This is a genomic window from Commensalibacter communis (genome assembly GCF_947179105.1).
GTDB lineage: Bacteria > Pseudomonadota > Alphaproteobacteria > Acetobacterales > Acetobacteraceae > Commensalibacter > Commensalibacter communis.
On record NZ_CAMXCK010000006.1, the window covers coordinates 1 to 57671 of the forward strand.

Consider the following 57671-nt stretch of genomic DNA (forward strand, 5'->3'; position numbering starts at 1 on the left):
GCGAACCAGGCACAAAAGTCATCGTCGAAAATGTCGGAACATCAAGCGATGTCATCTTAAACTTCACCATCCCAAAAGGTGATAAAGGAGAGCAAGGACAAGCCGCAACAATTACCATCGGCACCATCACAACTGGTGAGCCTGAAACAGATGCTATTGTTACAAATGTAGGTGATGAAAATAATGCACACCTCAATATCACCATACCTAAAGGGCAAAAGGGTGCAGATGGGATCAACCCAACACTTTCTATCGGAACCATCACCACACTCGACCCAGATCAACAAGCAAAAGCTGAAATTATACCAGGTGAAAATGGTAATAATATTTTAAATCTTGGTTTAGTTAAAGGTGATAAAGGGGATCAGGGGCAATCCAATGTGACACCATTAACATTAAATCCCGGGTATAGTATTACTTATCAAAAACAAAATCCCTCAACGGGTCAATATGAAAGTGTAAACTCTATCAACCTTACAGACGGCGGTAATTATATTATCGGGGGTTCTTTAATACTAGGATCATATTATGGGGTAGTGGATGCCAAACCTAATACATCCTATCAGAGTGAGCGGTGGTTATACGGTAGTCTAAGAGTAACTACTAATGCTAACAATACAGGATTTACTGTTGAATATATTAGTCCTAGTATTAGTCAGCCTTATCAGTATTATGTTATTGAAAACTTAGGTGTATGTATAGAGGTAGGCAAAAAATACGATGTAGGGTCGATTTTAAGCATGTTTACAGGCGGCGGTTTTCGTTACAGTTTATGCCTATCAAATAACAAATTCATCTATAATTTATTTTCAGCAGAAAATAACTAATAATACAAGTAATAAATATTTAGCACATATCCAACTAGAGGATACTAAGGTGTGTGATTTGTTTAATACTGCGGATGGTAAGCATTTCACTCATATTTTTAGCGTTGGTTGTTGCTGATCTTATTGTAAGTATAAACGTAATTCAGATTTATAGTAAAAATAATCAGGCATAAAACGGGGCGCGTGAGCGTCTTTTTTTATGCCTTTTTTTAAGGAGGAAGAGAGATGGATAGTGATTTAATGATGCAGTGTTTTCAATATTTACTGGGTGTTATTCCAGGGGATATTGCAGGGAACATGATTGCTGTGGTGACAACAATTGTGACCATTTGTACGTTGATTGTGCGATTTTGGAAAATGCCAGCCACGACCAGCAAGGGGTATAAACTGTGGAAGGTCATTCACACTTTGGCGTCTTTTAAAACGCCATCGGTTTCAAAAACGGAGAACAAGGATGGTCAAAAGATTAATTAGTTCGATGAAAACACACGATCATTGGTTTGCCGAGTGGTGGAGCTCTATTTTACTGATGATTGTTGGGATGTATGGATTGTGTGTCCCCAATAGTCTGATTATTCACCAATCTTTTATTAATGGTTTTTTGAAAGTGTTGCCCTTTGATGTATGGCAATGGTTGTTTATCGGGTTTGGTTTGTTTCAATTTACCGCTTTGCGTTGTGAAAGCATGATCGGCAGAGGGGTTGCTGCATTCTTTGCATCCTCATTATTAATTTGGGGGACATTAAATGTTGCCTTCTATGGTCGGTGCCATTTCAGCTTGGTCGCATGGGGGATATTTGCTGTGATTAATCTCTACGCTTTGGCTCGGATTATGACGCGCGTGGAGAAAAGATATGAACTTCTTTGAAATCCTGCGCTGGTGGTGGGAAAGCAATGCCGAATGGATCAAAATCCACGATCCTTGGGTTATTCCGGTCATGGCTGTATCTATCCCCTTATCACTCGTTATCCGCGCAATCTGTGCACTTATTAAAGTCTGGCGGGGAAAGTAATCTTTTTATTTCAGTGAAATTGTTTGAAATTAGGATTGATATTGATGGAATATTTTTTAGTAAAGCCCATTTGCTCGCCACCTCCTTTGTCTGCTTTTACAGATGGAGCCCGCACAAGACCAACAGAAAAAGAAATGGCGCGTCGTAGGAATGAGCTAAAGATTATTGTTACGACAGGGTTGGGTAGTGATGTTGATCGTTATGCTTCTCAATCACCGACGTTAGTAAAACAAATAACCAAATTAAAGCATAAAGATTGGAAAATTGTATGGGGGTCTGCTGGCGGTGGGACGACAACGCAATATCAATTTAAAGATGTACAAGATGATAGAATTACCATTGATTCACAATTTAAAACAAGTAGACCACAAGATATTGCGTATGTAACATCGTCGCTTGCGCATGAGGTTGCTCATGCTTTTTTTTATAAAATACCTAATTTATCTTCTTTTGATAAATGTAGGGAAAGTTTGATGGTTGGTGGGGGCAGTGAAGCAGATGCGCTTTTAAATCAAATAAAAGTTCGGCAGGAGATTTTGCAAGCAGTATGTATTGATATTTTTGAGGAAGGAAACGAATATCCTTGGATGAAAAAAGATTTTGTTGACATTTATAATCAGGGGCTCAGAATGAATGATATGAAAACAGCAAAAAGAACAATTGCTCAGTTATATTCTAAACAAAGAACAAGTAATACTAAACAAACATATGAGGAATATTATGATGAAAACTGTAAACAAAGGGTTAAGGAATAAGTTTGTTTACCTATTTATTATAATGTTAGGGTTTATTTTTTTATTGCCTTCTTATGCAAAAACCTCCATTCAATCAATGCCTTTATATAAAGAAGCTGTGCCAGAAGATACTGTAAAGCAATATCCAGTTTTACCTTATAAGTTTATAGATTTAATTAAAGTTGTTCCAAAACCCTTGCCAGCCTCTTTGAATAAGTTTCAAATCATATTTAACAATCAATTACATATAACGGAGAGACAGGAAAATTATGTCAGATACATGGCAGGTCCATTTAGAACCTTAGATGGTATTGTTATTGAAAAAGTGGGAATTAAGAAAGGAGCAAAAATTAATGGTCAGGTAAGTGCTTTTGGAATACATTTGGATCCAAAACAATGTGTAAATACTAAATTATTAAAAAAAGAATTTGGTTTTTTAATTCCTAGATTACTTTCTATTCATCCAGTTCCAAATGCCCCAATAGCTTTTTATACCACGGATGTGAATGGAAAATTTATCATGGGATCAACTATGGATTATCCAGATTGCGCTACAGATATAGGTTTAGAAGCATTCTATGATGATGAAGAAAAGCAAGAATGGATACAATATGTTCGTGAACAGGCTCCTCATTTACAAGAAAGAGCACGACAAAGAGAGCTAGAAGGGAAATAAGAATAGAGAGGTTAATGAAATGAAAGGTGCCAGAGATATATTGGTTGGTTTGATGTGCATGTCAGGGATGGTTTTCGCATTACCTTCTTCTGCAAAAAACCTCCATTCAACCAATGATTTTATATAAAGAAGCTGTGCCAGAAGACACTTTAAAACAATATCCAGTTTTACCTTATAAATTTATTGATTTAATCCATATCATTGCCAAATCTTCGCCCACTTCTTTTGATAAATTACAGAAAGTCTTTGATAAGGAATTTACGATTAAAGAAAAGAGCAACGACCTATCACTTTATCAGGTTAAAAATGTTGTTACGAAAGACGGTGTTATTGAAAAAAAATACCAATTAAAATAAACGATAATCATTTAGTGTCTTATCAGATTGAACATCTGATTACGTAAGATGGCGTGATTATTAAGTCAGTAGAAATTGTATAAAGGTTAAAAAATAAAAATATTATACAAGGTGTGTATGTTGATCTTGATCAAAAACAATGTGTTAATGCAAAACTGTTAAAAGACGAGTTTGCTTTAACCATTCCATTAAAATCTGACACCACATTAAGTTTTCAGCAGCAGATACAAAGAGAGATTTTTTCTATTAGATAATATGAAGCATATAGGATCTGCAACCAGAATTGGTATTCGTTATATTTATGATAAAAAGAGAAAAAAGAGTGGAGAGATTTTGTTCATAAGAGCGCGCCTTAAATAAGGGAACAATAGTATAAAGGGAAAGTGGGAATATTGCGGACAATAGGATACCAAGTATCAGAGACATTTGAGTAATTTGGTGTTTATGTCATGGATATTCGTTATATGTTTTTTCTAAGCTTGAGATTGATTACTATTCATGCTGATATTCAGATCGGCTGAGTAAATTAACGATTATTACCAATGAGTTGTAATAAAAACCCAGTCGGTCATTTTGAATAAAAAGATACTCACATATTGTTGAGTATCTTTTTATTCACATTGTAAGACCTTGCCAAATATATTCATTCATTTGTGCAACTTATTATGATTTCACATCAATAAATAAATGTATGAACTTGAGCGCTATTGCTGCGCTTCAAAAGTAAATTATTTATCATTAATAAAAAGAATATTCATATGACCCAAAAGAAAAGTAAATCTGCTCAAGTCAAGTCAAGTCAAGGCTAAGGCACCGAAAGATAATGAGTTTCCAGCCTTAAAGACCCTCACTCACGAAGAGATCTATAATTTAATTGCCAAATTTATGCGTAAAGCTATTCCTATCAAGGGCGCTCGGCTATCGATCATTAATGATTCACAAAACCGAACATCAACACCTAAATCGCCTTATATTACTTTACAAATTACTGAGAGGAAAAGATTATCTACTCCTGAAACTCGTTATACAGATCAATATAAAATCACATGGTGTCGGTCACAAGTTTCAGTTCATATCTTATTTGTTGGCAGTTTAAAAATCCCCGCTTTGGAAATGGCACATGCTTTTGATATGCGGTTTAACGATGCGTGGGCGAGTGAACAGTTCGAGCAATATAGTGATATTTTGTTCCCATTATATAGTGATGATGTAAGCTCTGCGGGTCAAATGATAAATGCCGAAGATCAAATCGATGTTGCTTACTCAGTTAATGCTTATTTTGAATATCACCCAGAAACGGGGATTTGTGCAAATAGTGCCAAAGAAATAGTCTTGGATATGGGTATCGTTGAGTCATGATGGGCATTATAATTAACTATTATGAAATAATTTCAAAGAGTAGTTGATTAGGGTTCAACCTTAGCCAATATTGGTATTATTGATAAAATTACCCGATTGGCAACCCCTAAACCGAGAAATGATTACACATTTTATCAGGGCAGACCAATTACCTATCCGAAAACCAACTCTACCAGCATTTATTATTGGCTTCTAATGCACCTGAAACCTCTACAGAAAGTGATGAGGACGATGAACAATCGAAAACAATAAGAGATTGTGTGTGGGATTGTTTTCTTAACAGTTAGGGTTGAATGTAACGGTGGGAGTTGCAGGTGGCGCAGGAGCTGTTGATTCTATGATCCCTAAATCATTGGTAAGGGATACGGCTAAATCTGCAAAAGCAGGAAAGTTTGTACCTATTGCAAAAGGCGCATTGGGTTCCTATAGTAGAATAACAAGTATTCCATCCATTATTCAAATGAGAAGTCAAGAAAAAGGGAGTATTTGGAACAATAAATTGATTAATAATAAGTTTATGCAAGGTGATAAACAAAAATTAACGCGCAGACCTGTTATTAGTCCAAAACGAATATTCACCGAAAAAAGATTAATAGATAAAGTCAGTAGAGAAGCAGGAACAAGAGGGTTGTTGAGATTTGCTGGGCGCTGGATCCCTTGGTTTGGTTGGGGGTTGCTTGCACTGGATGTTGCAATGATTAGCAAATGCTCTTACGATTGTTATAACAGCGAGGATAACCCACCAATCGCTTAAGGGGAATATGATGATGGATAATAAACGCAAAGAAATGCTACAAATTCTGTATGATTTTTATGGATTACCCCCCAAAAATGCTATCCAGAGGTTACCCTAAATCATACTTGTGCTATTTATGGTGATGATGTAACGTTTCTTATCCTAGAATATGAAAAATTTTTGGGAGCACCACAATGGAGTTTGGATACAAGATTTCCTGATGGCATTTATTTTGATCCAGAGGTTGATCCTATTTGGAAGCAGATTTTGTGTGCTTTGCTTCTTCCCTTATTAGGTGTTTTACTTTTATCTGAACTCTTAAAAAAATGTATCTATAAAATTTTAAAGATAGAAATAATAGAAGAGCCATCTTCTAACGATAACGGCAAGCCATCCCTGACAGCCATTTAGTTTGTCAATATGATAATCGATCTTTGGGAAGAATATCAAGCTGAACAGAATAATCATGGTTAATTATTGATCAAATTTCAATTTTACTAATTTTCAAAGTCATTCTTAACGAATGGCTTTTTTTAATGTCTCAAATTACTATTAAAGGAAACAAAACATGGCGAAAGTCACAGGAGGAATTTATATTCCTCATTTAAAAAATGAAATTATTCAACCTGCTTTGGATTATTTAGGTCTGGGTGGCGCACGCGCCATTAACCAAGTTACAGGCACTTTTCTAGCAGAAGGTTATGCGGGGGGATTTACCTATTTAAAACAACTTGGCAAAGGTCCTGCGGTAGGTGCCATGCAAATGGAACCTTTTACCTATAATGATATTTGGAAGAACTTCTTATTGACTCCAAAACGTAATCATGTGGCCAATTTATTAAAAAATATTGCTGGCACATTTAATGCTGATAGTGCGGGTATTCCAAAGCCAAATACCCTAACAGGAGATATTTTTTTTGCAGCTGCAATGTGCCGTATATTTTATTTAAGAGTTCCAACAGCACTTCCTCTTGCGAATGATGCGAGCGGAATGGCACAATATCACAAGAAATATTATAATACATCCCTAGGTAAAGCTGTTTGGCAGGAGAATGTCGATCGTTTTCAACAAGCGATTGATGCGTAGTTCGAATATTAATAATCTTTCTGAGTAACTTTTTACTATAAGCGATTTTTACTGATTTATTTTTTATAACCAACATTACTTTTTAAAGACAAAATTATGAACAAATTATTATACACAAGTGCATTATGTGCATTTACTTTATTTTTAGGGTCAACAGCATCAAAAGCAATTGATTTCCCAGAACATTATCGCACACTAGATGTGCATCAAGAGTTCACCAAACAATCAACGGATTTCAAAGTTAAAAATGTGTTTCCGTTTTTTTTGCCAGATAATCTGCCTGGAGTTCCAGTATTTAAAGGAGCAAAGGGGCAATTTTCCACAACAGCCCAGGCCAATTTAGATCCTACTACTAATCAGGATATAACTTCTTCTGAAACTTTATTTGGTGTAGAGTATGTTACTGATCGTTGTCCAAAAGCAGGGCAGGAGGTCTATGCTATGGATCAAAGCTTCCCTGGTATTCATTACAGTTTAATTGGAAACATTGTTAAACAAACTCAGGGGAACAAAACACAAGTATCTAACATTGATTTTATGAATTCGTATGGTATTCCAATGAATATGGGGAAAAATGGATGTGGTGTTCTTTATTTTGATGGTAGTGATTTTCAAAATAAACCTTATGCTATGAAAGCAGATCTTCAACTTAAGTATACATTTCAACCTATTTCAATTGGATTAGATGGCGAATTTATTATTAGTGCTAATAATCAAGTTAAGCCTGCTTTGAATGCATATGTTGTTATTCCTGTAACTGCTGGCGAAGGTAAAGGTCAGGGTGTGATTAGACCTGGAACTGTTTTTGCTGTTAGTGGTAATATTTCTACTGCTGGGGTTGATTCAAAAGTGAAAGGAAATTGGTATGTGCGTTATATAACAGCTGTTTATAAAAATAATAGCTGTCAAATTGCATTTAAAAACCACTCTGCAACCAAATTTTTCTGGAATGACAACACTGGTATTGCTTTGGATGCTAATACTGGCACAAGTACAAGTCCAAACAATTCATCTGCCTTACAGACCACAGCAACGATTATTGCAGATTTTACAGTTGCAGGAAAAGATAGAGAAAGTATTATGAGGCAAGTAAACGGGAATCAGAATTTGCCTGTGCATGTAGAAGATGGTGATTGTGTGGTGCAAGCAGCGCTTCCTTATGGTGATAGTACATCTAATTCTGCTACTAATATGAACATGGAAAGCCAAACACAAGTTGTTTATATTCCAGATTAATGCAATTTAACTGAATTATAAAAAACCACTCCATTTGGGGTGGCTTTATTTTATTAGTAAGAGGGACACTATCGTTGGTATAATAATGAATTGGCTAATCGTAATCAAATGAGATTATAGTGGTATATGTGGTAACGGTACAAGTATAGCATATATAAAATCTTTAAGATTTTCTAATTTCTCAAACTGAATATTGTAAAAGTTGATACTTAACTTTAAACTGTTAAAAATCATATGGTGCCGGATGAGAGATTTGAACTCCCGACCTTCGGTTTACAAAACCGCTGCACTACCACTGTGCTAATCCGGCATCTTAGCGTTCAACGCTTGCTGAAATGTTCTATGCAATATTTTACGTTTGATTACAAGTAAAAAAATATAAAAGCACAATTTTTTTTTAGATTTTATATTAAACGATCGATAATTACCCTTTGCTGTTAGAATTTTTCACCTAGATACAGCTTTTATCTTGATCATTTACTCAAATAAACTTAAACTTAGTAATCAGGAGTTATAGCGACTCTTAGTTATTATAAATGAATACGACGTTCTTGGGGCGAGGTGAAACTCCTCACCGGCGGTGATGAAATAGCAATATTTCTAAGCCCGTGAGCGCTTATATCAGTGATGATATAAGGTCAAGCAGATTTCGGTGCAATTCCGAAGCCGACGGTCATAGTCCGGATGAGAAAGAACGTGCTGGGATTGTACATAGGAAACTATTGCGACAGCCTTGGCATATCTGCCCGCGTGCGTCCAGAGCAAAGGACTGATTTCGTAATGCAAGCACGCATTGTTTTAAAATTATCAGAAGAGGCTGACTTTTCTGAAAGAATTGTAAATGGGTTTCGTCGAGCCATTCACGAAGCTTTGCAATATGTAGGGCGTACTGCGCCCAATCCCCCTGTAGGCTGTGCTATTTTAGATGAACAAGGGAATATTCTAACCGTTGCCGCGCATCATCAAGCGGGTGCATTGCATGCCGAGGCTTTGGCCTTGCAACAATGCAAAGCCCTTGGTGTATGGGATAAAATTTGTGATGTGATTGTGACGTTAGAGCCTTGTAATCATACAGGGCGCACACCGCCTTGTTCCGAGGCCTTGTTAAAAACACCTGCAAAAAGAATATGGATCGGTGTCAAGGATCCAAATCCATATGTTGCTGGAGCAGGGCACGTAAGGTTACGTGAGGGTGGCAAAGAAGTTATTTTACTGGATGAACAATCTTCTGAAATCGCACAATATTGGCATCAACAATGTGTTGATTTGTTGGCACCCTTTACTAAATTTATGCTCGAACAAAAAAGCTGGCTTACCGTTAAACAAGCAATGAATATGGCGGGTTCAATGGTTCCTCCCAAAGGGCAAAAAACCTTTACATCGCAAAAATCATTAACCTTGGCGCATCAGCTGCGTCGTGGAACAGAGGCAATTATTACCGGCGTGAATACGATTAAAATGGATATTCCTTCATTTACCGTTCGCCATGTGCCCGATCACCCAGATGTAACCCGTTTATTAGTGATTTGCAGCCAAGCCAAAGAAAAATTAGAAGATGCTTTGTCTGAACATTATATAGAACAAGCAAAAGCCAATGGTTTTTCTTTGTTACTTTGTAATGATTTGGAACGATTACCAGAACTTCTTTATGCACACAAAGTTATGTGGGCAATGGTAGAGGCCGGTCCTGTATTATTACAAGAATTTCGTCAACGTCAATTATGGGATGAATGGTTGACCATTCGTCAACAAGTCCAAGGTGAAGACAACGTGAATATTATTTCTAAACATCGTGCATCTCCAACGCGTCAGCTCTTATCTGATGCTCACTTTCATGTTGAAAAGGAAGATTTATGTTCTCTGGTATCATAGAATCTTTGGGAACCATTCTTACTGTTAACCATGAACCCAATGCGATGGTAATTGAGGTTGAAACTGGTATTTCTGATCTTTCCATGGGGGAAAGTGTTGCGGTGAATGGCGTTTGTTTGACCGTTGTACAATATGATGCCCAAGGGAAAGCTTCATTTTTTATTAGTTCAGAAACGCTGAATAGAACCAATCTGAATACATTACATGTTAATAAACGGGTTAATTTAGAGCGTGCGGTAATGCCTTCAACTCGTTTGTCTGGACATATTGTCCAAGGGCATGTGGATGCAACAGGCAGATTTATCAATGCAGAACAAAGTGGTGATGCACGCAAAGTATTTTTTGCATTCCCTGCATCATTAAGAAAATATGTTGTTGAAAAAGGCTCTATTGCGATTGATGGCACCAGCTTGACCCTCAATGGCGTTGGTGAAATTGGTAGGGATGGTGCCAGTTCAGATGAATTTATTATTCATATTATGATTATTCCGCATACTTGGGAGCATACGACCTTGGGGCATTTATCCCCAGATGATATGGTGAATGTGGAAGTGGATATTATTGCAAAGTATGTGGAGAATTTATGTTTAGTCCAGAAATGATCAAGACGTTAAGTCCTGAGTTAAAACTTGCTATTGATACATTACGTGCTGGTAAAATGGTATTAATGGTGGATGATGAAGGTCGTGAAAACGAAGGTGATTTGGTTGCTGCGGGTGAGTTCGTAACGCCTGAAATTATTAATTTCATGATTACGCATGCTCGTGGAATCTTATGTATGCCGATGTTGGCTGAGAAAGCGCAACAATTAAACCTGTATCAAATGGCACAATATAACACGTCCCCTCATGAAACGGCATTTACCATTTCGATTGAAGCCAAAGAAGGCATTACCACGGGTGTTTCTGCTGATGATCGTGCGAAAACATTTGAAGTTGTGATGAAAGATGATGTCACTGCCAATGATATTGTTCGTCCTGGTCATATGTTTCCTTTGGTTGCAGACGCAAACGGGGTTTTGGCCAGAGATGGTCATACCGAGGGTTCCATTGATTTGATCAAAATGGCTGGGCTGAAGCCTATTGCTGCAATTTGTGAAGTTTTAAACGAAGACGGCACAATGGCCAGAATGCCAGAGCTAAAAAAATTCGCAGAGCAACATCAAATCCCATTGGTGACGGTATCTTCTATTGTTGAATGGCGTAAACAATATGATGCAGCGCCTGTCGATCCGTTGGTTTCTTTGGTTAGAGCAGGAGAAATTGCCAAATTACCGAACTATTACGGTGGGGAAGATTTTACGGTTCAATCTTTTGTTGATTTAAAAGGCAATGAACATTTAGCCATCATGAAAGGTGATTTTTCTTCTGTTGATGGAAAAACACCGTTGGTTCGTTTGCATTCTGAATGTTTGACTGGCGATGTATTGGGATCATTGCGTTGCGATTGTGGTCCTCAGTTACACAAAGCTATGAAAATAATTGGTGAATCCGACAGAGGGGTTGTGATTTATTTGCGCGGTCATGAAGGGCGTGGCATTGGTTTATTCAATAAAATCTCTGCCTATGCGCTACAAGATCAAGGCTTAGATACTGTAGAGGCCAACCATCGTTTAGGGTTTGCAGCAGACATGCGCGATTGGAAAGTCGCAGGCGCAATTTTGGAAAAACTCAACATTCATCAACTTGACTTATTAACCAATAATATGGACAAGGTCGAAATGATTGAAAAACAAGGTTTTGCTGTGAAAAATCGGGTTGCTATTGAAATTGAAGCTAATCCTCATAATGCATCTTATTTAAAAACCAAAAGAGATCGTATGGGACATGCGTTATCTTCTGAAAAAATTGATCAATAATTTTAATTTTGCGTATTGAAAGTATTTAATAATGATTAAGCAAGCTCCGCAATCGTTGACAGAGTTTCAATTTAAGAAAATGCCACGAATTGCTATTGTGGTCAGTCGCTTCAATGAAAAAGTAACGGGTGGTTTGGCTAAGGGTGCGCAGGAATGGTTGGCTGAACATCATATTCCGTTTAATGCAGAAGAAGATTTAATGTATGCTCCTGGTGCGTTTGAATTGCCATTAATTGCACAATCTTTGGCGAAAAGCGGTAAATATGACGGCGTCGTGTGTTTAGGATGCGTGATTAAAGGTGATACCGCACATTTCGAATTTATCAGCCTTGGGGCAACGATTGGAATTATGCAAGCCTCTTTAACAACTGAAACACCCATCAGTTTTGGTATCCTCACGACGTATACTGGCGAACAAGCTGAAATTCGTTCAGAGGAAAATAAAGAGAATAAAGGCCGTGAAGCGGTTGCAGCCTGTATCGAAAGTTTGGCTTTGATACAAAATATCTAACAGATTACATATATTATTTAAAAAGCGGTCAGATCCTTCAAAGGGGTCTGGCCGTTTTTTTTGTTTTTAAGGCAATATTTACTGCTCTAAAATAACTTTTGCGTGGTTGCCTGTATTCTGATCGACTGTTGCTGCGATGAGTTGAACTATTTCAAGTAGTTGAGATTGGGTTAATCCAGCGTTTAATCCAATTTGATAGTGGGCTTTTAATTGCGAGTCAGCACCTTTAATAACGGATAACGCTGCAATCGTAGCAATTTCTCGGTCTTGGTAACTTAATATGTCTCTTGCAAAAATATCGCCAAATAAATGTGCACGTAAATATTGATTTAAAGTGGGCGCAAAATCAAACAAAGGCCCTTCTACAACTTTTCCAGCAAGCTGTGTTTGAACTTTTGTGCCCAAAGCAAGCATATCTGTAGTATTAGAAATAGGGCTGGCATCTTTGCCAACTTCATCGTGGATATTTTGTGATTGACGTTCTTTGATGATTGTCATCAATGTTGAAACTGCATTAATTGCTCTGGGAAATCCTGCATAAGCATAAAGTTGGATTTGTATTTCTTTGATTTCGTTGATTGTCAATCCAGCATCTAATCCTTTATGAATAGCAAGAGACAATCTTTGTAAATCACCATCGGCAGTAAAAGCTGCGATTGGAATCATGTTTTGTTGTTTCAAGGTAAGTTGTGTCATTGTTTTCCCCATTGCTGCTTGGTTATAAAAGAAAAAAATAAAAACGGTAAAGCAATATACAATTCTCATGATTACTGAATAGTATATCCCCCATCAACAGAGATCGATTGTCCAATGACAAAGCTGGATGCTGGGCTGCATAACCATAAAACAGCATCAGCAATCTCTGATCCTTTACCTAATCGCCCAATAGGTTGTAAACGTGCCAAATCTTCACGGAATAAATCACCCGTTTTAAACATTTTTTCAACCATTGGGGTATCAATTGTTCCAGGGCAGACGGCATTAATACGAATATTTTGAGTGGCGTATTCCAGTGCTGCACTTTTCGTCAGTCCCAGAACACCATGTTTGGCAGCATGATAGGCTGCACGATCAGCACCACCAACCAATCCACCTAAGGAAGAGCAATTAACTATAGCACCGCTTCCTTGTTCTCTCATGTGTAAGAGTTCATATTTCATATTTCATGCATAACCATACGCCTTTAAGATTAATATTCAGGGTGCGATCATATTCTTCTGTGGTTAAATCAGCAATATTCGTTGCTGGAGATTGAACGCCAGCATTGTTAAAAGCTGCATCTAAACGACCAAATTGGTTGATGATTTGATCGATCGTATTTTTTACATCACTTTCTTTGCTGACATCGCATGGAATAGCAATTGCTTTTCCCCCAAGATTATTTATTTCTGTAGCTGCCAGTTGGGCTTGTTTTTCATTATAATCAGCAATGATAACGGTGGCACCGTGATTAGCAAACGCTTTTGCAGTATCTAATCCCATTCCTTGTGCGCCATCTGTAACAAGGGCGATTTTATTTTTGAAATATATATACATAATATGCCTTTTATATCTAAAGAAATAATTCTTTTAATATAATGAAAAAACCAATAAACGATTAGGTATTAAAAACTTAATATATAAATGAAAAAAATTCACTATTATTGTGTCTTTTTATCTCAACATAACAGTTTTTACTTTTGTGTGTATATAAAGGTTGTTTTATTCTTTTTTTATTTCTATTTATGAACACATGGATATATTTTAGTCGTTTGCTAAAATCTTCTGTTTAGTGGTTTTTGATTGATTTGTTCTCGAGGTTAGAGGGGTTTATTACCAAATGATGTCCGCATTTATTGGGCGTGTGGTGGCGTTTTGTTCTCGCCATGCTTGGTTTGTGATTTTATTTTATATTGTTCTTGCAATAACCTCGTCTTGGGTCGCTTATCAAAACCTCGAGATCACAACAGATACCAGCAAAATGTTTTCCTCGAGCATGGATTGGAAGAAACGTTCCGATCAGATGAGCAAAGATTTCCCACAACGCGAATATTTGTTGGTGGCATTGTTTGAATCGAAGATCCCTGAGGAAAGTGAGCTGAGCGCACAAGCATTGGTTAACAAATTAAAGAATGACAAAAAACATTTTTATTTTGTTGAATCTTTGCAAAATGATCCTTTCTTGGTCAGAAATGGACTGCTCTTTTTGCCAACCCCTTTATTAGATACGACATTAAATAATATCATTCAGGCACAACCATTTTTAAGCAGCTTATCTGCTGATCCATCTGCCCGCGGGTTGTTTAATACGTTGGGTATGGTGACGTTGGGGGTCAAAGAAAAACAAATTGACCTTGCTAAATTTAATGATGCGCTGAATGGTTTTGCGAATATTTTAACTCAAAATGCAGAAGGGAAAATCCAACCGTTTTCTTGGGAAAAAAGCCTGTCTGGAGATTTATCGGATCTTGGGGGGAAATACCAACTGGTTGTGGCAAAGCCAAAAATGGATTTAAATTCCATTCGTCCCTCAGGTGTACCCTCTGACCTATTACGCGAAACGATGAATAATCTGCCATATGTCAAAAGTGGTGCGGTCAAAGTTTATTTAACTGGCGATGCTCAAATTAATGACGAGGAATTCTCGACCGTTCTGCATGGGATGATTATTGGATTATTTGTTTCTTTTGTGTTGGTTGCGGGCTGGTTATTTATGGCTGTTCGCACATGGCGTTTGATTTTACCGATTTTACTATTGCTCTTTATCGGGCTGGTATTAACAACGGGTTTTGCGTCAATAACGGTGGGAACGTTGAATCTGATTTCAATTTCCTTTGCGATTTTATTCGTCAGTATTGCCGTTGATTTTGGCATCCAATTTTGCGTTCGGTTTAGAGGGCAGGATTCAATCATTAACAAGAAAAAAGAAGATTTACTTTTTGCTTTGTCACATACTGGTTATGAAGCAGGACATCAAATCTTTACCGCAGCCGTTGCAGCAGCCGCTGGGTTTTTAGCTTTTACCCCGACTAATTTTATTGGTGTGAAGCAGTTGGGTTTAATTGCCGGTGGGGGAATGATTATTGCATTTATTTGTACGGTAACTTTTTTACCTGCTTTATTGGTTATTTTCCGTCCAAATATTGTGCAAAAAGAAGCCGGCTTCCCTTGGTTGAAATCTCTTGATAAGAAAATGCGCCAGCATCGTTATATCATTATTAGTTTGTATGGCGTGTTGGGGGCTATTGGTATTTTTTTGCTTGCAGATCAAAAGGTTGTTTTCGATGCAGATCCGTTTCATACCAAAGACCCCCATTCCGAAGGGATGATGGCGTTGAAAAAAATGATGGGGGATCCCAATACGTCGCCTTATACAGCGGATATTATTGTAAATACACCTCAACAAGCTGAGGAATTGGCTGATAAATTAAAAAAACTCCCTGCGGTAAAAAGCGTTGTTTGGTTGAATTCCTTTATTCCAGAAAAACAACAAGAAAAATTATTAATGCTAGATGATGCGGCTTCTATTTTATTACCAACATTATCTTTACAACATCCAAAAGACAAGCCAACGGCACAAGAGTTACGACAATCTGTGGTGAAAATGGTGCAAGGGCTTGGTTCTATTCAAAATTTAGTTCCTGCTGATAGCCCTTTGCGTCGTATGCAGGTGGCATTGCAAAAGATTGAAAAAATGCCAGATGATCAATTGATGGCAATTAACAATAATTTGGTTAAATTTTTACCGTATCAACTGGAACGATTAAAAACGATTTTGTCACCCACCGTTACAACAACTCAAGATATTCCAGCAGAGCTTGCTGAACAATATCGTACGAAAGATGGGCGATTAAGGGTCGAAGTTTATCCCAAAGGGGTTGATTTAACAACCGATCAGATTATTGATTTTGTCAAGCAGGTTCGCACGGTGGCACCAGAAGCAGCAGGAACGGTTGTTGATATTGTCGAAAGCGCTAATACAGTTGTTCATTCATTCATTGTAGCAGCTATTATGGCGATTGTTGTATTGGCGATTATTCTGTTTATTGCCTTACGACGTGTGTTGGATATGATATTGGTCATGATCCCCTTAATTTTATCAGCGTTAATGGCAATTATTGTCATTGTATTAATTGATCAATCATTGAATTTTGCCAATATTATTACGCTACCGCTCTTTTTGGGCGTAGGGGTTTCTTTTAATATTTATTTTGTGATGAATTGGCGCGAAGGGTTAAAAGAACCTTTATCTTCCCCTACAGCCAGAGCAGTTTTATTCTCTGCATTAACGACGGGAACAGCGTTTGGTGCTTTGGCAGCCTCTGCACATCCTGGAACGGCGAGTATGGGCGTGTTATTATTAATTTCGTTAGGTTGTACGCTAATGGTGACGTTGGGACTTGTTCCCGCCTTGTTGCCCAAACGTGATATTGACGAGCGATAAAAAGCGGGAGGATGGATGGCTTAGAAACAATTTTTGATAAATTGCTGAAAAGCCAATCCACGATGGCTGATTTTATTCTTTTCGCCTTCGCTCATTTCTGCAAAAGTAATAGAAAACCCTTTGGGTTGAAAAATTGGGTCATAGCCATGTCCGTTTTGACCTCTGGCTGGCCAAACAAAATCACCTTCAATTCGTCCTTCGAATTCACAGCTATACCCATCTGGAAAAGCTAAGCATAGCACAGAGATAAAATAACAAGAACGGTCAGAGAATGGTTGTAATTTATCATACATTGTGCGCATTGCCATGGCGTAATCTTTGTTTGGCCCAGCCCAACGTGCAGAGAATATTCCAGGATCGCCATTCAACGCCTGAATACAAAAGCCAGAATCATCAGCAAGGCTGGGTAGTTTTGAACCTTGTGTCGCAGCCAGCGCTTTGATTCGGGCATTTTCATGAAAACTTGAACCATTTTCTTCGGGTTCAGTTAAATTTAACTCTCCTGCAGAATAGGTTTTTATTTGGAACGGAGCCAGTAAACTGCTGATTTCTTGTGCTTTGCCAGAATTATGAGTGGCGACGACTAATTGGGAACCATGTTCGAGTTTACGATAGATTGTCATAAAAATATCTTCTTTGTTATATAAATAAAATAGACTTGATTGTTTTAGTATATTGGCATGGACTATTGGGTGCTATAAATATTTTATATGACTATGCGAATAATGACTAATTAGGTTTTTACTGTTTTTTGAGAAAGATATATGGAACTCTTACTGGATCCTTCGGCGTGGATGGGGCTCATTACCCTAATTGTTTTGGAAATTGTCCTTGGGATCGATAACCTCGTCTTCGTAGCGATTATTGCTGATAAACTCCCTTTTAATCAGCGTGATAAAGCCAGAATTATTGGGCTGGTTTTGGCGATGGTGACGCGTTTAGGGTTGTTATCCATTGTGTCATGGATCGTGACACTGACCAAACCATTGGTCAGTTATGGAGGATTCAGTCTTTCTGTTCGTGATTTGATTTTAATTGTTGGTGGTATTTTCTTGTTGTTCAAAGCTACGATGGAGTTGCATGAACGATTAGAAGGGCATGAACATCAAGATAATCAAGGCAAAGGCAATGCTAAATTCTGGGTGGTGATTGCCCAGATCATTGTATTAGATGCGGTCTTTTCACTAGATTCAGTGATTACTGCGGTTGGAATGGTCAATGAACTTGCGATCATGATGGCTGCAGTTATCATCTCGATGATAGTGATGATTTATGCCTCTAAATCTCTGACACGTTTTGTTATCGCCCATCCAACGGTGGTTGTGTTGTGCCTCAGCTTCTTGATGATGATTGGTGTCAGCTTGGTCGCTGATGGATTAGGGTTCCATATTCCCAAAGGATATATTTACGCTGCAATCAGCTTTTCCTTGCTTATTGAGTTCTTTAACCAAGTTGCTCGGCGCAATTTTCTTAAAAATCAATCTAAAAGACCGTTTAGAGATCGAACAGCTGAAAAAATCTTGGGGTTATTGGGGGGTAACGGTGCGCAACGAATGGAAGGCAATGTTGAAAAATCTTTGCAAGAAAGTTTTGCCGAAGAAGAACGTTATATGATTAATGGGGTGTTAACCTTGGCATCACGTTCTTTGCGCAGTATCATGACCCCTCGTATAGAAGTTTCTTGGATTGATTGTGAAGATTCTTTGGAAGAAATCAAAGATTTGATCATGGCCACACCGCATAATATCTTTCCAGTATGTCAAGGTGAGTTGGATAAAATCATTGGTGTGGTTAGAGCCAAAGATTTATTGATGGTTATTAATGATAATGGCAATGTTGCAGAATTTGCAGCACAACATCCGCCCATTATCGTGCCAGACATGATTGATGTGATTAACTTGCTGCCAATCCTAAAGAAAGCCAAAGGGCGTTTGGTTGTCATTACCAACGAATTCGATACGGTTCAAGGGATAGCAACCCCTGTTGATGTCTTGGAAGCGATTGCTGGGGAGTTTCCCGATGAAGATGAAACCTCAAAAATTGTGAAAGATGGCGATGGATGGCTTGTCAAAGGGGCGACCGATATTCATTCTGTGATGATGACCCTGAATTGTGATGCGTTTTTCGATCATGATGAAGAATATGTTTCCCTAGCAGGATTTCTTTTTGCTCATCATAAACGGATATTGAGTATTGGTGAAGTAATCGAAATTCAACAATTAAAGTTTGAAGTTTTGGAAGTCAAAGACTATCGTATTGAATTAGTACGAATTACAAAAATAACAGAAACAAATGAATAAGCGACGAGTTTGCTAACATGGGTATTTTGTAAAAAGGGATGGAAAAATGGGGTTAGATATCAATGCAGCCAATGCTGGAACATTTAAGATTGGTGGGGAAATTCCTGTTAATCGCATGGGTTTTGGCGCAATGCGTATTGTTGGACAAGGGGTTTGGGGAGAGCCTGAAGACCGCAATCAGGCAATCGCAACGTTAAAACGTACCGTTGAATTGGGAATTAATTTCATTGATACCGCCGATAGTTATGGTCCATTTATAAGTGAAGATTTAATTCGTGAAGCTTTATATCCTTATCCCCCAGAATTACTGATTGGAACAAAAGGGGGACATACTCGGCATGGCCCTGATATTTGGCGTCCGATTGGTAATCCCGATTATTTACGCCAATGTGTTCTGATGAGTTTACGTCGATTAAAGTTGGATCAGATTCGTTTTTGGCAATTACATCGTGTAGCAGAAGACACCCCCGTAGAAGTTCAATTTGAAGTTATTGCTAAGATGCAGCAAGAGGGACTGATTGGTCATGTTGGCTTGTCGGCGGTCAATATCAGTATGATTAAAAAGGCACAAGAATTTTTCGAAGTGGTCTCTGTGCAAAATAAATATAATCTGATTAACCGTGAATCAGAAAAAGTTTTACAATATTGCGAAGCACATAATATTGCCTTTATCCCTTATGCTCCTTTGGATCAAAAAGAATTCGAAGAAGGGATCGTATTAAAAGAAATCATGATGCATAAACAAGCCACGGCTCGTCAAATTGCATTGGCATGGTTGTTAAGACGTGCCGAGCAGATTATTCCTATTCCTGGAACGGGTAAAGTCAGCCATCTAGAAGAAAATACTGCAGCGGTGAATATAGAATTGTCCGACGTTGAATTTGCGCGTTTAGACCAAGAAGGCGCAGAAATGTGGGAAAAACGTAAAAATTCTGTAAAATTATACTTAGCAGAAGACTAAGTTTTTGATCTTCAACTTATTTGGCTTATTTCAATTTTTTATGAAAATCTGTATATATGTCATTTAAGTTGAATTATTTATATTATTTTTTGAGAATAGAGCCTTATTCATATGTCTCCTAAAACCCCTGATACTCGTGAATCTGAACGTAAACGCACTGCTGCTATTTCGCCCCGTCCTCGTTACAGGTTTTGGCGGATATTGATTGGGTCAATTACTGGATTGCTCTTACTGGTCCTTGTTGGCGGAGGGCTTGCGGTATGGATTAAATATCAAAGCGCAGTCAAAGGGTTGCCAACTATTGAGGGTCTGCGGGATTATTCCCCACCTGTGATGAGTAGAATTTATTCAAACGACGATCAGGTTGTGGCAGAGCTGGCCTCTGAACGTCGGTTATTTGTGCCGATTGCAGCCATTCCTCAAAAAGTTAAAGATGCTTTTATTTCAACAGAAGATAAAAATTTCTATACACATGGTGGCGTGGATCCAATGGCGATTGGGCGTGCTTTGGTGCAAGACGTGTTTCGTGTTCATGGCAAGCGCTTGGTGGGGGCATCGACGATTACTCAACAAGTTGCAAGAAACATGTTGCTAAATAATGATCGTAAGTTGGAACGAAAAATCAAAGAAGCCATTTTGGCGATGCGTATTGAACAATCTTTGACCAAAGACCAAATTCTCGAAATCTATTTAAATGAAATTTACCTAGGCGCTGGTGCTTATGGGGTGGCAGCAGCAGCACAGATTTATTTTCATAAAAATTTAGATCAATTAACAACGGCAGAAGCGGCATATTTAGGTGGATTACCTAAATCGCCTTATAATTATGATTTGTTCCGTAAGCCAGAGGCAGCAAAGCAACGACGTAATTTTGTATTAAGTCGTATGGCGGAAACAGGTGCGATTACTCAGGAAGAAAAGGTTCAAGCCCAAAATGAACCAATCTCATCAAAAAGTATCAGTGGTCGTCGGGGACCCTTAGCAGGAACTGAATGGTATGCGGAGGCTGTTCGTCGTGATTTGATTGATCGTTACGGTCTTGAAAAAACTATGCAGGGTGGATTGGAAGTTCATACCAGTCTCAATTTACAAAATCAGGCGCTGGCAACCAAATTAATGCGTCAAGCCTTAATGAAATATGATCGGAATCACGGTTGGCGTGGTGCGGTCGCACATCTTGGGGCGGATGCTGTTGCGGATTGGGCAGAGAACTTAAAGAAACAAAAAGCGCCTGGTGGTATGTTGCCAAATTGGCGTTTGGCAATGGTATTAAATGCAAAAACAGGTGAAGTGGGCTGGGTGTTTGGTGGAGGGCGTGCAACCCATCAAGCAACCATTTTATCCAAAAGCCTATCTTGGTCGAAACGTAAACCATTAAAAGATGGTGATATCGTGATGGTTGAGCCTCAGTCAGAGGGTAATCAAGTTGAACTTTGTCAGATTCCTTTGATCGAAGGGGCATTGGTTTCGTTGGATGTCAGAACGGGACGCGTTTTGGCGATGTTTGGCGGTTGGTCTTTTGCAGAATCTCAGTTTAATAGAGCAACTCAAGCTCAACGCCAACCTGGTTCTTCTTTTAAACCGATTGTGTACTTGGCAGCGATGGAAAAAGGGATTTTACCGTCTCAGATCTTTATGGATTCGCCGTTTTCCGTGGGGGATTGGCATCCGAACAATTATGAAAAGAATTTCTGGGGGCCTACAGCGCTACATAATGGGTTAAGATATTCTCGTAACTTGGTGACTATTCGTTTGGCTGCACAGATTGGTATGGATGCCGTTGCTAATTTATCAATTGCACTGGGTGAAGTTGATTCAATGCCAAAAGTATTGCCTGCTGTTTTGGGTGCGGTTGAAACGACGGTTTTACGTCATGCTGGAGCATATGCCAGCATTGCTGCGGGTGGTGTAGTTGTTCATCCAACGACGGTTGATTATATTCAGGATCGCAATGGTAAGGTCATTTGGCGTTCTGATGGGTTTGCAGCGAATAATGTAAATGATCCTAATCATTTACCAACTCTTACCGATAATCGTAAACGGGTCGTATCAGAGCAGAGTTCTTACCAAATTATTACCATGATGGAAGATGTAATGCGTCGTGGAACAGGTTTTTCTTCTAGCAAAGGGATCGATACGCCGATTGCTGGGAAAACAGGAACCTCTCAGAATTTTAACGATGCATGGTTTGCAGGTTTCTCGCCTGACGTTGTGACGATTGTTTGGTTTGGATTTGATACACCAAAAACCCTTGGAAGAGGGATGGCCGGTGGGATTTTGGCAGGGCCCGTCTGGAATGCGTATATGAAAGATGTATTACCAACTTATCCAAAAAGAGATTTCATCAGACCATCAGGAATTGTTATGGCAAGTTATAGCACCAGCAAAGGAATGGTAACCGATGCGTTTAAAACGGATCAAAAACCAGGCGACAGCATTAATCTAAGTCCAGGAGCGGCGACGGGCACATTAAGTGCTGCTGATACGGGTGCTGAAAATGTTCCTGATTCCGAAGAAAACATGGGAGCTGGATATTCTGGGGATTACGTGAATGAAGGAGGAGCGATTAAACCGAAAACAACCCCATCATCAGGAGGGGGAGAGGATATTGGAATGGGTGGTTTGTACTAAACAGACTTGAATTCATTTCAAAAAGTTGATAGTAATATTAAGAAGCATTTGCAATTGGAAGTTAAAAGGGTATGTCTACAGAGAGTGAGGCCATTCATCAAGTGATTGAGCAGTCGTTAGAGCTGCTGAGGAGGCATCTTTGACTGGGATGTTGCGTTGGATCGACTTGCGGAACTGAATCATCAAATCGAAGACCCTAATTTGTGGGATGATGCGGATAATGCGCAAAAGATTATGCAAGAGAGAACTTATCTTGCTAATCAGGTTGAGTTGGTGCGGAAGTTAGAACAAGATTGTCAAGATAATCTTGAGATGATTGAGTTGGCTGAAATTGAAAGCGATCAGGCCATTATTGATGATGCTTTGAATAATTTAAAAGCATTGGAAAAAGAGGTAAAGCGTCTTGAGATCGAAAGCCTTCTATCTGGTGAAGCAGATCGCAATGATTGTTATATAGAGGTCAATTCTGGTGCAGGCGGAACTGAAGCTCAAGATTGGGCAGAAATGTTGTTGCGTATGTATACACGTTGGGCTGAGCAACGTGGCTATAAAGTGACTTTTATGGAAAGTACGCAAGGGGAAACGGCTGGGATTAAATCAGCTACATTGCAAATCAGTGGTATTAATGCCTATGGCTGGTTGAAATCAGAAGCAGGGGTGCATCGTTTGGTGCGTATTTCACCGTTTGATTCTGCGAAACGTCGTCATACCTCATTTGCTTCTGTATGGGTATATCCTGTGATTGATGATTCAATACAGATTGATATCAACGAATCAGATTTGAAGGTAGATACATATCGTGCTTCTGGTGCTGGTGGACAGCATATTAACAAGACAGAGTCTGCTATTCGAATTACGCATATGCCAACAGGAATTGTCGTAGCATGTCAAACAGACCGTTCACAACATCGTAACCGTGCCACGGCAATGGAAATGTTAAAAGCACGTATGTACGAAGCTGAGTTGAAGAAAAGAGAAGAGGCCGCTGCTCAAACAGAAGCAGGAAAAACAGATATTGGTTGGGGACATCAAATTCGTTCGTATGTTTTGGCACCTTATCAGTTGGTTAAAGATTTGCGTACAGAGGTGGAGAAAACAAATCCGCAAGCTGTATTGGATGGGGATTTGGATGAATTTATGGCAGCAGCTTTAGCATTACGGGTTGGGGCAACACGTTCAGAAGCCAGTGCTCAGGCATCGTAAATAAAACAAAAATTGGGTGGATTATGGGTTTATACAGAATAGGAAGTATTCATTGATGGTCAGTTTGAATGAGCGTCATCCTGTTGAGCATGTTATTGGCTTCATCGGAGTTGTTATTTTTCACCTCTTGGTGATATGGCTTTTGGTGGTGTTTTTATCAACCCCTAAAAAGGAACAAGCTGAAACGCTTCCTGTACAGGTTCAAGTTATTGATGTTGCTTCTTCTGCTTCATCTTCAGCATCAGCGCAACCGCCAGCCCCTGAAATGATTGTGCCACCGCCTCCTGAAATTGAACCACCCCCAATTAATACAGAGGCACCACCCAAACCCAAGCCTCCTCCGGTGGTAAAGAAAAGACAGGTTAAAAAACGTCCTCCTGTTACGCCACCTGCACATAGTCAGCCAGCTTCTCAACCTGAGGCAACTTCTGGTTCCATGGCAGGAACGCAAGGTCAAGGTCAATCAAACGCAGGTTTGGGTAAGCCTGACCGTAGTGCAGGTAGTCGTCCGTTGAACGGGGCGCAGATTGAGTATCCACCTGATATGGAGGCGGCTCAAAAAGAAGGACGGGTTATTTTATCTTGTGATGTAGAGACCGATGGTTCAACCAGTAATTGTCATGTGATTAGTTCCTCTGGGGGCATGTCATTTACAAAGGCTGCTTTGAAATACGTCAATAGTGCTCGATATCGTCCTGCAACTAAGAATGGTGCGCCTGTTAAAGAATTAGGTCATCGTTATACCATTAACTTTAGATTATAAGGGTATTACTTTTATTGGCAGAGTTATATCATCTTTTACAAATGTTCTTTTCAGCATTATTATTTTTGCTGAGTTGTTTAGGGTCGCTGGGTCAATTTTTATATCCTTGGGCCAATAAAACAGAACAAGAAGTGAAAAGAACGAACATAGGGGCAATAACGCACGCAGCAGGCAGTCGTCCTCTCAATGGTGCTCAACCTCAATATCCAGTGGATATGCTGGGGGATCACAAAGAAGGAAAGGTGATATTGTCTTGTGATGTAGAAGTGACAGGAAAGCCCGTCGATTGTCAGATAACGCAAAGCAGTGGATATAAAGCATTTGATATGGCTGCGTTACGGTATATGATGTACGCTTTATTTGATCCAGCGATGCGAGATGGTATTCCTGTTAAGGAATATAAACATCGTTATGTTGTTGATTTTAAATTAGGTCAATAAGCAATATGTTACAAAGAATGATTAATTTAATTGTGCTATATGAGAACATACAAAAGTTGCGAAACATGTCCTCTAACACAGCAAATGCAAAAAAATATACTTTTTGGGGTCGTAAAATGTCAAAAAAACACTCAGCAAATCAAAGTAAGTTGACTGCTTCTTCTGACTCAATGAAAAACGAAGGCATTGAGGAGAACCCGTTTGCTTTGTAGTGCAAAATTGTTCAGAAAGACTGTCAAAAGAGATGATGGTTTTTTTGCCAGTAAACTAACCCGAAATATTTTAAGGTATATTTACTTAAAATTTGTTTTGCGTTTGATGCTTGTCATCTCACGAAATCTTGTTTGCAAGTTTCTTTCTGAAATGCGTTTTCGTTTTTGTTAGTCCATCGAATATAAAGACTAGATTATCTTTGAACCAGTTTGCTTTTTTGTTTTGTTGAGGAATATTTTTAAATTATGAGTAAGCGTTATCACTTTGTTCGTTATGTTGCTCCTGTTGCTTTTACATTGGCAATGGCGGTGGCTGCTAATCAAACAACTATGGCACAACAACCTAATCAACCAGCCCCCACTCAGCCGTCTCCTGCTGCACCAGCAGCCCCATCAGCAGCACAACCTGCTGCTGCGCCAGCCCCTGAGCAACAACCTGTATCTGCGATGCCTACTGCTGGGGATCAGGTTAAATCTGCTGAAAATCCTTATGGATTAAAAGCATTATGGACAGGCGGGGATATCGTTTCTCGGGTTACTTTATTGATTTTGGCAATTATGTCCATTGGCAGTTGGTATGTAATTGTTATTAAAATTATTGCACAAAATCGTGTTGCGGGTGCGTATAAAGAAGTCAACCGCAAAAAATTCTGGCAACAAAAGAATTTGCAACAAAGTGCAGAAACGTTGAGTACGCAATCTGCATATCGTTATATTACTGAAAATGGTATTGAGGCAGCTCAACATCACAAAGGTGCTTTGCAAGATTCAATTGATTTATATAGTTGGGTTTCAATGAGCTTGCACCGTGCATTGGATCATATCCAAGGTCGTTTACAAAGTGGATTAGCTTTTCTTGGAACAGTGGGATCAACAGCACCATTTGTTGGATTATTTGGAACCGTTTGGGGAATTCATCACGCATTATCAGCCATCAGCATTGCGGGCCAAGCAACCTTGGATAAAGTAGCAGGACCCGTAGGTGAAGCATTGATTATGACCGCAATTGGGTTGGCAACCGCTGTGCCAGCAGTGTTGGGATATAACTTTTTAGTGCGTCGTAACAAAGTGGTGATGGATCAAGCACGCAATTTCACTGCAGACGTTCAATGTGTGTTAATTGGTGGCAATCCTCAAAATAAAAATCCAGCAACGAAAGAAAGTGACGCTGCATGAGTATTCACATAGGTGGTCCTCGCGGTGGTGGGGATTATGGGGGAATGGGAGGAGAGGAAAACGAAGTTGTTTCCGAAATTAACACAACCCCTCTAGTAGATATTATGTTGGTTTTGTTGATTATTTTCCTAATCACAATCCCAGTCGCAACGCACTCGGTACAAGTTAACCTTCCTGAGCGGATGAGCCATATGACGATTGTCAAGCAAGGCAATATAGTATTGGCAGTTGATGGGCAGGGGAAAATGTTTTGGGATGAACAACCGATTTCTGACATCAGCACATTAAATACGAAGCTTGCTGAAATTGCTGCGTTAAGACCGCAACCTCAAATTCAAATTCGTGGGGATATCAATGCGCGTTATGAATTTGTGGGGAAAGTCGTCGAAGCTTGCCAACAAGCTGGGATCAGACGTGTTGACTTTATCACGCAACCACCAAAGCCAAATTAGAGAGCATTAATGATGAATAATAATACATTAAGAACTCGACAAATGCGCCGCCTTGCTATGCAAAAAAGCACAGAAGAGGAAGAAGTGATTGTTGATATCAACACGACCCCTTTGATTGACGTGATGTTGGTGCTGTTGGTAATGCTGATTATTACCATTCCTTTGCAAACACAATCTGTGCAACTTGCGTTGGGTAGTGGTGATCCTGTTCAAGCAGAGCCTCCACCAAGCCTGACGGTTGGCATTGATTTTGATAATACGATTTCATTTGATAATCAGAATGTTGCCAACGAAGATGCTTTGCAACAGAAATTCAAAGAAATCGCAGCACTTCCAGATCAACCAACAATTTTTATTAAACCCAATAGATTGGCAAGCTATAAAACCGTTGCCATCATCATGGCGGATGCTCAGCGATTGGGTATCAAAAAAATTGGGATTATGGGACAAAACTAAGACGGGATAAAGACGATGAAGCAATCAGCTTGGATGCGTAAATTACTAGTAGCAACTTTTTTGACTTCTGGGATCAGTATTGGTGCCATGACACTGCACGCTAAAGATGTTGTCAGTAATCAAATGGCCGTGCCTTTGAAAAAAGCTGAACAATTGATGAAGCAAGGGAAATATGCTCAAGCTGATGAAGCGATTAAAGAAGCACAAGCAATCTCTAATACGACCCCTTATGAACGCGACATTATCACGCAGCTTCAAATTGCTTCGGCAGTTAAACAAAACAAAGTTGATGCTGCGCTGGCGGGGTATACGCATTTATTATCTTCATCTCGTTTGACCAAAGCGCAGCGTATTCAAACAATCATGGCGCAAGCCAGCCTGGCTTATCGTTCCAGAAAATATCCTGAAACCATTCAATATATTCATAGTTATTTCAAAGAGGGTGGCGATAATACCCATATGCAGACATTGTTGATTCAGTCTTATTTTTTAAATAATGATTATAAATCTGCTTTGGCTGAACAACAAAAACAAATTGATGCAGAGCTTAAAAAAGGTTCTGTTCCAGCGGAAACACAATGGCAATTTATGGTGAATTGCCAACAAAAATTAGGTGACAAAGATGGCATGCGTAATAGTTATGTCCAGCTAGCAACGCATTATCCTAAACCTAAATATTGGTCGCATGTCATGAATTCGTTGGTTTCAACTAAAGGCATGAAGCCCGCTGTTGAATTCGAAGTATGGCAGTTCAGAGCCAAGGCAGGGTTGTTAACAGCAGCCGATCAATATATTACCATGGCTGAAATTGCTATTCAAGCAGGCTACCCTTATGCTGCAAGGCAAGTAATGGCTCAGATCCACAGTCAAAACCTGTTCGGTGCTAGCGATCAAAAACGTGTATTACGTTTTGAGGATTATGTTGGAAAGATTACAGCAAAAGCAAAAGCTGATTATGCCGCACAGCTTGCTCAAGCAGAAAAAGATACTTCTGGTGATGCTTTATTTGCATTAGGTTATGACCAGTTCTGGAACGGACAAGTGACAGAAGGTCCAAAATTAATGCAACAAGCATTGTCCAAACCTATTACAGATCGTAATTTGGCATTATTGCAAACGGCTATTGTTCAACAAAATATTGGGCAAAAAACCAAAGCAATTCAGCTTTTGAAATCGATAAAAGGGACTGGCGTTCCAGCAGAGCTGGCAGGTTTGTGGTTGATGAAATTAGAAGCTAAGTAAGATTTAAAATCTTTTATTACTAAGTAATTCTGCTGATATTATTTCATAAGTTAAATTTCAATAGGAACGATCTTTCAATATTGTGATTTGATCGTTCTTTGAGGAATGAAATAAGCTAATTAATATCTATTAAACATATTAATTGAGTGTGAAAGTAATATGATGCCATGAATTCAGCTGTTCTTTCTGATGCGTTACCTAGTTATCGAAAAGTCCTGACGTTAATAGGGGCAATAATTGTTCAATTGGCTTTGGGGTCTGCATATACATGGAGTTTATTTAATAGCTCTATTGCGCATCATTTAGGCGTTGATGTTTTCAAAGTGGCAATCACCTTTGGATTATTCTGTTTAAGTCTATCCTTAGCATCGTCTCAGGCTGCATATTTACAAAAAAAGATTGGCGTCCGTTATACGACTATTATCGCAGCGATTTTGATGTTTTCAGGATTATTTATTGCTTCGCAATCCACCAGTTTATTCGGAATATATATTGGTGCAGGGATTATTATGGGACTGGCGGAAGGTGCCGTCTATTTAATGATTATTACCAATTGTGTTAAAATGTTCCCAGAGAGAAAAGGGGTCATTGCGTCTTTGTCCATTGGGGCTTATGGTCTTGGGGGGGTGATTTTTAAATATGTTAATCATCATCTTTTGACTGTATATGGGCTGGAATATGCTTTTTTCTTGTGGGGTGGTATTGTTTTTACATTAATGATTGTGCCAGCTTTTTTTATGGTTGATTCTCCTGAGCAGGCTAAAAATACGGCTAAACGGTTAAGGGAAGTATTGGTTTTTAAATCCTATTGGGGGTTTTGGACAATTTTTCTGATTACCTCTATGACGGGAATATATATTATTGGTGCTGCCAAAGATATTGGCGAGCAAATGGCGCATCTTGATGCAAATATGGCAGCAAATGCCGTTGCGGTATTAACGTTTTTTAATTTATGTGGTCGTTTGGTCATCGGTAGTGCCTCAGATAAAATTGGCACCTTATTATCTTTAAAAATTTGCCAAATATTGCTGTGTATTGGAGTTGCTATTATCTGTTATCCAGTTTTAAACATGATATTGTTTTTTATTGCGGTGGCTTGTATTGCGTTCTCTTTTGGGGGGACAATTGCAGTTTATCCTCCATTGATTGGTGATTTTTTCGGACTTGAAGGGGTTACCAAAAATTACGGCTTTATCTATTTAGGATTTGGCTTTGGCAGTGTTGCAGGAACGATCATTTCTTTTATTTGCAATGGCTTTGAACGGACGATTCCTGTTTTGTTAGTTTTTATGGTGATCGCAGTGATTATCGTGATGTTTACGAAGAATAAGCGCTATTCTGTAGAGTGATGCTCTGTGTTGAGTGAACAAGAGTTGATTATTTATCTGGAAAAGCATAAAAGAAATGTCTATCTATTAATATATACATAGCCGATATAGAGCATTAAGGACTCTTGAATCAGAATGATCCATACCGAAGAAACCCCAAATCTGAATGCATTAAAATTTATTTTGGGGCGAACTATTTTGCAAGAACAGCAAGCAATTGAGTTCACAGATAAAGAGAGTGCTGCTTGTGCGCCTTTGGCACAGTCATTGTTTGATATTGAAGGGGTTCAAAGAATTTTTTTTGGTTCTGATTTCTTGGTGGTGACAAAAGATAATTCTGTTGATTGGAAAACCTTAAAAGGGTCAGTTGTTTCCATGATTATGGAATTTATTTTAATGCATAAGACCATGATTAAAATGGATCCTGTGTTATCTGGTGCTTCTGAGATGGAAATTGGGGTCGAAGATCAAGAGATTGTAGAGAAAATCAAAGATATTCTTGACGATGAAATCAGACCTGCTGTGGCTCGTGATGGTGGGGATATTATTTTTCACGGTTACAAAGACGGCAGCGTTTATCTGAGAATGCAAGGTGCTTGCCAAGGATGTCCATCTTCTGCGTTAACATTAAAACATGGTGTAGAAACAATTTTGCGCCGTCATTTGCCTGATCTTGTATCTGTTGAAAAAGTTGACTTTTAAAAAAGAGATTTTCAAATGAACCCTTTGCCAGAGGAATCTTTGCGTCAATTATTTGAAGACGCCAGAACACCTAAATCTTGGTCGAATAAAGAAATAGATCCTGCTTTATTAACGCAGCTTTATAATCTGGTAAAGTTGGCACCGACCTCTGGCAATTGTCAACCCGCACGTTTTGCATTTGTGACGCACGTGGTCAGCAAAGAAAAATTACGTTCTGCATTATCTGCGGGTAATGTTGATCATGCATTAAACGCGCCAGTCATTGCTATTGTTGCGCACGATCCTTTATTTTATGAAGAGTTACCTACATTATATCCCGAAGCAGAGCTGCGTTCTTGGTATGCCGAGGATATTCCTTTTGCTGAAGAGACAGCTTTTCGTAACTCAACATTGCAAGGCGGATATTTAATCTTGGCAGCCAGAGCATTGGGTCTTGATGTATGGCCTATGTCAGGGTTCGATAACTCGATGGTCGATACGTTATTTTTTGAAGAACAAGGCTGGCATTCTAATTTTTTAATTTGTTTGGGATATGCTCAGAAAGAGCAACCATCTGAACGATTGCCTCGTCTTGACTTTCAAGACGCATGTTTGATGTTATAAGATGATGAGCGATTGTAAAACGATTTTAGTCATGAACGGTGCCTCCTCTTCTGAAACAGCACCTAATTATATTGCGATTGTTCAAAAGAATAACTCGAAATATTCTGTTCTTGCCGAAGAAAAAACAACTCTTAAAGGTGGGCCTGAACGTTTTCCAACTTATTTTCAGTCATTTATTGAACAAAATATTCTGAAACCAGATCAAATAGATCTGATTGCGGTGATGGTAGGGCCTGGGTCATTTACAGGTTTGCGAGCATCGATTGCGTTTGCGTCAGGGATGCAGGTTGGTTTAGGATGCCCTGCTGTTGGATTAAGACGCGGCGAAGTATTATTTCCGTTTTTATCGGATTATACATCTTCTCAACTAATCTGGCATATCACCCAAGCACGACGAGGACGGGTTTTTGTGGAGACTAATCAGTCTGCACAAGTGATTGCTTATAATAATGATGAGATTCTTTTTCCTGATGAGCCTTTTTTTATCACCGGAGAAGCTGTTTCAAGTATAGAAGACAAGCTGCCAAGCCATGCACAAAGATTGATGGATGTGAATGAATCAGATGCATTGATGATGGCAAAAATAGCCGATCAATATAATAACACAAATCATATTTCGAATCCGATATGTCCTTTATACGTTGATGCGCCCGAGGCTAAATTGCCCCAAAAAGGGTTGAGGAAAGCCCCGATTTGAAATGACTATCGAATTTTTAAGCCATATTGGTGAAGAATTAGCAGTAGAATTATCGTTGATACACATGGCAGCTTTTCCAGAAAAGCAAGGATGGAAAGGGAGAGATATTCATGAGCTGTTAGAAATCTCTTTTCATCATCTGGTTGTTGATTATGACGCAAGCAACCAAGTCAATGGATTTTTACTTTATTCTTTGATATTGGATGAAGCAGAAATTTTGACTTTTTGCGTCGATCCTGTAAAACAACATCAAGGAGTAGGAACAACTCTTTTGAACGTATTTTTCACTAACATGAGAGAAAAACAGGTTAAGATAGTGTTGTTAGATGTTGCCGAAAATAATCTTGCGGCGGTGAATTTATATTATCGGTTGGGTTTTTCTTTGAATGGAAGACGTTCAAATTATTATGAAAATAAAATTGATGCGTTGTTAATGTCTGTGTCCCTATAATGGTCATCAAGGACATGAATAAATAATTTGTTGTTTAAAAGTTATTTTCTGTTTATCTTAAAAAAAAGTAAAATTTATAAAATATCATTTGCATTATGTGTATTTTATAAGCAATTTTAGAAAAAGTTTTTATTAATTAGTAAATTGGTTTCTATGACACGTGAAAATAAAGATATTTTATCCCATATAGAACGTTTATGTATTGAAAAAGGATTGAAAATGACGGGGCAACGGCGTGTTATTGCACGCGTTCTGTCACAATCCCACGATCATCCAGATGTAGAGGAACTGTATCGCAGAGCCTCTCGTCTTGATGATAATATTTCAGTGGCAACCGTGTATCGTACGGTGCGTCTGCTTGAGGAAAAAGGCATCTTAGAAAAACATGATTTCGGTGGTGGCAGAGCCAGATACGAGGTCACGGAACAAGGAACCCATTATCATCTTATTGATGTGGATACTGGAAAAGTCATTGAATTCGAAGATCCAGAGCATGTCAAATTGGTGCAACAGATGGCCAAAAAATTAGGATTTGATTTATTACAGCATCGCCTAGAGCTATTTGCACGTCGTATTCAAGAAAAATAAAAGCTAAGGAAAAGGGAATTGGTTGTGGTGACAGAAGAAAAGTCCACGAATAATTTGTTAGAATTGAATTTACGACGTGATGAACATGTTGAATTGCGCGCTGGAAATTTGGGCGTACGTTTGGCTAAAAATGATGAAGAGCGTGATGCAGCCAGAGCATTAAGATATCGAATTTTTTACGAAGAAATGGGGGCAATCCCCAGTGAACAAGCAGTTCGAACAAAGCGTGATTTTGATGATTTTGATCAATATGCTGATTATTTGTTGGTGCTTGATTACGATCAAAGCACTGTGATGGATCAAGTTGTTGGAACTTATCGTCTATTACCACAAGAAAAAGCGGATTTAGCAGGCAAATTTTATAGTGCAGGCGAGTATGATTTAACGGCTTTGCAAGAATATCCTGGTCGATTATTAGAAGTTGGACGCTCTTGTATTGATGCCAACTATCGTGGGCGTGTGGCAATGCAGCTCTTGTGGGAAGGCATTGCGTTATACATTTTCATCCATCGTATTGATATTTTATTTGGTTGTGCCAGCTTATCAGGAACCAATCTAGCCGATCATGCAGAAAGTTTGACTTATTTGTATCATGCCCATCTTGCCCCCCCAGCATTAAGAGTAACAGCTGTTCCAGAAAGACGTGTTGAAATGGTGCATATGGATCCGCACAAATTAAATCACCGTCATGCGTTGGTTAAGTTACCCCCGTTAATTAAGGGTTATTTACGGTTGGGTGGCTATGTGGGTGACGGCGCGGTCATTGATGAACAATTTAATACCACCGATGTTGCCATTATCGTCAAAACTGAATTATTTGCTGATAAATATTATCGTCATTATGAACGTCGTTTACGTGATGCGTTGGAAATAACTTAATAAAGTGCACCGCATGATGAACCAAGCCTTAAATGATGAATGCACGTGTTATTTTGAATAAATTGATTGAATTAACGGGATTTAAAGCGGTTTTACTGGTCATAGGAATAGGGGGATTGTCTTCATTAGCCTTCCCGCCAACCTATTGTATTCCAATCTTGTTATTCACATTTCCATTATTGCTTTTAAGAATAGATCAAGCCACAAGCTGGAAAAAAGCGTTCGCTCAAGGATATTGGTTTGGATTTGGGTTACATACGGTTGGTTTGTCTTGGTTGGTTAATGCGATCTTAATCAGAGCTCAAGATTTCTGGTGGCTGGTTCCTATCGTTTCCCCTTTATGTGCAATTTTATTGGCGTTTTGGACGGGATTGGTCGGGGCGTTATATTATTGGATACGTCCCAGCGGATGGCGAAAGATCTTTGTGTTTGCGGGATTATGGACCTTATGTGATATGTCGAGGGCGATTTTGCTCTCGCCGTCTTGGTGGAATCCTGTATTAACAGGATTTCCTTGGAATCCTTTGGGAAGTGCTTGGGAGATCCCTGGTTATGTAGGGGATATATTGATCCAACCTGCGGCATGGGTTGGGGTGGATGGATTGACTTTATTCACTGTTTTGCTGGTTTTGTTACCTATTTACGGGCGTAAAGGCTGGGTTTCTCTGATTGTCGCAATGATTTGCTGGGTTGGAGCAGGATGGGTCAGGCTTTCTCCAGCGCCTGTTGCTCAACAAGACACGCCGATCGTTGCTTTAATTCAAGGAAATATTGCTGAGGACGACAAAATTAACAACACCGATCCTCGTCGTATTTTTCAAAACTACTTGTCTTTGACAGAAGAGGGAATGCAAAAAGCATTACAACTTCAAAAGCAACAGGCCATTCCCAACCGCCCTGTGTTATTCGCATGGCCAGAAAGCTCTTTTCCTGGCGATATAGCGTATGATTCAATGGCAAGGGCAGTTCTGATGCAGCAAGCAAAAGGCGCTGTTGCAGGGATATTAGGTGCCATTACACGTGACGAGCAAGGGCATATTCATAATAGCCTAGTTGTTTTAAAACCAGAAGATGGCGCAATTATTGCTCAATATGACAAAGCAAAGCTGGTGCCTTTTGGGGAATCTCAACCTTGGTATATACCGTTCCATATCGTTCCAGGATCACCATTAACTCCAGGTAAAGGCGTGGAAACGATACCGCTTGCTGGGGTCAGTTCGTTTGGACCTTTGATTTGTTACGAGGTTATTTTTTCAGGACAAGTTATTGACTCATCGCATCGACCAAAATGGTTGTTGAATTTAACCAATGATGCGTGGTATGGGAATTCAGCTGGGCCACGCCAACATTTAGCCGCAGTAAGATTACGGGCAGTAGAGGAAGGAATTCCAATCGTTCGTGTGGCGAATACTGGTATTTCTGCGGTTTTTGATCCTTATGGTCGTGAAATAGTACGGATTGGTTGGGGGATACGGGCTGATAAGGCTGTTGCTTTACCTGGTTCTTTGTCTGGGACGCTCTTTTCTCATGTTGGGCGGTGGATTCCGTTTATCATTTCGATGATTTATGTTCTATTTGGGATTATTTTTCCTAATCATAAAAAGAGAATGCTTCCTACAACAGAGGCATAATCTGTATTTTTTAAATAATATGTATATGTGAGTTCAATTTTTGTGACTTTAGCGTGGATAAAAAACTTCAAGCTGTTTCCGTTGAATAAATTTAAATCATATTCATGGTTATATGCGCCCCCTAAGGAAGCAATTTATTTTACATTAAGAACGCTTCTTGCCTCTTATTTGGCTTTGGCGATTGCCTTATGGATGCAATTAGATAGTCCAAAATGGGCGATGATGACGGTTTGGATTGTTGCCCAAACTTCACCAGGGGAAACAATTTCCAAATCAAGGTGGCGGGTTGTTGGTACTTTGGTTGGGGTCAGTATGGCCATTTTGATGGCGGCTTCTTTTCCCCAACAGCCTGTTTTATTTGGGATTACGATTGCGATTTGGATGGGGTGTTGCTGCTGGATCGCAAGTTTAATACGTAATTCTAGCTCTTATGGGGTTGTGTTAGCTGGATATACGTGTGCCCTAATTGGATTAAGTACAGCCAGTGATCCTGATGGTGTTTTTATGATGGCAATGTCAAGAGGGAGCTATATCCTTCTTGGGGTATTGTGCCAGACCTTTATAGAGCGTATTTTTGCCCTAAACATGCGTGAAAAAAGCCAGAAAAGCTTGTATAATAGTCTCTCTTTAGCTGTTTCAGGATCGCTTACGGTGATCGGCGAGGTACTGAAAGGGGATTATCAAGCCGCTTTTAAGGTGCAAAAGATTTTTGCCGCAGTTTCCGCCTTTCAAACCAGTGTCGAATTTCGTAAAGAAGAATTAATGAGAGATGATCGTACAATCGATCATGTGTACGCACTTTTATCATCGGTAAGTGTGGTTTTGACGCGTCTTATTAATTTAACAATCTATATGAATCATTTCCCTAAAGACGCGCAATTTCAGGGTCTTATTGACAAGATTCAAAATTATTTAGATCAGCTTATTATTTCTGTTAAACAAGATAAAAATTTCAAAGATCATTTAAAATTATTAAGCCAGTTGCGATGGGATTGTCGGCAAATTATATCGGATTATATTTATCAAGATGCCAATACGATCCAAAATAATAGTAACTCAGCAAGTTTGTTAGAACCACGTATTTTATATCGTTCTTTAAGTGAATTATTGGGTGAAATTGAGGTTGTGATTTTGCAATATCACAATGCGATCAATCCCAATCCAAAAGATAAATTTAGATTTTCTTTGCCTCCATTATATAATTTTAAATTAGCATGGGGGAATCTATTACGTGTTTTTATTGCAGTAATCGTGGCTTGTTTTTTATGGGAGATTACAGCTTGGAACGAGCTGCCCAGTGCTATTGGGTTATTATGTGTTGCGTGTGGACGGTTATGTTTATTTGAAAATGCCTATAAAATGTGTATTGGATTTTTCAAAGGCGTTGTGGTTTGTGTATTAGTTGCGTGGGTAATTGATATCACATTAATGCCATTGGCTAACTCAATAGAGATGGTTTATTTAATGCTATTTATTCCTTTGTTTTTTGGTGGGCTGGCTATCTATCATTTGCCAACGCGGGGAACTGGGATGAGTTTTGCAATTTTCCTTCCGTTTATGGTTATCGTGAGCAATCAAAGCAGGATGGATGAGGTAACTTTTTTAAATACCAGCTTAGCCGTGATTTGCGGGGTAGGTTTATCGGCAATGGCTTTTCGGTTTATTGCCCCTTATTCGCCGCAAAAAGTCAGGCTCGAAATCCGTTCTCGTATGTTACATAGTATTCGCGATTTAACAACGGTTCAGCATAACCCTAATCACCGTCGCTGGTTGGCATCAACAATGGATTGGTTTGTGTCTTTAATGCGTCAATTTGATCCTGTGAATGAAAAAGAATTAATCCAAGAATATAATCATGGGGCATTGGCGGTGATGTCAATTGGGTTAAATATTATGGAATTACGCAGTATGATTGAACATGATGTGTTGCCTGAAGATATCAAAAATGAATTAAGAGTGGTGATACGTCGTATTCAGCATTTCCAAGGAGGGCGCTTGGGACGGACGGTATTAATTATTAAAAGTGCTGTACGTCGATTAAGAGCCAGAGAAGGAAAAGAAAAAAATCTTGCGAAACGGTTGGAAATAACGGCAGCGATTGCGTATTTAATTTTAATTTTCTTTGCATTAGACAAAAATGCCGCTTTTCTTAACCCTTCGTATCGTTTATATAATCTGGATTAAATCAAGCTATTAGTATTCAAAAAATTGATAACAAAGATCATTATATTATTTTAAAATACTCGTAATCTCGTATATACAATTTTTTAATGATGATTTTAAATAATCATTATTAAATACGATTAGGCATTTTCGTCCATGGTTTTAAGTAAGTCGTTTTTTGAACCGTTCCGGTGGCTATATGCCCCTCAAAAAACGGCGATTATTTTTGCTTTTCGTACGCTGCTTGCGACTTATATTGCTCTTGTGATTGCATTGTGGATGGAAATGGACAGTCCACGCTGGGCGATTATGGCGGTCTGGATTGTGGCGCAGAACTCCTCTCGCGGAGAGGTCTTGTCCAAAGCCTATTGGATTATTGTTGGCAATATCACGGGTATTATTGTTGCGCTATGTATTATGGGCAGCTTCCCTCAACAACCTTTGCTATTTGAATTATCGGTTGCATTATGGGTGGCGTTTTGTTGTTGGGTTGCCAGCTGCACACGTAATTTCCGGGCGTTAGGCATGGTGATGGCAGGCTATAGTTGCGCCATTGTGTTATTTTCATCGGTCAGCGATCCCAATGATACCTTTATGATTGCGATGTCCCGGGGAAGCTATTTTATCTTGGGGATATTAGCAGAGAATTTTACAGCCCGTTTATTTGATTTGAATTTACACCATCAAGCGCATAAAAAACTAAATGAAGATTTACAAAACGCCGTTGAAGAAGCCATTCAATCTGTTTCGAAAATGTTGGACGGTGACGCTTGGGCAGTGGCACAATCGGATCAGTTATTATCGGCAATGATTGGTCTGAATAATAATATTGAATTCAGAGAGCAAGAGATGAAAGGCACGGGGCATACAGGTGATCATGCTCGCGCTGTTTTGGCGTCCGTTTCTGGGCTATTGGTGAAAGCAACGGGTTTTTCCATTCATCTTAAGCAAATTCAAACAGATGTTCTGAATTTTCATTATATTGTGCCATTAACGCAAAATTATTTATTAAAATTACGAGAGCAATTAAAAACAGGAGGATCATTATCAGAAACGTTAAGGGCCTTAAATGCGTTGCGCTGGGAATGTCGTCAGCGCATTGCAGATAGTTTTTATAAAAATTTGGAGCAATATCAAACAACCAGTGACGATTATGCACGCAGAAGTTTAAATGATCGCATTTTATATCAAAGTTTACGAGAGATTTTGGCGGAATTAGAAGTGACTTTGCGTGAATTAAGTAAAAGTCGAGATTTTAATTTGCATGATAAATTCAGATTTGAGGTCAAATCAAATCTTGATTTTAAAAGAGCATGGAGAAACGCAATCCGTGCTTTTTTTGCGATTGCGTTAGGATGTTTTGCATGGGAAGTAACGGGCTGGGATAGAGGCTATTTATTCTTAGCATTTTTATGCATGGGATGTGCACGTTTCTGTTTATTTGAAAATGCAACTTTGGCATGTTTGGGATGGTTCAAGGGGGCTTGTATTGCGATTATTGTCGGTGGTTTTTATAATTTTATTATTATGCCTGCCGTCAGTAACCTTAACTTTCTATTTATATTGATGATAATTCCTTTGGGGATCGGGGCGTTGGCGATGTGTGTTCCACGCCTTGCACCCGTTGCGTCGACATATACATTTTTCTTTTGTTATATGCTGGGGTTTGCAAATGAAGGGCGTGTGGATGAAATCTCTTTTTTAAATAACGCATTGGCTGTGTTAATGAGCGGTGTGTTTGCGTTGGCATCTTATCGGTTATTTTTTCCTTATCGTGCCAGAAAGCTCAGGCGGCAAATGAGGATGAAGTTATTGCGCGGATTGCATCAATTGGCACAGGCTTCATCTTTGCCATTGGCCAGAGAATGGGTTGGCTTTGTCTCTGAATCGTTTGTAGTGTTAATGCGTCAATTAAACGAAGATCGCAACACGACATTGGTAAAAACCTATCGGCATGGCAGTATGGCGGTGATGTTAATTGGCATTAATATTATTCGCCTGCGCCACATGGTAAAACACGATATTATGACAGAAGATATCAAGGATATCTTAAGGGTCGTGTTACGTCGGATTGCTGCTTTTGATGGTCGTCGTGCTGAATATGCCCAACATGCTCGAACTGTCATGATTGCGCATCGTGCGATTACACGTTTCAGACAACGTGAAGCAACGGAGAAAAATTTGGCTGTGCGTGTTGAAGTCAGTGCTGCGATTTCATCGTTGATTTTAATTGCGTATGCTTTGGATAAAAACGCTTCTTTTTTAAGAATTAAGAAACATTAATGATAGTTTAAAGGATTAACTGTTTAATGACACAAGACCAACAACAATTCAAACATTATCAAGAAAAGGCTGAACAGGGAGATGCAGACGCGTTATTTGCGTTGGGATGTATGTATGACAATGGTGATGGAACAGAACAAGATTATGCACTGGCTAGAACTTATTATGAACAAGCTGTGCAAAAAGGGCATATCAAAGCATTAACTCATTTAGGCACACTTTATTTGCAAGGTGCAGGGATAGAACAAGATTTTCATCAAGCCAAAGATTATTATCAACGTGCAGCGCAACAAGGTGCTTCAGAGGCTCAATATAATTTAGGATTGATGTATTTCAAAGGCGAGGGGGTTGAACAAAATTACGAAAAGGCTGCTGATTATTTTCATCAAGCCGCAGAGCAAGGGGATATAGATTCTCAATTCTATTTGGGGCTAATATATGAAAATGGTGCTGGTGTAGAACATAATATCCAAAAAGCGATCGAATATTATCAACGCGCTGCCGATCAAGGAGATACCGAAGCCCAATATAATTTGGGTATGATATATTTTACGGGCAATGATGAGATTTCACAGGATATTCCAAAGGCAATAGACTATTTTACCGCAGCAGCAGACAATGGCAATGCGAATGCTCAATTTTACTTGGGATTAAAATATCATTTAGGCGATGGTGTAGATGAGGATTTTAACAAAGCTGTTGCTTATTATGAACAAGCAGCCTCTCAAGGGCATGTAAACGCTTTGTTCAGTTTGGGTGGAATGTATTATTTTGCTGAAGGAGTGGCGCAAGATTATCCAAAAGCAATTGCTTATTACGAACAGGCTTCCGACCAAGGAAATGCTTATGCACAATTTAACCTTGGTGAAATATATGAATATGGAAATGGCGCAGAACAAGATATTGCCAAAGCCAAGAAATATTATGAACAATCTTGTGCGAATGGTTACGAGCAAGCATGTGATAAATTGCATCAAGTGTCATGACTGGATGATTGAATTGTGTAGGGAAATTTGTTTCGATTCAAATTTCTATCAAGATAAATACTTCAAAATTATAAGGTAAGGCTTGTTGAGGAATAATGGGTATCTGGAAATATAAATATTTCATCGTTACAACTGTAATATTGTCAATGATTTACTCTTTGAACAGTTTTGCTGATTCAACCGTGATATCCTCTTTAATGAATGCACAAACACAAAATCAGATCGATAAAGCGGATATAATCACTCACTTTACCGACAGGATTTATTACCCTGATATCAAAAGTGATGGCATAGACTGTAAGGAAGTAGGAAAAAATTACTCAATGAACGGTGATGCCAATAGTTTGTATCATTTGGCGCAATTATCTTTTATGGGTTGTCAGGCTCCATCGGATACAAAGCTTGCGCTGGTTTTTTATGAGCAATCTGCCAAACAAGGCAGTAAAGACGCCGCTGCGATGTTGAAATTAATCGACCAACAAGGGGCGAGCATTGCTCAATCTTTGTTAATGACGGTTCAGCATATTCAAAATCAAGCCCATCAAGGTAATGCCAAAGCCCAATATCAACTGGCGATGTTATCTCTTTATAATCATCATTTGCAAACCAGTATGGATTGGTTGGAAAAATCTGCACGACAAGGATATCTACCCGCACAATATCAATTAGGAAATTTTTATTTTATAGGGATTACTGGTCGTGCTGATTCTGCCAAAGGGGTAGAGGTATGGGAAAAAATTGCTGCCACCAACCCAGTTAATCAAGATCATGCTGTAAAACAAGCAATCATTGATGCGAATGTCATGTTAGGTCAAATCTATTTTGCTGGTCGAGATGGCATTGCGACAGATCTCAAACGTTCTTTTCATTATTATGAACAAGCAGCCGAACTTGGAAATAAAGAGGCCATGCATTATATTGCGATGATGTATCAGCAAGGAAAAGGTGTAGAAAAAAATCTTGAACAATCTCAACTATGGTTTGAGAAGTCGAAACAATATTAAAATGAAAAAGGTATATTTTTTTGTATGGATGATTGTTGGCGTGTTATTTGTCAATGATAGTGGCATTGCTAAAGAGATATCGTTAACCAGCCAATGGCATCTTTATTACAATTCTCGTTTTCATTACCAAATATGTTACCCACCCATGATGATTCCACAAGGTGAGTCTAATAATGGTGATGGCCAGCTATTTATTGCCAAGGATGGAGCCAGCATACGCGTTTATGGTTCATATCGTTTAGATCAGGATTTTAAAAAAATTGTTACTGAAATCAGTCAATGGGTGGCGGGTGGCAATGGACGAATAACATATCGTTCATATCATCCTCAGTGGGCGGTGGTCAGTGGTTATGATAAAGAGGGAAAGGTATTTTATACGAAATTGTTGAAAGGCACAGAGGATCGAATAATGGTTGTGGTTTTGACATATTCAGCAAAATTGAAATTCATTTATAATCCTTTATCTGCAACAATAGCATCTTGTCTGAAAAATACAGAATAAACGAATAAATAACGTAGAATGTTTTATTTACCACAAAATTCGATTTTTTACCTAATTTGATGGAATAGACTTTGAATTTGGCAACATTTTAGTAAGATGCATTTTTAATTCCGTTTATATGAGTAAGGCTGATTTAAGTGCGTTTTAGCAGAGTAATATCGTTAGATTTTTTATCATTTGAAAATTGGCGTTGGTTATTTTGTCCTTCTAAAGTAGCTATTATTTTCGTATTTAGAACCATTCTAGCCTCTTATGCTGCGCTGGCGATTGCTTTGTGGATGGAAATGGATAGCCCACGTTGGGCGATTATGTCTGTTTGGGTCGTGGCACAAAATTCCTCTCGGGGTGAGATATTATCCAAAGCCTATTGGGTTATTTTGGGGAATATTGTTGGCATTATTGCTGTTTTATGTATTATGTCCAGTTTTCCACAACAGCCTTTATTATTTGAATTAACGGTTGCTCTATGGGTCTCCGTTTGTTGTTGGTTTGCAAGTTGTACGAGACATTTCCTATCTTTTGGTTGGTCAATGGCGGGGTTCAGTTGCGCGATTGTGTTATTTGCTTCGGTGAAAGACCCAGACACAACATTCATGATGGCAATGTCGAGAGGCAGCTATTTTATTCTTGGTATTTTCATTGAGAATTTAGTGGCTCGTCTGTTTGAGGTGAATTTACATCATTATGCGCATCAAAAACTGAATAGTGATCTTAAAAAAGCGGTCGAAGGTGCATTGACTTCGGTATTGCATATTGTTCAGGGAAAGAATTGGGCAGCGGCACAATCCGATCATATGTTAACTTCGATCATTTCTTTGAATCATAATGTGGAATTCCGTGAAATAGAGCTGAAAGGTACAGGTCATACAGGCGATCATGCTCGTGCTACATTATCTTTGGTGTCTTCTTTGTTGGTCAAAGCAATGGGATTTTCAATTTACCTAAAAGAAATGAAAAATCAATTACAACAATTTAATCAAATCCTACCGCAGGCTGAAAGCACAATACAGTTCATTATAAAAGGATTAAAAACAAACGAAGATTTAAAAATTTTATTAGCAAGTATTAATAAATTGCGGTGGGAATGTAGGCAAAAAATCTCTGACAGCTTTTATCGCGATGTTAGAAATTCCCAAGAGATTGATACTAGCTATACGCAAAAATCTTTGAATGATCGTATTTTATATCAAAATTTGCGTGAAATCTTGGCAGAATTAGAAAGCACTTTGCTTGAGCTATATAAAAGTCAAGATACCAGTTTGCAGGATAATTTTAAATTCTCTGTAAAATTTCCACCCGATTATAAACGTGCCGCACGAAATGCGATCAGAGCTTTTGTCACCATTACGATTGGTTGCTTATTATGGGAGATTACAGGATGGAGTAATGCCACCGTGTTCTTGGCATTTTTATGTATGGGTTGCTCGCGTTTTTGTGTGTTTGATAATATTATCGTAGCTTGTGTGGGATGGTTCAAAGGAATATGTATTGCGATCATCGTGGCATTTTTCTTTAATATGTTCATTATGCCAATGATTACTTCTTTTGAAATTTTATGTTTGATTTTATTACCCCCTTTGGTAATTGGTGCATTGGCGATGTGCACGCCAAAATATGCGCCGATTGCGGGTGGCTATATGTTCTTTTTTTGTTATTTACTGGGGTTTGAAAATAGTGGCAGGGTTAATGAATCTGCATTCTTAAATGATGCAATGGCATTATTTATCAGCGGTTTGGTGGCGCTCATTGCTTATCGAATTATATTTCCATATCATGGACGTAGACTTAAACATCAAATGCGCCAAAAATTGCTCGATGGGTTACATAATCTGGCAAATAAAAGTAAGCCATATTCGCCCAGAGAATGGATTAATTTTGTATCTGGTAATTTTACGATTTTAATGCGGCAATTAGGGATTGATAAAATCGTTCCAACGGCCAATACTTACCGTCATGGCAGTATGGCAGTGATGTTGATTGGGATTTGTGTTATTCGTCTGCGAACGATGATAGAAAATGACATTATTACTCAGGATATTCGTAATGTATTACGCGTTGTATTACGCCGTGTAGCAAAGTTTCAGGGACACAAAGCACGATATGGGCAACATGCACGTACAGTTATCATTGCGTATCGTGCAATAAAGAAATTTCGTCAACGTGAGGCAATAGAGAAGAATTTAGCTGTTCGTATGGAACTGAGTGTAGCAATTTCTGTGTTGATATTAATGACCTATGCATTGGATAAAGATGCATCTTTTTTACGTGTCAAATCATACAGATCGTTATTTTATTAAAATTCACTAATTTTATTTTAAATAATTGTTTGAAGATCAAATAAAAAAGGAATAACTTAGGCAAGTTTTTATTTTCATTTAAAAAGGTTTATTGTGAGACGGCTTCAAACAGTCACGTCTTGGATGGATAGGCATTTACTGATCCGCAAAGAATTTATTGAGTCTTTTCGCTGGATTTATGCACCATCCGCGTCGGCCTTTTTTTTTGCATTAAGAACAACGATTGCTTCATTTTTAGCCTTGGCTATTGCGTTATGGTTGCAAATGGACAGTCCAAAATGGGCACCCATGACCGTATGGGTGTGCGCGCGCAATACATCTCGTGGAGAGACGATTTCCAAAGCCTATTGGCGAGCGGTGGGAACTGTTTTTGGCGCAATTGCCGCGGTTTTTTTCGTTGCAATATTTCCACAAGAGGCATGGTTATTTGATATTTCTGTAACAATATTTGTGGCCGTTTGTGTATGGTTTGGAACTTGTATGCAAAGTTTCAAAGCTTATGCGATGGTGTTGGCGGGATATACTTGTGCAATTATTGCGTTTGGTTCTGTTGATAATCCCAATGGTATCTTTATGCTGGCGATGTCACGGACCACTTATATTCTTTTGGGTGTTTTTGCAGATAGTTTTGTAGGCCGTATTTTTGATTTCAATCTTGACAGTCATGCGCGTAAACAATTGAACGATAATTTATTATTTGCAATCAAAGGCACGTTGCAATCTGTTTCCAAGATCGTGGGTGGTGATACCAAGGCGATTGTAGAGTCCCAAGAATTATTTAATTCTATTGTTAACTTTAATTCTGCCATTGAATTTAGACAGATTGAAATGAACGGGCATGACCATACTGGGGATCATGCGCATGCAGCATTATTTTCGGTAACAGCGGTTATTGCTAGAGGGATGGGGCTGGCGACACAGATGTCACATTTTCAAAATGTGACGGCTGAGTTCACGGCCATTATTCCTCAAGTTCAGGATCGTTTGGACAAACTACTGCGTCGCATCGATCAAGAACAGGATTTCCAGCATGAACAACGCCAATTAAACAAACTCCGCTGGGAATGTCGGCAACGAATTACCGATAGTTTTTATGAAAAAAAATACTCTGGCGCACCAGAAGATTATGAACAATACAAAGATGCGATTTTTAATGATCGAATTTTATTTCGAACTCTCAGCGAGCTTTTAGGTGAATTACAGGTCACCTTAAATGAATATTACAAAAGCACACATCCTTTGCAAAATGATCGTTACAGATTTCACGTAACGCCGTCTTTGAATTATGATCTTGCATGGAAGAATTGCATTCGAACATTAATGGCAATGTTAGCGGCATGTATCATGTGGTATATTACAGGGTGGGATAAAGGTGGCTCTGCCGTTGCGTTGGTTGGCATGGGTTGTGCGCGTTTTTGTTTGTTCGAAAATCCATCCGCGACCACGATGGGATGGTTCAAAGGATCTTTGTGGGCGTTATTGGCTGGGTGGTTATTAACATTTTATTTTATTCCACCATTAAGCGATATCGAGACATTATGTGCGATATTATTTATTCCGACCATGATTGGTGGATTGGGGATTGCTAATCCTCAAACGCTATCTGTATCCGCTTCTTATGCTTCTTATTTGCCTTATATGGTTGGGTTAGATAATGGAGTGAGACTGGACGAAGTTGGTTTCTTTAACAATTCACTATCTTTATTTATGGGGATTATTATTACGATACTTTCTTTTAAACTATTTTATCCTTATAGCCCTCTTCAAACGCGTTTACGTTTGCGTCAAACATTACTTAAAAAATTACGGCTATTGTCAAAAGTAACCAAGAGAAGTCCACGTATTTGGTTATTCCAAACGACAGAATTATTAGTCACCATGATGCGACAATTAAACACAACCAAAAATACAAAAGTCGTGCAGGCATATCATTTGGGTACAATAGCGGTTATGATGATTGGATTAAACATATTGCGTTTACGATTAATGAACGATCAAGATATTGTAACAAATGATATTAAACTTTTATTGAAAATTATCTTACGACGAATTGAACGATTTAACCTATATGGCTCTTATGGTCGCACAGTAATGATTGCACATAATATTATTAAACGATTACGTAAACGAGAAAAAATCGAAAAAAATCTCGCTATCAGAATGGAGATTATTGCTGCTATTTCAAGTCTGACGATTATTGCTGATTCATTAGAAAAAAATGCTGCCTTTTTGGATGTTAATCACTATTTTTTATTGGATGAGAAATGGAGCGAATAGTTCTTGATCTAAATATCGTATTAGGCCACTCAGTTTTCCAAGATTGTCACAGTATCATTCTAAATTGATAATCGTTTGTGAAAAGGACTATTCAAATCCTTTAAAATACAGTAAGTAAAAAAAATATTTTATTTTAACCGGGGTGTCTCTGATCAGAGGCTGAGAATAAACCCGTAGAACCTGATCTGGATCATGCCAGCGAAGGGAGAGGAAAAAAATGACACTTAGAGTCTCTTTATTAATACGTGTATCTTTTGTAATCACATTTTTACTACCTTGTATCGAAGAGAAGAGTTGGGCACAAGATTCCGACGTTTCAACATCATCTTCTGAACCTCAAGTCAAAGATCAAACAGATGGTGAACATATTACAGTGACGGGGAAAACGCCTCGCTATAAAACTGCATATGGTTATACTGGCGATCAAGCAGGTGGGGGGCTAATTAAACCTGAAACCGCGGATAAATCAGTCAGTAATATTTCCCAAAATTATATTCAAATGCAAGCGCCAACATCTAATGCATTTAACCTTTTGAGTATGTTGCCTGGAGCAAATGTTTCCACTTCTGATCCTTATGGAATATCCCCACAAAATGATATTACCGTTCGTGGTATGACAGGAGATTCCATTGGATATGTGATGGAAGGAATGCCATTAAATGATGTATCTGACGGATTAGGGTATTTAAGTCAGTTCATTGATAGTGAGAACATACAAAATATTTCATTGGCTCAAGGTGCACCAGATTTAGATAGTCCAGTTTATAATGCAGCGGGTGGGGTTGTTAATTTAAAATTACGAGACCCTGCGGATAAATTTGGTGGAATGATGGATTTATCCTATGGATCACATCATACAGGGCGTGCTTTTATGCGGATTGATACAGGGGAAATCGGTAAAACAGGAATTAAAGGGTTTATTTCTTATTCTTATACAGGTGGAAATAATTGGCGTGGACCTGGATATGACCACAGAAACCATGTGGATTTCAAATTTACCAAAGAATGGGGCAATGATAATCATGTTACGTTTTTTGGGGACTGGAATCGTACCCTGACAAGCAGTTATTATACACCAACCAAATCTGAATGGATTTCAGAGGGTGCTGGAAATGGCAATAATTATTCTGGAACATGGTATAAAGATCGTCTTGAAAATACGAATTATTGGAAATTATTCCAACAAACATTCCAACAAGTTTACGTTGCGGCACCTGGTCAATTTACGTTGACCGATAAATTACAATTCAAAGTGACCCCATATTTTCAGTATGGTTATGGAAATTCCCCATATGGAACGGTGTTAAATGAAAATAGTCTATGGCAAGGAAACCAACCCGTCGATGGAAAAGTGACTATTCCTGGGGCAGTGGATGGCTCTGGATTAGTAATGGGGGGATGGTATCAACGCACGTATCGTTCAGGATTTACACCGACACTTACTTATAATTTAAAACATCATCAACTTTTGCTAGGATATTGGTATGATTATTCTGATGATGTGATTACACAACCTTTTACAGCAGTATCGTCAAATGGGAAGCCTTGGGATTTGTGGGGTGGCTCTAAAAATAATATTCACTTGTCCAATGGTCAGCAATTAGCTGCGGAAAATGACCATACGATCACACAGGTCAATGCAATCTTCTTGGGCGACCATATGAATTTTATGGATAATAAGCTTTTTATTGACGCAGGGTTCAAGCAGGTTTTCTTTAACCGTTCAGGTTGGAATCAAATGCCAGGACCACAATATCGTACAGGAAATAATGTTTCTAAACCTTTACCTAGAATAGGGATGCGTTATCAATTTACGAAAGAGCATCAGATTTTTGCCAGTGTAAATACGAATTTTGCTGTGCCACATAGGTCGGCTTTGTTTGATACTTATGATCCGAATTCTGGGGAGATTGTGAATTCTGGAGCGAAAAACTTAAAAACGGAATATTCTATCGAAGAAGAGTTGGGGTATCGTTATAATGGACCAAGATTTTTAGGAAGCATTACATTTTTCAATTATAATTATACGAACCGTATGATTTCAACAATTTTACATCAAAATGGCGCATGGGTTGGCTCCAGTATCAATGCGGGTGGGCAAACATCCCGTGGGGTCGATGCGGAAATTGGATTAAAACCTTGGCATCATTTTAGCCCTTATGTTTCTGGTGAGTATTTATATACCAGAATGGATAATGATCTACGCGCCTATGGTGATTTATTACCGACCAAAGGAAAACAAGCAGTGCGCAGTCCACCTTGGCAATTTGCGGTGGGATTGACTTATGATAATGGTCATTTCTTTGCTAATGGAAACGTGAAAATGGTTGGTAAGCAATATGCAACCTTTATGAATGATGAATCGATTGGTTCTTTTGCAACAGGGAATGTGGCGATTGGATACCGATTTGATAGTTATGGATTTATGCAGTATCCACAAATTCGTATGAATTTTATCAATATTACCGATCAAAAATATTTATCTGGTGTGTCTAGTCCAACGGGGAATGCACGAACCACAACGGGTAAATATGGGACAACTATTCCTGGGTCATCGCCTAATTATTATATCGGCGGTGGGTTTGCAACGATGTTAACAATGACGACGGCGTTTTAGAGAATGAGGTAAATGGCAGAGTTTACGGGTTTTTTCTATAGTTTCTATTCCAACAAGCCGATAGAAACTATCTTCTAATTATTTAAAAAAGAAGTTAAAACCATTGGATACCAATGGTATTACCATGAATATCAAAATGAACGAAATTTGCTGTTTTATAAAAACAAAGCGATGCTGGAATATCATTTAGAGTATGGATATAATACTGACTTACACAGCGAGGGATGTTTTGGCTTAGAAGCAAAATTTGTCAATTTGCATGGTAAGGCATCTTTTACTGAGCATGATGGTGTTTTTGAGAGCTATTTATCGATTGATGATATTTTTCATTATCTTTTGGTGCTTCCAGATGAGATTGAACAATCAGAATTCAGTGTAAAAATACATCAATTATTTATGCGCTGTATGACTTAAAATTATTATTAATGGTGTCAAATTTATTAGGATCAACCATGTTTAAAATACGATCTTTGTTATCTGCTTGGATAATTTGTATTGGATGTTTTTATAATGTTATTGCGAGTGCCAATGACAAAGTAACCGTTATTTTGGATTGGTTTTTGAATGCCAGCCATGAATCGTTGTTGGCTGCGCAATATAGTGGGGCGTTTCAAAAACACGGATTGGATGTGGAGCTGATTGCGCCAGCTGATCCTAGTGCACCACCAAGATTGGTTGCAGCAGGGCAAGCGGATATGGCTATTTCATATCCTATTCAATTAGCAATGATGGTCGATCAGCATATTCCATTGGTTCAAGTAGGATCTTTGTTAAATCAACCAATGGATGTTTTGATTACGAATGGGAATATCAAATCGATCAAAGATTTAAAAGGCAAGAAAATTGGCGTTGCTATTGCTGGCGATCAACAAGCGGTTTTAGGAAGCATGTTGAAAAGTGCGGGATTATCCATGTCTGATGTTCAATTAATCAATGTGAATTTTCAATTAGAACAAGCATTAATGACGGGTTCTGTGGATGCGGTGATTGGCGCCACGCGTAACTACGAATTAATTGATTTACAACAACGCAAAGTTCCAGTTTCATACTTTTACCCAGAACAATATGGTGTTCCAGATTATGACGAGTTAATATTTGTTGCACGTCCAGACAAAGCCAAAGATCCAAAGATTGCTCGGTTTATGACAGCGTTAAAAGAAGGGGGTGAGTATTTAAAGGCGCATCCTGATGAAGTATTTAACAAAGCGATTAAAGATCACCCAGAGTTAAATACACCATTGAACAAAGCAGCATGGCAAGCAACGCTACCTTTGGTCGTACAAGATCCTGGAAAAATAGACCAACCAAAGATTCAGAATTTTATCGATTATTTGCTGAAGAAAAAAGTGATAAAACAACAGCATCTATTTTCTGATTATGCTATGCAGACTAAGGAATAGAGTGTGACAATCAGGTGTGTTTTAGTGAAGGACCTGAGCTGTAAGTAATTTAGTGGGATTGTTTGACCCTTTGTAATTTAGCATATAATTCACATGATCGCTCAACTTTATGTAAACAACCCTGTTTCATATATTCTTCGGCTTTTTTGCGATCTTGTGGAATACCTTTCCCTTGAGCATATATAAGTGCAAGATAGTAATAAGAATATCCATAACCTTGATTAGCAGCTTTTTCAAACCATTCTAATGCTGTTTTTAATCAAGAGGAACGCCATTACCTTTCATATAAATAACGCCAAGATAATATTGTGCCTCTACAAGTCCTTGTTTTGATGCCTTTTCGAACCATTCGAATGCTTTGAAAATATTTTTTTCTACACCATCTCCATTTCATACATCAATCCAAGGTTGAATTGCGCTGAGGCATCTCCTTTTTCTGCTAATTGTTCAGTTTGTGTGAATGCTTCACTATTTTGTGCAAAACCCTGATAATTAAAACCGATAAGCCCAATAGTTAAAAGCAAAATACAGGTAATTTCTTTTATCATTATGGTTCCTAATCTTTCGTATATAGTCATAATTCATTTCTTAAATTAATTTTATGTAAAAGAAAGCAATTTACTTATATTTATAGTTCATTTTCAATAGAGTTTACGATGTCGCATGCTTCTTGACTATGATTTAGGCAAGCGGCTTTGATGTAATGTTCGGCTTTTTCAGGATTTTGTTTGACGATTTTTCCTTGGCCATAAATAACACCAAGATTAAATTGCACTGTTGGATCATTTAGAAATGCTCCTTTTTGAATGAATTCAAAGCCTTTCTTGGTATCTTTTTGAACGCCTTTGCCCTCGCAATACATTAATCCCAGATTTAATATGGCAGTCACATTACCTTGTTGAGCGGCTTTTTGAAAATATTCGATCGCTTTTTTATAATCCTGCTTTACATAGTCGCCTTGACGATATAGTTCACCCAGATTAAACAGGGCATCGGCATATCCTCGATCTGCTGATTTTTTGTAATATTCAAATGCTTTTTTTAAATCTTGTGGAACCCATTTCCCATTACGATAGATGTTCCCCAGTTGATATTCAGCCATCGAGTTATCTAAATTAGCTGATTTTGTATAAAGATCAATGGCTTTTTCAATATTTTTGGGAATTAATATTCCTTCATCATACATAACAGCAAGATTAAATTGTGCATTTTTAAACCCTAGCTGTGCTGATTTAGAATAATATTCCACAGCTTTTGACCCATTTTTTTGGCATATTTATACCACGATCATAGATGACGCCCATATTATATTGAGCTTCAACATTACTTTGATCTGCTGGTTCCTGCATTTCTTTTAAATTGACGGAATTTTGTGTGAAACCTGGTTGAGTAAATCCAAAAAGAGCAGTTATGATAAGTATGGGAAAAGTAATTTTTTTCATATTTAATTTCTTTATCTATAATATTAAGCGCAATGGATAGACAATGATGGTTATAATAACCCTGATAATAATGACAAAGTAAAATTATTGCAGATGCTATCAATAAACGATAATATTACTTTATCTTGAAGTATTTTATTTGTTTTGAAAGCATATATAGCGGTGCGTGACGTAAAAATAAAATGGGTTGCGTATCAACAAGGTGGACGGAAAGAAGTTCCAACAAATAATCGATATTATCCACTTGCTCGCTTTCCAGAAATAGAAACAGAAATCGATTGGTTTAACCATCATATGATATGGAGTGTCGTCTTAGATTTAGGTGAAACGAGTACAGAAAATGGTGATTTAATCAGCTATGCCAAGGTACGTTTTTTAGTGGATGATGCTCCCCACGAACGGTTTACGCTTTATTCATTTTTTGAAATATATGAGGGGCCTAAAAAAGTGGGAGATGTATTTTTATTAAATAATAAATGATTACCAATTAATTATTTTACTATTCGAAATATTGAGGTTTTTCATATGTGCATATCGCTTTATTTAAAAAGTGTTTTCAAAAAATTGGATTTCTATCTTTCAAATAAACAAATTACATCATTGCTTTATTTGCAAGATCAAGATCACCACCGCTTAGCAGATGTTGTCTTTTTGCAAACCAATAACCAGCAAGTGATAGGAATGTTTATTGACGGTGTTAATCCTTTTTTTACATCCTATCTTCCAGATCAAAGAGATGATTTTAATTTATTTGCGACTTATGAAAAATTATCCATTCAGTCAGTTCCGTACATATTTTGTATAGAGAAGGTTTATAGTTTTCATCATCGTTTATATCATGAACATCTTGCGATTTATGTATCCAATAAACAAGAAAAACAGTCAATTTTAATTTTATTTTTGCAGGATGAATGTTATATCAAAACAGATATTTCTTATGAACAATGTAAAGAAATTATCTTACAGAATATAAAGCATACTTCAAAAGATGAACTATGTTGTTATCATAGGGACATCGTGTCAAATGATTGGATTGAAATCACAGACTAATTTATTATTAGACAGTATTTCTTTCTTTTGTAATGGATAGATAGCCTAATGAAAATAAGGAGAAATCCACATTAGGCAGGTAAATAAAATATCAATGACTCATTGCTTAAAAAATTACTGAGTTGAATGGAATAATGATTGTGACAACTTGTTACATTCTTCCCACGGGCATATTCAACCAAAAGACTATCAAGGACAAAGCTGGCAATCATAACGACGCTGCCAATAACGATAAAACAAATACTGAGCATCATATCCACCTAGTATAAGAAAAAAATCTAAGATTAATCATGATGATTTTTGTTTAATTGTTTTTTTAAAAGATATTGTTGGTATAGTTTGTGCAGTATTCCACAAAAGCCCAGCAAGATATAGATGGCACCTAAGCTGGCGATAAAATAAAAAACACGAATATCGGAAGTTGCATTCAACTTTTCCCATGTCGATTTGCACGGTTTTAGTCGTCCTAAAGAACATCCCAAAGTCCATAATAAATCTGCTGCCAAATAGGTAACATATATAAAGATGCTTCCAAAGAGAATACATAGGGTACTGGTTATGACCGACCCTTTGCTGCGTATAAATTTATACGCCAAAACAATCAATCATATAAAACCAATCAAAGGGATCAATGTAATGATTTCCATAAGAAGACTTTCAATTATAGTTATTTAGACGTAATTATCATATAAAGAAACGAGAGCTGCTTCTTGGCCTTTTTTACCTGCAATTAAGATCATGCCCCATTCATATTGAGCTTAGCTTGTCCTTCATCGGCTATTTTCCAATGGTTTAAACTTCAACTGCAAAAGAAACAAAAGGTATAATCGTGGTACAAGCAAGTATACCAGATAGTAAAGGTATATATGATTTCAAAAACATGAAACTATCCTTAATATATCAAAAAGAGAAACCCTATTTATTTCACAAATGATTTTATAGGATTGCACATTCTATTTGTTATGAGTTGTTTTTTTGATGTTAACTCAATGGCTTCAATCAAACAGATAAATAATAATGCAAGTTTGTTAATTGATATATGTTGGGAAAGAATGGTTTTATAATTGATTTTCGATCTTTATATAATATTTTCTTTTCTCTTTTTTATCATCAACGATTTCCACTTCCCACTCATAATGTGTTTTAGCTTTTCTTCGATCGGCTAATTTTTCTATGATTTGTATTTCGTCAGCAATAGCAACAGAAAGGATTGTGGATGTATTGGGAAACATACTACGTATTGTGTAAGTATATGGTTTAGAGAACGTAACACGATCCTATGATATATAAAAAATTTTATATATATTATAAGCTACTTTAAAGAACTGTATATATTACAACTATAAATTATTGTTTCTTTTTGCGTGTGGGCGTAATTACACAAACTAAACAAGCAAACACCAATGTAACCCCAAACCATCCTAATAAGGACAGGTTTTCTTTGATAATGATAACGGCTAAGAGGGCAGCAACAATCGGTTCTAATAAAGTAATGGTGATTGCGGTGCTGGCGGCGATTCTGGCTAAGCCATACCCAAAGCAAAGATAACCTATAAACATCGGCACCAACGCCATATAAATCCCTACACTGGCATTCGTCCAAGAATTTAAAAAGGCTGATCCCGTTGCGAATAAAACAGGCATTAATAATAACCCACCAATACCAAATATAGAACCCATTGCAGCTTTGGATGGAATGCGTTGTAACATTAAATATCGTGCGACCCATGAGTAAAGCGCGTACGTTAACCCTGCAAGTAATCCAAGGCACACACCCAAAATAACATTAGAATGTTGAGCTGTATTCGTATGATGTCCTTGTCCTGCGACTGAGAGTAAAATAATCCCTATGATCCCCAGACTGGCACCAATGATCCATTTGGTTGAAAATCTTGCTTTTTCCATGATAGCTTCGATCACAGCGGATAGTAAAGGTGCAGACCCAATCGAGACGACCGTGCCAATCGTCACCCCAGCCAAGCGCATAGAGGCATAAAAAACCAATGGATAAATCGCAATGGAAATTCCTCCACAAAGTAGATATTTCCATTGTGTGTATAAATTAAAGCGATAAAGGCGGATTGTTTTGGCAGCAATCGCCGTTTGTAATAATCCCCCAACACCCATTGCCATTGCCCCAATGGCAATGGGACTGACCTCTGGGGCAAAAGCGGCACTGACCCCCGTTGTTCCCCATAAAACAGCTGCAATAATCACAGCACACATACCAAGAAACTGATTATTTTCAGAGGACATCAAAGGCTCCAAGATAAAAGGGAGAGATTAAAAAAGAAATAATATTCTATTTTCTGTTTATTGAATAGAGAATGTGATGAATTAAGTTAATTACCCTTAAATAAATAGTTATATAATAAAATATACTAAAATAAATAGTTGCATAATTAATCAAACTTACCTTATCGTATATTGAATTCAACTTTGAAAAGGTAACGATGATGGTTTCTTCATTCAATCGACGGGGTGTTTTGGGAGCTTTTGTTGGGCTAGGGGTTACAGCAACCCTTAAAACAAAAGCCAATGTTACGGGGCAATCAAAACAACCTAACATTATTTTTATTTTGGCAGATGATTTGGGATATGCAGATATTAGCTGTTTTGGAAACCCAGGTTATACAACCCCAGCCATTGATCGTATTGCGAATGAAGGGGTAAGATTAACGCGTTCTTATGCTAATTCTGCCGTATGTTCTGCAACGCGAACTGCGTTGATTACTGGACGCTATCAAGATCGTTTAGAATGCGGGTTGGATGAGCCTCTGACAGGACAAAATAAGAAGATTGGATTGCCTGTAGGATTGCCGACATTGCCAGCACAGCTTAAAAAAGCTGGGTATCAAACGGCGTTAGTTGGAAAATGGCATTTGGGATATCCCCCTTTATTTGGCCCTTTGAAAAGTGGGTATGATCATTTTTATGGAATATTAGGTGGGGCAGCAGATTATTTCACGCATCAAATGCATACTGGTGCGGATCAGTTTTATCGGGATGATAAACTGATCCATGAGCATGGATATTTAACAAACTTAATCGGTCAAGAAACCGTTCGTTTGATTGATGGTTATGCGAAAAATGAAAGCCCTTTTTTCATTAGTGTGCATTTTAATGCCCCACATTGGCCTTGGGAAGGACCAGAAGATGAAGCAGAGTCAAAACGTATTCGCGGACATCTTGCGGATTATGATGGTGGCACGCAAAAGACCTATGGAAAAATGGTGCAGGTAATGGATAATCAAATCGGGAATATTTTAAAAGCCCTAGACGAGCATCATTTGGCTGAAAACACAATTATTGTTTTTACCAGTGATAATGGAGGAGAACGCTTTTCCAACATTGCCCCCTTTACAGGAATGAAAGGCGAGTTATTAGAAGGTGGATTACGTATTCCAGTGGTTGCGCGTTGGCCTGCAAAAATCAAAGCTGGATCAGTTTCAGATCAAGTGAATATCAGTATGGATTGGTTGCCAACTTTTGTGAGTGCAGCAGGAAAAAATCCAGATCTATCTTTTGCAACAGATGGTGTAAATTTATTGCCCTTTTTGACTGATACTAAGAAAAAGGAAAAACGTGTGTTGTCTTGGCGTTATAATATTCATGACCAACATGCTCAATTAGATGGCAATTATAAATATTTAAAAATTGGTGATAATGAGTTTTTATTTAATGTTGTCGATGATCCCAAAGAGCGAGCAAATTTAAAAGCACGTCAGCCAGAATTATTTGCTAAATTAAAACAAGATTGGGCAAAATGGAACGCACAAATGTTGCCTTATACTCCAGAAAATTATAGTTGGGGTGCTGACGGAAAGCATTTCGCAGACCATTATGGCGTTCCTGCTGATAATGATAATTTATAGTGAAAAGAATAATGCGTGAGTAATGTTTTATATATTCGTTCTTGCCAATCTTAAAAGATATACCACGATCAAGATCAAGATAAAAAAATATCGGAGTATCGTAAGAAATCTTGTGATCTGAGGGCGAAAACACATCGCAGGTTATGGCATTGCTAGGTCATTAATCGTGGGTGCGATGGGCTGCATTTCCAAAGAACCCAAAGCACCCAGATCATTGATATAAATTACTTCTGAAAGATGATTAGGTTTAACATAAATAAAATATCCTTGATCGCCATCTTGCCCAATCAAGAGATAATCTGGCTCATATTCTTGGATTTGATAGGTTTCATTGCGTTCCATCAGATCAGAATAGGAATAAAGAGAAACATA

62 protein-coding genes, 1 tRNA gene, 1 pseudogene and 2 riboswitches (1 of these 66 running past the window's edge) are annotated in these 57671 nt (G+C 38.3%); of the genes and pseudogenes, 49 read left to right on the forward strand and 15 right to left on the reverse strand.

Translation table 11 applies throughout. From position 1 onward, the window contains the following. The 12 genes from PQG52_RS09290 to PQG52_RS09345 form a co-directional block, all read left to right on the forward strand. A partial coding sequence (locus tag PQG52_RS09290; RefSeq protein ID WP_271829178.1) for a hypothetical protein occupies positions 1–827 on the forward strand: 827 nt, incomplete at its 5' end. Positions 828–1052: 225 nt separating this feature from the next. Beyond that, entirely contained in the window at positions 1053–1301 is a 249-nt protein-coding gene (locus tag PQG52_RS09295) for a hypothetical protein (protein ID WP_271829179.1), read from the forward strand. Further along, the gene (locus PQG52_RS09300; RefSeq protein ID WP_271829180.1) at positions 1282–1695 is read left to right on the forward strand and encodes a hypothetical protein; all 414 of its coding nucleotides are present in this window, start codon (positions 1282–1284) and stop codon (positions 1693–1695) included. The genes PQG52_RS09295 and PQG52_RS09300 overlap by 20 nt, the downstream gene beginning before the upstream one ends. Beyond that, positions 1682–1840 carry a hypothetical protein gene (locus PQG52_RS09305; RefSeq protein WP_271790173.1) on the forward strand — a complete coding sequence of 53 codons (159 nt, stop codon included), beginning with the start codon at positions 1682–1684 and terminating at the stop codon, positions 1838–1840. Before PQG52_RS09300 ends, PQG52_RS09305 begins: the two co-directional genes overlap by 14 nt. Positions 1841–1884: 44 nt before the next feature. After that, positions 1885–2595, forward strand: a complete 711-nt coding sequence (locus PQG52_RS09310; RefSeq protein ID WP_271829181.1) for a hypothetical protein — start codon at positions 1885–1887, stop codon at positions 2593–2595. Then, on the forward strand, positions 2561–3250 hold the full coding sequence (locus PQG52_RS09315; protein WP_271829183.1) for a hypothetical protein: 690 nt from the start codon (positions 2561–2563) through the stop codon (positions 3248–3250). The genes PQG52_RS09310 and PQG52_RS09315 overlap by 35 nt, the downstream gene beginning before the upstream one ends. Before the next feature lie 134 nt (positions 3251–3384). Next, the gene (locus PQG52_RS09320) at positions 3385–3606 is read left to right on the forward strand and encodes a hypothetical protein (RefSeq protein ID WP_271829184.1); all 222 of its coding nucleotides are present in this window, start codon (positions 3385–3387) and stop codon (positions 3604–3606) included. Positions 3607–4386: 780 nt separating this feature from the next. Then, entirely contained in the window at positions 4387–4965 is a 579-nt protein-coding gene (locus PQG52_RS09325; RefSeq protein WP_456304940.1) for a phage neck terminator protein, read from the forward strand. A gap of 301 nt (positions 4966–5266) precedes the next feature. Continuing rightward, a complete protein-coding gene (locus PQG52_RS09330) occupies positions 5267–5719 on the forward strand; it encodes an RING finger protein (RefSeq protein ID WP_271829186.1) in 453 nt (150 codons plus the stop codon). A gap of 183 nt (positions 5720–5902) precedes the next feature. Next, complete coding sequence (locus PQG52_RS09335; protein ID WP_271829187.1) at positions 5903–6112, forward strand: hypothetical protein; 210 nt, start codon at positions 5903–5905, stop codon at positions 6110–6112. A 157-nt stretch (positions 6113–6269) separates the two neighbouring features. Continuing rightward, entirely contained in the window at positions 6270–6788 is a 519-nt protein-coding gene (locus tag PQG52_RS09340; RefSeq protein ID WP_271829188.1) for a hypothetical protein, read from the forward strand. A gap of 96 nt (positions 6789–6884) precedes the next feature. After that, positions 6885–8024 carry a hypothetical protein gene (locus PQG52_RS09345; protein WP_271829189.1) on the forward strand — a complete coding sequence of 380 codons (1140 nt, stop codon included), beginning with the start codon at positions 6885–6887 and terminating at the stop codon, positions 8022–8024. A 235-nt stretch (positions 8025–8259) separates the two neighbouring features. Here PQG52_RS09345 and PQG52_RS09350 read toward each other — a convergent pair. Next, positions 8260–8334: transfer RNA gene (locus PQG52_RS09350), tRNA-Thr, on the reverse strand. 233 nt (positions 8335–8567) lie between these two features. Then, a riboswitch (FMN riboswitch) is annotated at positions 8568–8724 on the forward strand. Between PQG52_RS09350 and ribD the strand changes: the two genes are divergently transcribed. From ribD to ribH, 4 genes are all read left to right on the forward strand, one after another. Continuing rightward, positions 8721–9896, forward strand: coding sequence for a bifunctional diaminohydroxyphosphoribosylaminopyrimidine deaminase/5-amino-6-(5-phosphoribosylamino)uracil reductase RibD (ribD, locus tag PQG52_RS09355; RefSeq protein ID WP_271829190.1), 1176 nt, complete (start codon positions 8721–8723; stop codon positions 9894–9896). (Overlaps the previous riboswitch by 4 nt.) Then, a complete protein-coding gene (locus PQG52_RS09360) occupies positions 9878–10498 on the forward strand; it encodes a riboflavin synthase (protein ID WP_271829191.1) in 621 nt (206 codons plus the stop codon). The genes ribD and PQG52_RS09360 overlap by 19 nt, the downstream gene beginning before the upstream one ends. Continuing rightward, on the forward strand, positions 10480–11754 hold the full coding sequence (gene ribA / locus PQG52_RS09365; RefSeq protein WP_271829192.1) for a GTP cyclohydrolase II: 1275 nt from the start codon (positions 10480–10482) through the stop codon (positions 11752–11754). Before PQG52_RS09360 ends, ribA begins: the two co-directional genes overlap by 19 nt. A 31-nt stretch (positions 11755–11785) precedes the next feature. After that, positions 11786–12265, forward strand: a complete 480-nt coding sequence (ribH, locus tag PQG52_RS09370) for a 6,7-dimethyl-8-ribityllumazine synthase (protein ID WP_271790160.1) — start codon at positions 11786–11788, stop codon at positions 12263–12265. A 78-nt stretch (positions 12266–12343) separates the two neighbouring features. On the opposite strand, the gene PQG52_RS09375 is transcribed toward ribH, so the two are convergent. The 3 genes from PQG52_RS09375 to PQG52_RS09385 form a co-directional block, all read right to left on the reverse strand. Further along, on the reverse strand, positions 12344–12961 hold the full coding sequence (locus tag PQG52_RS09375) for a carboxymuconolactone decarboxylase family protein (protein WP_271829194.1): 618 nt from the start codon (positions 12959–12961) through the stop codon (positions 12344–12346). 71 nt (positions 12962–13032) lie between these two features. Then, the gene (locus tag PQG52_RS09380) at positions 13033–13404 is read right to left on the reverse strand and encodes an SDR family NAD(P)-dependent oxidoreductase (RefSeq protein ID WP_271829195.1); all 372 of its coding nucleotides are present in this window, start codon (positions 13402–13404) and stop codon (positions 13033–13035) included. Positions 13405–13414: 10 nt separating this feature from the next. Then, complete coding sequence (locus PQG52_RS09385; RefSeq protein ID WP_271829197.1) at positions 13415–13801, reverse strand: SDR family NAD(P)-dependent oxidoreductase; 387 nt, start codon at positions 13799–13801, stop codon at positions 13415–13417. Positions 13802–14084: 283 nt separating this feature from the next. Between PQG52_RS09385 and PQG52_RS09390 the strand changes: the two genes are divergently transcribed. Then, the gene (locus tag PQG52_RS09390; protein ID WP_271829198.1) at positions 14085–16688 is read left to right on the forward strand and encodes an MMPL family transporter; all 2604 of its coding nucleotides are present in this window, start codon (positions 14085–14087) and stop codon (positions 16686–16688) included. Between the two features lie 20 nt (positions 16689–16708). On the opposite strand, the gene rdgB is transcribed toward PQG52_RS09390, so the two are convergent. Further along, entirely contained in the window at positions 16709–17311 is a 603-nt protein-coding gene (rdgB, locus tag PQG52_RS09395; RefSeq protein WP_271829199.1) for an RdgB/HAM1 family non-canonical purine NTP pyrophosphatase, read from the reverse strand. Between the two features lie 141 nt (positions 17312–17452). Here rdgB and PQG52_RS09400 point away from each other — a divergent pair, with 141 nt between their 5' ends. The 29 genes from PQG52_RS09400 to PQG52_RS09540 all read left to right on the forward strand — a co-directional run bounded on the left by PQG52_RS09400 (position 17453) and on the right by PQG52_RS09540 (position 50932). Continuing rightward, a complete protein-coding gene (locus PQG52_RS09400) occupies positions 17453–18988 on the forward strand; it encodes a TerC family protein (protein ID WP_271829201.1) in 1536 nt (511 codons plus the stop codon). Positions 18989–19034: 46 nt separating this feature from the next. Then, positions 19035–19949: an aldo/keto reductase gene (locus PQG52_RS09405; RefSeq protein WP_271829203.1), complete on the forward strand. Its 915-nt coding sequence runs from the start codon at positions 19035–19037 to the stop codon at positions 19947–19949. A gap of 111 nt (positions 19950–20060) precedes the next feature. Continuing rightward, positions 20061–22580 carry a penicillin-binding protein 1A gene (locus tag PQG52_RS09410; RefSeq protein ID WP_271829204.1) on the forward strand — a complete coding sequence of 840 codons (2520 nt, stop codon included), beginning with the start codon at positions 20061–20063 and terminating at the stop codon, positions 22578–22580. Positions 22581–22651: 71 nt separating this feature from the next. Continuing rightward, positions 22652–23783, forward strand: a protein-coding gene (gene prfB / locus PQG52_RS09415; protein ID WP_271829205.1) for a peptide chain release factor 2 whose coding sequence is annotated in 2 segments (ribosomal slippage) — positions 22652–22720 and positions 22722–23783 — 1131 coding nt in all. Because the reading frame shifts where the segments join, the coding sequence is not laid out codon by codon here. Between the two features lie 55 nt (positions 23784–23838). Beyond that, entirely contained in the window at positions 23839–24546 is a 708-nt protein-coding gene (locus tag PQG52_RS09420) for an energy transducer TonB (protein WP_271829207.1), read from the forward strand. A gap of 14 nt (positions 24547–24560) precedes the next feature. Next, on the forward strand, positions 24561–24986 hold the full coding sequence (locus PQG52_RS09425; protein ID WP_271829209.1) for an energy transducer TonB: 426 nt from the start codon (positions 24561–24563) through the stop codon (positions 24984–24986). A gap of 65 nt (positions 24987–25051) precedes the next feature. Beyond that, positions 25052–25198, forward strand: coding sequence for a hypothetical protein (locus PQG52_RS09430; protein ID WP_271790150.1), 147 nt, complete (start codon positions 25052–25054; stop codon positions 25196–25198). Positions 25199–25444: 246 nt separating this feature from the next. Next, a complete protein-coding gene (locus PQG52_RS09435) occupies positions 25445–26374 on the forward strand; it encodes a MotA/TolQ/ExbB proton channel family protein (protein WP_271829211.1) in 930 nt (309 codons plus the stop codon). Beyond that, positions 26371–26826, forward strand: a complete 456-nt coding sequence (locus PQG52_RS09440; RefSeq protein WP_271829213.1) for an ExbD/TolR family protein — start codon at positions 26371–26373, stop codon at positions 26824–26826. The genes PQG52_RS09435 and PQG52_RS09440 overlap by 4 nt, the downstream gene beginning before the upstream one ends. Before the next feature lie 12 nt (positions 26827–26838). After that, positions 26839–27282, forward strand: a complete 444-nt coding sequence (locus tag PQG52_RS09445; protein ID WP_271829290.1) for an ExbD/TolR family protein — start codon at positions 26839–26841, stop codon at positions 27280–27282. A gap of 15 nt (positions 27283–27297) precedes the next feature. Then, entirely contained in the window at positions 27298–28524 is a 1227-nt protein-coding gene (locus PQG52_RS09450) for a tetratricopeptide repeat protein (RefSeq protein WP_271829215.1), read from the forward strand. A 167-nt stretch (positions 28525–28691) separates the two neighbouring features. Continuing rightward, positions 28692–29873: an MFS transporter gene (locus tag PQG52_RS09455; RefSeq protein WP_271829216.1), complete on the forward strand. Its 1182-nt coding sequence runs from the start codon at positions 28692–28694 to the stop codon at positions 29871–29873. A 114-nt stretch (positions 29874–29987) separates the two neighbouring features. Next, positions 29988–30554 (forward strand): NifU family protein, encoded by a 567-nt coding sequence (locus PQG52_RS09460; protein WP_271829218.1) that lies wholly within the window; start codon positions 29988–29990, stop codon positions 30552–30554. Positions 30555–30569: 15 nt separating this feature from the next. Beyond that, positions 30570–31157, forward strand: coding sequence for a malonic semialdehyde reductase (locus tag PQG52_RS09465; protein WP_271829220.1), 588 nt, complete (start codon positions 30570–30572; stop codon positions 31155–31157). A 1-nt stretch (position 31158) separates the two neighbouring features. Further along, positions 31159–31854 (forward strand): tRNA (adenosine(37)-N6)-threonylcarbamoyltransferase complex dimerization subunit type 1 TsaB, encoded by a 696-nt coding sequence (gene tsaB, locus PQG52_RS09470; RefSeq protein ID WP_271829221.1) that lies wholly within the window; start codon positions 31159–31161, stop codon positions 31852–31854. A gap of 1 nt (position 31855) precedes the next feature. Next, a complete protein-coding gene (gene rimI / locus PQG52_RS09475; RefSeq protein WP_271829222.1) occupies positions 31856–32305 on the forward strand; it encodes a ribosomal protein S18-alanine N-acetyltransferase in 450 nt (149 codons plus the stop codon). 153 nt (positions 32306–32458) lie between these two features. Further along, on the forward strand, positions 32459–32893 hold the full coding sequence (locus PQG52_RS09480) for a Fur family transcriptional regulator (protein WP_271790141.1): 435 nt from the start codon (positions 32459–32461) through the stop codon (positions 32891–32893). A 27-nt stretch (positions 32894–32920) separates the two neighbouring features. After that, on the forward strand, positions 32921–33772 hold the full coding sequence (locus PQG52_RS09485) for a GNAT family N-acetyltransferase (RefSeq protein ID WP_271790140.1): 852 nt from the start codon (positions 32921–32923) through the stop codon (positions 33770–33772). 32 nt (positions 33773–33804) lie between these two features. Continuing rightward, positions 33805–35403 carry an apolipoprotein N-acyltransferase gene (gene lnt, locus PQG52_RS09490; protein ID WP_271829223.1) on the forward strand — a complete coding sequence of 533 codons (1599 nt, stop codon included), beginning with the start codon at positions 33805–33807 and terminating at the stop codon, positions 35401–35403. An 81-nt stretch (positions 35404–35484) separates the two neighbouring features. Next, positions 35485–37587, forward strand: coding sequence for an FUSC family protein (locus tag PQG52_RS09495; protein ID WP_271829224.1), 2103 nt, complete (start codon positions 35485–35487; stop codon positions 37585–37587). A 135-nt stretch (positions 37588–37722) separates the two neighbouring features. Next, a complete protein-coding gene (locus PQG52_RS09500; protein WP_271829225.1) occupies positions 37723–39849 on the forward strand; it encodes an FUSC family protein in 2127 nt (708 codons plus the stop codon). 26 nt (positions 39850–39875) lie between these two features. Then, entirely contained in the window at positions 39876–40835 is a 960-nt protein-coding gene (locus tag PQG52_RS09505; protein WP_271829226.1) for a tetratricopeptide repeat protein, read from the forward strand. Between the two features lie 95 nt (positions 40836–40930). Then, complete coding sequence (locus PQG52_RS09510; RefSeq protein WP_271829227.1) at positions 40931–41839, forward strand: tetratricopeptide repeat protein; 909 nt, start codon at positions 40931–40933, stop codon at positions 41837–41839. Position 41840: 1 nt separating this feature from the next. After that, positions 41841–42341 carry a hypothetical protein gene (locus tag PQG52_RS09515; protein ID WP_271829228.1) on the forward strand — a complete coding sequence of 167 codons (501 nt, stop codon included), beginning with the start codon at positions 41841–41843 and terminating at the stop codon, positions 42339–42341. Positions 42342–42478: 137 nt separating this feature from the next. Further along, positions 42479–44638, forward strand: a complete 2160-nt coding sequence (locus PQG52_RS09520) for an FUSC family protein (protein ID WP_271829229.1) — start codon at positions 42479–42481, stop codon at positions 44636–44638. 93 nt (positions 44639–44731) lie between these two features. Next, positions 44732–46915 (forward strand): FUSC family protein, encoded by a 2184-nt coding sequence (locus PQG52_RS09525; protein WP_271829230.1) that lies wholly within the window; start codon positions 44732–44734, stop codon positions 46913–46915. 128 nt (positions 46916–47043) lie between these two features. After that, positions 47044–47139: riboswitch (TPP riboswitch) on the forward strand. Further along, complete coding sequence (locus tag PQG52_RS09530) at positions 47133–49532, forward strand: TonB-dependent receptor (protein ID WP_271829232.1); 2400 nt, start codon at positions 47133–47135, stop codon at positions 49530–49532. It overlaps the preceding riboswitch by 7 nt. Positions 49533–49679: 147 nt before the next feature. Next, complete coding sequence (locus tag PQG52_RS09535; RefSeq protein WP_271829233.1) at positions 49680–49946, forward strand: hypothetical protein; 267 nt, start codon at positions 49680–49682, stop codon at positions 49944–49946. Positions 49947–49984: 38 nt separating this feature from the next. Continuing rightward, on the forward strand, positions 49985–50932 hold the full coding sequence (locus PQG52_RS09540) for an ABC transporter substrate-binding protein (protein ID WP_271829234.1): 948 nt from the start codon (positions 49985–49987) through the stop codon (positions 50930–50932). Positions 50933–50981: 49 nt separating this feature from the next. Here the strand turns inward: PQG52_RS09540 and PQG52_RS11495 are convergent. From PQG52_RS11495 to PQG52_RS09555, 5 genes and pseudogenes are all read right to left on the reverse strand, one after another. Next, positions 50982–51185 (reverse strand): annotated as a pseudogene (locus tag PQG52_RS11495) (hypothetical protein); the annotation flags it as partial. Between the two features lie 2 nt (positions 51186–51187). Continuing rightward, complete coding sequence (locus PQG52_RS11500) at positions 51188–51298, reverse strand: hypothetical protein (protein WP_408869549.1); 111 nt, start codon at positions 51296–51298, stop codon at positions 51188–51190. 8 nt (positions 51299–51306) lie between these two features. Further along, positions 51307–51480, reverse strand: coding sequence for a hypothetical protein (locus PQG52_RS09545; protein ID WP_271829235.1), 174 nt, complete (start codon positions 51478–51480; stop codon positions 51307–51309). Positions 51481–51560: 80 nt separating this feature from the next. Further along, a complete protein-coding gene (locus PQG52_RS09550) occupies positions 51561–52181 on the reverse strand; it encodes a tetratricopeptide repeat protein (protein ID WP_271829236.1) in 621 nt (206 codons plus the stop codon). Beyond that, the gene (locus tag PQG52_RS09555; protein ID WP_271829237.1) at positions 52165–52374 is read right to left on the reverse strand and encodes a hypothetical protein; all 210 of its coding nucleotides are present in this window, start codon (positions 52372–52374) and stop codon (positions 52165–52167) included. The genes PQG52_RS09550 and PQG52_RS09555 overlap by 17 nt, the downstream gene beginning before the upstream one ends. A 162-nt stretch (positions 52375–52536) precedes the next feature. Between PQG52_RS09555 and PQG52_RS09560 the strand changes: the two genes are divergently transcribed. Together PQG52_RS09560 and PQG52_RS09565 are read left to right on the forward strand one after the other, a co-directional pair. Continuing rightward, positions 52537–52854 carry a hypothetical protein gene (locus PQG52_RS09560; protein ID WP_271790125.1) on the forward strand — a complete coding sequence of 106 codons (318 nt, stop codon included), beginning with the start codon at positions 52537–52539 and terminating at the stop codon, positions 52852–52854. Positions 52855–52938: 84 nt separating this feature from the next. Then, positions 52939–53424, forward strand: a complete 486-nt coding sequence (locus PQG52_RS09565) for a hypothetical protein (protein WP_271790124.1) — start codon at positions 52939–52941, stop codon at positions 53422–53424. A 71-nt stretch (positions 53425–53495) separates the two neighbouring features. Here the strand turns inward: PQG52_RS09565 and PQG52_RS09570 are convergent, their stop codons facing one another. The 4 genes from PQG52_RS09570 to PQG52_RS09585 all read right to left on the reverse strand — a co-directional run bounded on the left by PQG52_RS09570 (position 53496) and on the right by PQG52_RS09585 (position 55680). Then, positions 53496–53678 carry a hypothetical protein gene (locus PQG52_RS09570; protein ID WP_271790123.1) on the reverse strand — a complete coding sequence of 61 codons (183 nt, stop codon included), beginning with the start codon at positions 53676–53678 and terminating at the stop codon, positions 53496–53498. A 30-nt stretch (positions 53679–53708) separates the two neighbouring features. Beyond that, positions 53709–54029, reverse strand: coding sequence for a hypothetical protein (locus PQG52_RS09575; protein ID WP_271829238.1), 321 nt, complete (start codon positions 54027–54029; stop codon positions 53709–53711). Positions 54030–54482: 453 nt separating this feature from the next. Beyond that, a complete protein-coding gene (locus tag PQG52_RS09580; protein WP_271790121.1) occupies positions 54483–54656 on the reverse strand; it encodes a hypothetical protein in 174 nt (57 codons plus the stop codon). 115 nt (positions 54657–54771) lie between these two features. Beyond that, the gene (locus PQG52_RS09585; RefSeq protein ID WP_271790120.1) at positions 54772–55680 is read right to left on the reverse strand and encodes a DMT family transporter; all 909 of its coding nucleotides are present in this window, start codon (positions 55678–55680) and stop codon (positions 54772–54774) included. A 197-nt stretch (positions 55681–55877) separates the two neighbouring features. Here PQG52_RS09585 and PQG52_RS09590 point away from each other — a divergent pair, with 197 nt between their 5' ends. Then, entirely contained in the window at positions 55878–57299 is a 1422-nt protein-coding gene (locus tag PQG52_RS09590; RefSeq protein ID WP_271829239.1) for a sulfatase family protein, read from the forward strand. 141 nt (positions 57300–57440) lie between these two features. On the opposite strand, the gene PQG52_RS09595 is transcribed toward PQG52_RS09590, so the two are convergent. Next, positions 57441–57671, reverse strand: the 3' portion of a protein-coding gene (locus PQG52_RS09595; protein WP_271829292.1) for an SMI1/KNR4 family protein. It continues 210 nt past the right edge of the window; 231 of the gene's 441 nt are visible here — the last part of the coding sequence; its start codon lies off the right edge, out of view; its stop codon occupies positions 57441–57443.

Bases quoted from the DNA above. Each gene is read 5' to 3' on its own strand.
- PQG52_RS09295 (WP_271829179.1), top strand. From the start codon at position 1,053: ATGGATAGTGATTTAATGATGCAGTGTTTTCAATATTTACTGGGTGTT.
- PQG52_RS09300 (WP_271829180.1), top strand. From the start codon at position 1,282: ATGGTCAAAAGATTAATTAGTTCGATGAAAACACACGATCATTGGTTT.
- PQG52_RS09305 (WP_271790173.1), top strand. From the start codon at position 1,682: ATGAACTTCTTTGAAATCCTGCGCTGGTGGTGGGAAAGCAATGCCGAA.
- PQG52_RS09310 (WP_271829181.1), top strand. From the start codon at position 1,885: ATGGAATATTTTTTAGTAAAGCCCATTTGCTCGCCACCTCCTTTGTCT.
- PQG52_RS09315 (WP_271829183.1), top strand. From the start codon at position 2,561: ATGATGAAAACTGTAAACAAAGGGTTAAGGAATAAGTTTGTTTACCTA.
- PQG52_RS09340 (WP_271829188.1), top strand. From the start codon at position 6,270: ATGGCGAAAGTCACAGGAGGAATTTATATTCCTCATTTAAAAAATGAA.
- PQG52_RS09345 (WP_271829189.1), top strand. From the start codon at position 6,885: ATGAACAAATTATTATACACAAGTGCATTATGTGCATTTACTTTATTT.
- PQG52_RS09360 (WP_271829191.1), top strand. From the start codon at position 9,878: ATGTTCTCTGGTATCATAGAATCTTTGGGAACCATTCTTACTGTTAAC.
- ribA (WP_271829192.1), top strand. From the start codon at position 10,480: ATGTTTAGTCCAGAAATGATCAAGACGTTAAGTCCTGAGTTAAAACTT.
- ribH (WP_271790160.1), top strand. From the start codon at position 11,786: ATGATTAAGCAAGCTCCGCAATCGTTGACAGAGTTTCAATTTAAGAAA.
- PQG52_RS09375 (WP_271829194.1), bottom strand. From the start codon at position 12,961: ATGACACAACTTACCTTGAAACAACAAAACATGATTCCAATCGCAGCT.
- PQG52_RS09380 (WP_271829195.1), bottom strand. From the start codon at position 13,404: ATGAGAGAACAAGGAAGCGGTGCTATAGTTAATTGCTCTTCCTTAGGT.
- PQG52_RS09385 (WP_271829197.1), bottom strand. From the start codon at position 13,801: ATGTATATATATTTCAAAAATAAAATCGCCCTTGTTACAGATGGCGCA.
- PQG52_RS09390 (WP_271829198.1), top strand. From the start codon at position 14,085: ATGATGTCCGCATTTATTGGGCGTGTGGTGGCGTTTTGTTCTCGCCAT.
- rdgB (WP_271829199.1), bottom strand. From the start codon at position 17,311: ATGACAATCTATCGTAAACTCGAACATGGTTCCCAATTAGTCGTCGCC.
- PQG52_RS09400 (WP_271829201.1), top strand. From the start codon at position 17,453: ATGGAACTCTTACTGGATCCTTCGGCGTGGATGGGGCTCATTACCCTA.
- PQG52_RS09405 (WP_271829203.1), top strand. From the start codon at position 19,035: ATGGGGTTAGATATCAATGCAGCCAATGCTGGAACATTTAAGATTGGT.
- PQG52_RS09410 (WP_271829204.1), top strand. From the start codon at position 20,061: ATGTCTCCTAAAACCCCTGATACTCGTGAATCTGAACGTAAACGCACT.
- PQG52_RS09420 (WP_271829207.1), top strand. From the start codon at position 23,839: ATGGTCAGTTTGAATGAGCGTCATCCTGTTGAGCATGTTATTGGCTTC.
- PQG52_RS09430 (WP_271790150.1), top strand. From the start codon at position 25,052: ATGTCCTCTAACACAGCAAATGCAAAAAAATATACTTTTTGGGGTCGT.
- PQG52_RS09435 (WP_271829211.1), top strand. From the start codon at position 25,445: ATGAGTAAGCGTTATCACTTTGTTCGTTATGTTGCTCCTGTTGCTTTT.
- PQG52_RS09440 (WP_271829213.1), top strand. From the start codon at position 26,371: ATGAGTATTCACATAGGTGGTCCTCGCGGTGGTGGGGATTATGGGGGA.
- PQG52_RS09445 (WP_271829290.1), top strand. From the start codon at position 26,839: ATGAATAATAATACATTAAGAACTCGACAAATGCGCCGCCTTGCTATG.
- PQG52_RS09450 (WP_271829215.1), top strand. From the start codon at position 27,298: ATGAAGCAATCAGCTTGGATGCGTAAATTACTAGTAGCAACTTTTTTG.
- PQG52_RS09455 (WP_271829216.1), top strand. From the start codon at position 28,692: ATGAATTCAGCTGTTCTTTCTGATGCGTTACCTAGTTATCGAAAAGTC.
- PQG52_RS09460 (WP_271829218.1), top strand. From the start codon at position 29,988: ATGATCCATACCGAAGAAACCCCAAATCTGAATGCATTAAAATTTATT.
- PQG52_RS09465 (WP_271829220.1), top strand. From the start codon at position 30,570: ATGAACCCTTTGCCAGAGGAATCTTTGCGTCAATTATTTGAAGACGCC.
- tsaB (WP_271829221.1), top strand. From the start codon at position 31,159: ATGATGAGCGATTGTAAAACGATTTTAGTCATGAACGGTGCCTCCTCT.
- rimI (WP_271829222.1), top strand. From the start codon at position 31,856: ATGACTATCGAATTTTTAAGCCATATTGGTGAAGAATTAGCAGTAGAA.
- PQG52_RS09480 (WP_271790141.1), top strand. From the start codon at position 32,459: ATGACACGTGAAAATAAAGATATTTTATCCCATATAGAACGTTTATGT.
- lnt (WP_271829223.1), top strand. From the start codon at position 33,805: ATGATGAATGCACGTGTTATTTTGAATAAATTGATTGAATTAACGGGA.
- PQG52_RS09500 (WP_271829225.1), top strand. From the start codon at position 37,723: ATGGTTTTAAGTAAGTCGTTTTTTGAACCGTTCCGGTGGCTATATGCC.
- PQG52_RS09505 (WP_271829226.1), top strand. From the start codon at position 39,876: ATGACACAAGACCAACAACAATTCAAACATTATCAAGAAAAGGCTGAA.
- PQG52_RS09510 (WP_271829227.1), top strand. From the start codon at position 40,931: ATGGGTATCTGGAAATATAAATATTTCATCGTTACAACTGTAATATTG.
- PQG52_RS09515 (WP_271829228.1), top strand. From the start codon at position 41,841: ATGAAAAAGGTATATTTTTTTGTATGGATGATTGTTGGCGTGTTATTT.
- PQG52_RS09530 (WP_271829232.1), top strand. From the start codon at position 47,133: ATGACACTTAGAGTCTCTTTATTAATACGTGTATCTTTTGTAATCACA.
- PQG52_RS09540 (WP_271829234.1), top strand. From the start codon at position 49,985: ATGTTTAAAATACGATCTTTGTTATCTGCTTGGATAATTTGTATTGGA.
- PQG52_RS09545 (WP_271829235.1), bottom strand. From the start codon at position 51,480: ATGATAAAAGAAATTACCTGTATTTTGCTTTTAACTATTGGGCTTATC.
- PQG52_RS09555 (WP_271829237.1), bottom strand. From the start codon at position 52,374: ATGAAAAAAATTACTTTTCCCATACTTATCATAACTGCTCTTTTTGGA.
- PQG52_RS09570 (WP_271790123.1), bottom strand. From the start codon at position 53,678: ATGATGCTCAGTATTTGTTTTATCGTTATTGGCAGCGTCGTTATGATT.
- PQG52_RS09580 (WP_271790121.1), bottom strand. From the start codon at position 54,656: ATGTTTCCCAATACATCCACAATCCTTTCTGTTGCTATTGCTGACGAA.
- PQG52_RS09585 (WP_271790120.1), bottom strand. From the start codon at position 55,680: ATGTCCTCTGAAAATAATCAGTTTCTTGGTATGTGTGCTGTGATTATT.
- PQG52_RS09590 (WP_271829239.1), top strand. From the start codon at position 55,878: ATGATGGTTTCTTCATTCAATCGACGGGGTGTTTTGGGAGCTTTTGTT.